The organism is Arthrobacter pullicola (assembly GCF_014836875.1).
Classification (GTDB): domain Bacteria; phylum Actinomycetota; class Actinomycetes; order Actinomycetales; family Micrococcaceae; genus Arthrobacter_B; species Arthrobacter_B pullicola.
Genome location: NZ_JACSQC010000001.1, coordinates 628,483 through 685,208, shown reverse-complemented (window position 1 = coordinate 685,208; position 56,726 = coordinate 628,483). Strand labels below are relative to the sequence as shown.

At 66.8% G+C, this 56,726-nt stretch carries 52 protein-coding genes (2 of these 52 only partly in view); 20 read left to right on the top strand and 32 right to left on the bottom strand.

Going from position 1 to position 56,726, the window contains the following annotated elements; translation table 11 throughout:
- From H9638_RS03330 to H9638_RS03300, 7 genes are all read right to left on the bottom strand, one after another.
- Positions 1-220, bottom strand: partial view of a CaiB/BaiF CoA transferase family protein gene (locus H9638_RS03330; protein ID WP_191745744.1) — the 5' portion only. It extends 1,031 nt beyond the left edge of the window; only the first 220 of its 1,251 coding nucleotides appear in the window; the start codon lies at positions 218-220; the stop codon falls past the left edge of the window.
- Positions 221-500: 280 nt separating this feature from the next.
- Positions 501-1,304 carry an MgtC/SapB family protein gene (locus H9638_RS03325; protein ID WP_225216891.1) on the bottom strand — a complete coding sequence of 268 codons (804 nt, stop codon included), beginning with the start codon at positions 1,302-1,304 and terminating at the stop codon, positions 501-503.
- Positions 1,283-2,146: an HAD-IIA family hydrolase gene (locus H9638_RS03320; protein WP_191745743.1), complete on the bottom strand. Its 864-nt coding sequence runs from the start codon at positions 2,144-2,146 to the stop codon at positions 1,283-1,285. Before H9638_RS03320 ends, H9638_RS03325 begins: the two co-directional genes overlap by 22 nt.
- Positions 2,143-3,060 (bottom strand): carbohydrate ABC transporter permease, encoded by a 918-nt coding sequence (locus H9638_RS03315; RefSeq protein WP_318241764.1) that lies wholly within the window; start codon positions 3,058-3,060, stop codon positions 2,143-2,145. Before H9638_RS03315 ends, H9638_RS03320 begins: the two co-directional genes overlap by 4 nt.
- Positions 3,057-3,980 carry a carbohydrate ABC transporter permease gene (locus tag H9638_RS03310; protein WP_191745742.1) on the bottom strand — a complete coding sequence of 308 codons (924 nt, stop codon included), beginning with the start codon at positions 3,978-3,980 and terminating at the stop codon, positions 3,057-3,059. Before H9638_RS03310 ends, H9638_RS03315 begins: the two co-directional genes overlap by 4 nt.
- A gap of 3 nt (positions 3,981-3,983) precedes the next feature.
- A complete protein-coding gene (locus H9638_RS03305) occupies positions 3,984-5,318 on the bottom strand; it encodes an ABC transporter substrate-binding protein (RefSeq protein WP_225216890.1) in 1,335 nt (444 codons plus the stop codon).
- A 70-nt stretch (positions 5,319-5,388) separates the two neighbouring features.
- Positions 5,389-6,498: an ABC transporter ATP-binding protein gene (locus H9638_RS03300; protein ID WP_191745741.1), complete on the bottom strand. Its 1,110-nt coding sequence runs from the start codon at positions 6,496-6,498 to the stop codon at positions 5,389-5,391.
- A 182-nt stretch (positions 6,499-6,680) separates the two neighbouring features.
- Between H9638_RS03300 and H9638_RS03295 the strand changes: the two genes are divergently transcribed.
- Positions 6,681-7,676: a LacI family DNA-binding transcriptional regulator gene (locus tag H9638_RS03295; protein ID WP_191745740.1), complete on the top strand. Its 996-nt coding sequence runs from the start codon at positions 6,681-6,683 to the stop codon at positions 7,674-7,676.
- Between the two features lies 1 nt (position 7,677).
- Here H9638_RS03295 and H9638_RS03290 read toward each other — a convergent pair whose 3' ends face one another.
- Positions 7,678-9,306 (bottom strand): TIGR03767 family metallophosphoesterase, encoded by a 1,629-nt coding sequence (locus tag H9638_RS03290; protein WP_191745739.1) that lies wholly within the window; start codon positions 9,304-9,306, stop codon positions 7,678-7,680.
- A gap of 232 nt (positions 9,307-9,538) precedes the next feature.
- Between H9638_RS03290 and H9638_RS03285 the strand changes: the two genes are divergently transcribed.
- Entirely contained in the window at positions 9,539-10,768 is a 1,230-nt protein-coding gene (locus tag H9638_RS03285) for a glycerophosphodiester phosphodiesterase family protein (protein ID WP_191745738.1), read from the top strand.
- 46 nt (positions 10,769-10,814) lie between these two features.
- Here H9638_RS03285 and H9638_RS03280 read toward each other — a convergent pair whose 3' ends face one another.
- Positions 10,815-11,351 carry a metallophosphoesterase family protein gene (locus H9638_RS03280; protein WP_191745737.1) on the bottom strand — a complete coding sequence of 179 codons (537 nt, stop codon included), beginning with the start codon at positions 11,349-11,351 and terminating at the stop codon, positions 10,815-10,817.
- A 171-nt stretch (positions 11,352-11,522) separates the two neighbouring features.
- On the opposite strand from H9638_RS03280, the gene H9638_RS03275 reads away from it, so the two are divergent.
- Complete coding sequence (locus H9638_RS03275; protein WP_191745736.1) at positions 11,523-12,035, top strand: GNAT family N-acetyltransferase; 513 nt, start codon at positions 11,523-11,525, stop codon at positions 12,033-12,035.
- A 243-nt stretch (positions 12,036-12,278) separates the two neighbouring features.
- Here H9638_RS03275 and bcp read toward each other — a convergent pair whose 3' ends face one another.
- The 5 genes from bcp to H9638_RS03250 form a co-directional block, all read right to left on the bottom strand.
- Entirely contained in the window at positions 12,279-12,752 is a 474-nt protein-coding gene (gene bcp, locus H9638_RS03270) for a thioredoxin-dependent thiol peroxidase (RefSeq protein ID WP_191745735.1), read from the bottom strand.
- Between the two features lie 144 nt (positions 12,753-12,896).
- Entirely contained in the window at positions 12,897-14,444 is a 1,548-nt protein-coding gene (locus tag H9638_RS03265; protein ID WP_191745819.1) for an acyl-CoA synthetase, read from the bottom strand.
- 120 nt (positions 14,445-14,564) lie between these two features.
- The gene (locus tag H9638_RS03260; protein WP_191745734.1) at positions 14,565-15,581 is read right to left on the bottom strand and encodes an ABC transporter substrate-binding protein; all 1,017 of its coding nucleotides are present in this window, start codon (positions 15,579-15,581) and stop codon (positions 14,565-14,567) included.
- Between the two features lie 119 nt (positions 15,582-15,700).
- Positions 15,701-16,156 carry a MaoC family dehydratase gene (locus H9638_RS03255; protein WP_191745733.1) on the bottom strand — a complete coding sequence of 152 codons (456 nt, stop codon included), beginning with the start codon at positions 16,154-16,156 and terminating at the stop codon, positions 15,701-15,703.
- Positions 16,157-16,188: 32 nt separating this feature from the next.
- Complete coding sequence (locus H9638_RS03250) at positions 16,189-17,118, bottom strand: SDR family NAD(P)-dependent oxidoreductase (protein WP_191745818.1); 930 nt, start codon at positions 17,116-17,118, stop codon at positions 16,189-16,191.
- A 93-nt stretch (positions 17,119-17,211) separates the two neighbouring features.
- Here H9638_RS03250 and H9638_RS03245 point away from each other — a divergent pair, with 93 nt between their 5' ends.
- On the top strand, positions 17,212-17,721 hold the full coding sequence (locus H9638_RS03245; RefSeq protein ID WP_191745732.1) for a MarR family winged helix-turn-helix transcriptional regulator: 510 nt from the start codon (positions 17,212-17,214) through the stop codon (positions 17,719-17,721).
- 30 nt (positions 17,722-17,751) lie between these two features.
- On the opposite strand, the gene malQ is transcribed toward H9638_RS03245, so the two are convergent.
- Positions 17,752-19,902, bottom strand: coding sequence for a 4-alpha-glucanotransferase (malQ, locus tag H9638_RS03240; protein ID WP_191745731.1), 2,151 nt, complete (start codon positions 19,900-19,902; stop codon positions 17,752-17,754).
- A 99-nt stretch (positions 19,903-20,001) separates the two neighbouring features.
- Positions 20,002-20,331 (bottom strand): DUF6221 family protein, encoded by a 330-nt coding sequence (locus H9638_RS03235; RefSeq protein WP_191745730.1) that lies wholly within the window; start codon positions 20,329-20,331, stop codon positions 20,002-20,004.
- A 119-nt stretch (positions 20,332-20,450) separates the two neighbouring features.
- Here H9638_RS03235 and H9638_RS03230 point away from each other — a divergent pair, with 119 nt between their 5' ends.
- Positions 20,451-20,690: a hypothetical protein gene (locus H9638_RS03230; RefSeq protein ID WP_191745729.1), complete on the top strand. Its 240-nt coding sequence runs from the start codon at positions 20,451-20,453 to the stop codon at positions 20,688-20,690.
- Positions 20,691-20,718: 28 nt separating this feature from the next.
- Here the strand turns inward: H9638_RS03230 and H9638_RS03225 are convergent, their stop codons facing one another.
- From H9638_RS03225 to H9638_RS03195, 7 genes are all read right to left on the bottom strand, one after another.
- The gene (locus H9638_RS03225; protein WP_191745728.1) at positions 20,719-21,477 is read right to left on the bottom strand and encodes an SDR family NAD(P)-dependent oxidoreductase; all 759 of its coding nucleotides are present in this window, start codon (positions 21,475-21,477) and stop codon (positions 20,719-20,721) included.
- Between the two features lie 51 nt (positions 21,478-21,528).
- Positions 21,529-22,569, bottom strand: coding sequence for a 3-hydroxyisobutyryl-CoA hydrolase (locus tag H9638_RS03220; protein ID WP_191745727.1), 1,041 nt, complete (start codon positions 22,567-22,569; stop codon positions 21,529-21,531).
- 165 nt (positions 22,570-22,734) lie between these two features.
- The gene (locus tag H9638_RS03215) at positions 22,735-23,010 is read right to left on the bottom strand and encodes a hypothetical protein (RefSeq protein WP_191745726.1); all 276 of its coding nucleotides are present in this window, start codon (positions 23,008-23,010) and stop codon (positions 22,735-22,737) included.
- A gap of 286 nt (positions 23,011-23,296) precedes the next feature.
- Positions 23,297-24,106 (bottom strand): SDR family oxidoreductase, encoded by an 810-nt coding sequence (locus H9638_RS03210; RefSeq protein ID WP_191745725.1) that lies wholly within the window; start codon positions 24,104-24,106, stop codon positions 23,297-23,299.
- Positions 24,107-24,145: 39 nt separating this feature from the next.
- Complete coding sequence (locus H9638_RS03205; RefSeq protein ID WP_191745724.1) at positions 24,146-27,640, bottom strand: bifunctional proline dehydrogenase/L-glutamate gamma-semialdehyde dehydrogenase; 3,495 nt, start codon at positions 27,638-27,640, stop codon at positions 24,146-24,148.
- Positions 27,641-27,724: 84 nt separating this feature from the next.
- On the bottom strand, positions 27,725-28,243 hold the full coding sequence (locus H9638_RS03200; protein WP_191745723.1) for a DUF805 domain-containing protein: 519 nt from the start codon (positions 28,241-28,243) through the stop codon (positions 27,725-27,727).
- A 157-nt stretch (positions 28,244-28,400) separates the two neighbouring features.
- Positions 28,401-29,297, bottom strand: coding sequence for a YsnF/AvaK domain-containing protein (locus H9638_RS03195; protein WP_191745722.1), 897 nt, complete (start codon positions 29,295-29,297; stop codon positions 28,401-28,403).
- A 374-nt stretch (positions 29,298-29,671) separates the two neighbouring features.
- Here H9638_RS03195 and H9638_RS03190 point away from each other — a divergent pair, with 374 nt between their 5' ends.
- A complete protein-coding gene (locus tag H9638_RS03190) occupies positions 29,672-30,511 on the top strand; it encodes a VOC family protein (protein ID WP_191745721.1) in 840 nt (279 codons plus the stop codon).
- A gap of 125 nt (positions 30,512-30,636) precedes the next feature.
- Entirely contained in the window at positions 30,637-30,996 is a 360-nt protein-coding gene (locus tag H9638_RS03185; RefSeq protein WP_191745720.1) for a cupin domain-containing protein, read from the top strand.
- A 23-nt stretch (positions 30,997-31,019) separates the two neighbouring features.
- On the opposite strand, the gene H9638_RS03180 is transcribed toward H9638_RS03185, so the two are convergent.
- The 5 genes from H9638_RS03180 to H9638_RS03160 form a co-directional block, all read right to left on the bottom strand.
- Positions 31,020-32,705, bottom strand: coding sequence for a long-chain-fatty-acid--CoA ligase (locus H9638_RS03180; protein WP_191745719.1), 1,686 nt, complete (start codon positions 32,703-32,705; stop codon positions 31,020-31,022).
- A gap of 130 nt (positions 32,706-32,835) precedes the next feature.
- Positions 32,836-33,795, bottom strand: coding sequence for an ATP-grasp domain-containing protein (locus H9638_RS03175; protein WP_191745718.1), 960 nt, complete (start codon positions 33,793-33,795; stop codon positions 32,836-32,838).
- A 51-nt stretch (positions 33,796-33,846) separates the two neighbouring features.
- Complete coding sequence (locus tag H9638_RS03170; RefSeq protein WP_191745717.1) at positions 33,847-35,454, bottom strand: AbgT family transporter; 1,608 nt, start codon at positions 35,452-35,454, stop codon at positions 33,847-33,849.
- A gap of 35 nt (positions 35,455-35,489) precedes the next feature.
- The gene (locus H9638_RS03165) at positions 35,490-36,815 is read right to left on the bottom strand and encodes a M20 family metallopeptidase (protein ID WP_191745716.1); all 1,326 of its coding nucleotides are present in this window, start codon (positions 36,813-36,815) and stop codon (positions 35,490-35,492) included.
- Positions 36,816-36,915: 100 nt separating this feature from the next.
- Positions 36,916-37,668 (bottom strand): SDR family NAD(P)-dependent oxidoreductase, encoded by a 753-nt coding sequence (locus H9638_RS03160; RefSeq protein WP_191745715.1) that lies wholly within the window; start codon positions 37,666-37,668, stop codon positions 36,916-36,918.
- A gap of 146 nt (positions 37,669-37,814) precedes the next feature.
- Between H9638_RS03160 and H9638_RS03155 the strand changes: the two genes are divergently transcribed.
- The 5 genes from H9638_RS03155 (at position 37,815) to H9638_RS03135 (ending at position 43,790) form a co-directional block, all read left to right on the top strand.
- Positions 37,815-38,492 (top strand): phosphoribosyltransferase, encoded by a 678-nt coding sequence (locus tag H9638_RS03155; RefSeq protein ID WP_191745714.1) that lies wholly within the window; start codon positions 37,815-37,817, stop codon positions 38,490-38,492.
- Between the two features lie 180 nt (positions 38,493-38,672).
- Positions 38,673-39,269 carry an HdeD family acid-resistance protein gene (locus tag H9638_RS03150; protein ID WP_191745713.1) on the top strand — a complete coding sequence of 199 codons (597 nt, stop codon included), beginning with the start codon at positions 38,673-38,675 and terminating at the stop codon, positions 39,267-39,269.
- 549 nt (positions 39,270-39,818) lie between these two features.
- The gene (locus H9638_RS03145; protein WP_191745712.1) at positions 39,819-41,105 is read left to right on the top strand and encodes an ammonium transporter; all 1,287 of its coding nucleotides are present in this window, start codon (positions 39,819-39,821) and stop codon (positions 41,103-41,105) included.
- Positions 41,106-41,278: 173 nt separating this feature from the next.
- The gene (locus tag H9638_RS03140; RefSeq protein ID WP_191745711.1) at positions 41,279-42,037 is read left to right on the top strand and encodes a LamB/YcsF family protein; all 759 of its coding nucleotides are present in this window, start codon (positions 41,279-41,281) and stop codon (positions 42,035-42,037) included.
- 70 nt (positions 42,038-42,107) lie between these two features.
- Positions 42,108-43,790 carry a 5-oxoprolinase subunit B/C family protein gene (locus H9638_RS03135; protein WP_318241762.1) on the top strand — a complete coding sequence of 561 codons (1,683 nt, stop codon included), beginning with the start codon at positions 42,108-42,110 and terminating at the stop codon, positions 43,788-43,790.
- Here H9638_RS03135 and H9638_RS03130 read toward each other — a convergent pair.
- Positions 43,787-45,580 (bottom strand): thiamine pyrophosphate-requiring protein, encoded by a 1,794-nt coding sequence (locus H9638_RS03130; RefSeq protein WP_191745709.1) that lies wholly within the window; start codon positions 45,578-45,580, stop codon positions 43,787-43,789. The two genes, H9638_RS03135 and H9638_RS03130, sit on opposite strands and share 4 nt — an antisense overlap.
- A 178-nt stretch (positions 45,581-45,758) precedes the next feature.
- On the opposite strand from H9638_RS03130, the gene H9638_RS03125 reads away from it, so the two are divergent.
- The 5 genes from H9638_RS03125 to H9638_RS03105 all read left to right on the top strand — a co-directional run bounded on the left by H9638_RS03125 (position 45,759) and on the right by H9638_RS03105 (position 52,420).
- Positions 45,759-46,754: a helix-turn-helix domain-containing protein gene (locus tag H9638_RS03125; protein ID WP_191745708.1), complete on the top strand. Its 996-nt coding sequence runs from the start codon at positions 45,759-45,761 to the stop codon at positions 46,752-46,754.
- A gap of 185 nt (positions 46,755-46,939) precedes the next feature.
- Positions 46,940-48,064 (top strand): sugar ABC transporter substrate-binding protein, encoded by a 1,125-nt coding sequence (locus H9638_RS03120; RefSeq protein ID WP_191745707.1) that lies wholly within the window; start codon positions 46,940-46,942, stop codon positions 48,062-48,064.
- A 94-nt stretch (positions 48,065-48,158) separates the two neighbouring features.
- On the top strand, positions 48,159-49,736 hold the full coding sequence (locus tag H9638_RS03115) for a sugar ABC transporter ATP-binding protein (RefSeq protein ID WP_191745706.1): 1,578 nt from the start codon (positions 48,159-48,161) through the stop codon (positions 49,734-49,736).
- 57 nt (positions 49,737-49,793) lie between these two features.
- On the top strand, positions 49,794-50,852 hold the full coding sequence (locus tag H9638_RS03110) for an ABC transporter permease (RefSeq protein WP_191745705.1): 1,059 nt from the start codon (positions 49,794-49,796) through the stop codon (positions 50,850-50,852).
- Positions 50,853-50,962: 110 nt separating this feature from the next.
- The gene (locus H9638_RS03105) at positions 50,963-52,420 is read left to right on the top strand and encodes a benzaldehyde dehydrogenase (RefSeq protein ID WP_191745704.1); all 1,458 of its coding nucleotides are present in this window, start codon (positions 50,963-50,965) and stop codon (positions 52,418-52,420) included.
- Between the two features lie 80 nt (positions 52,421-52,500).
- On the opposite strand, the gene H9638_RS03100 is transcribed toward H9638_RS03105, so the two are convergent.
- The 3 genes from H9638_RS03100 to H9638_RS03090 are packed head-to-tail and all read right to left on the bottom strand — an operon-like array spanning position 52,501 to position 54,285.
- Positions 52,501-52,959, bottom strand: coding sequence for a carboxymuconolactone decarboxylase family protein (locus tag H9638_RS03100; protein WP_191745703.1), 459 nt, complete (start codon positions 52,957-52,959; stop codon positions 52,501-52,503).
- On the bottom strand, positions 52,956-53,276 hold the full coding sequence (locus H9638_RS03095; RefSeq protein ID WP_191745702.1) for a GNAT family N-acetyltransferase: 321 nt from the start codon (positions 53,274-53,276) through the stop codon (positions 52,956-52,958). The genes H9638_RS03100 and H9638_RS03095 overlap by 4 nt, the downstream gene beginning before the upstream one ends.
- 19 nt (positions 53,277-53,295) lie before the next feature.
- Complete coding sequence (locus H9638_RS03090) at positions 53,296-54,285, bottom strand: pirin family protein (protein ID WP_191745701.1); 990 nt, start codon at positions 54,283-54,285, stop codon at positions 53,296-53,298.
- A gap of 237 nt (positions 54,286-54,522) precedes the next feature.
- Here H9638_RS03090 and H9638_RS03085 point away from each other — a divergent pair, with 237 nt between their 5' ends.
- The 3 genes from H9638_RS03085 to H9638_RS03075 all read left to right on the top strand — a co-directional run.
- A complete protein-coding gene (locus tag H9638_RS03085; protein ID WP_191745700.1) occupies positions 54,523-55,059 on the top strand; it encodes a dihydrofolate reductase family protein in 537 nt (178 codons plus the stop codon).
- Positions 55,060-55,178: 119 nt separating this feature from the next.
- Positions 55,179-56,000, top strand: a complete 822-nt coding sequence (locus H9638_RS03080) for an alpha/beta fold hydrolase (protein WP_191745699.1) — start codon at positions 55,179-55,181, stop codon at positions 55,998-56,000.
- Positions 55,997-56,726, top strand: the start of a protein-coding gene (locus tag H9638_RS03075; RefSeq protein ID WP_191745698.1) for an ATP-binding protein. The gene runs 866 nt beyond the window's last position; 730 of the gene's 1,596 nt are visible here — the first part of the coding sequence; it begins with the start codon at positions 55,997-55,999; its stop codon lies beyond the right edge, outside the window. Before H9638_RS03080 ends, H9638_RS03075 begins: the two co-directional genes overlap by 4 nt.

Below are 56,726 nucleotides of genomic sequence, written 5' to 3'. Positions count from 1 at the left end.
CCACGGACTTCTTGTTGCGGTTCAGGGTGCGGTAGAGCATGGAGGTGCTGCCCTTGTGCAGGCGCCAGTTGCGCAGCTCATCGCCGGTGCCTGGCCGTTCCACCTTGATGACTTCCGCGCCGAAATCAGCGAGCAGCCTTCCCGCCGTGGGGGCGGCGATGTAGTTGCCGAGTTCAAGGACCCGGACGCCGGCCAGCGGGGCGATGGGTGTGTTCGTCATGATTTCCTTCAGTAGTGCGGTGCTGCGTAAGCGATGCGTGCCTTGACGTGAAAGTGTGACGTGGGCCATGCCGCAAAACTCAGATTATGGGATCAGACCCACAATGTAAAGATTGCGAAGCAGCCTGGCTGACGTTTCCGTTCCGCAGCGGAATGGGTGTGTTTTGCCCGGGGTTTCCACGGGCCCCGTTTCCTCCGGGTTCCCCGCCAGGCGTCATCTATGGGAATCCGGGAGAGGCCGGCACCCGGAGACGCCGCCGGGGAGTCCGCCCCCCCCTAAATCACCGCCGCGTGCGCAGCAGCCGGCGCCGCGGCCCAGCGGCGTCGTCGTCCTCGATGACGCTGTCTTCGTCTATGTCATCCCGCAGGGAAATCCTGCGGACACCGGGCAGCTCGCTGAGCTGGGTCAGCAGCTCGCGCAGCGGCGGTTTGCCGCGGAAGCGCATCTCTACGGCCACCTGTGCGGCTTCGTCATCATCGGCGCCGATCTGCCGCGTATCCAAGATGGAGGAATCGAATCCCATCCCGGTCGCGGTGGCGAGGATGTCCCGGAGCACTCCCCTGCCGTCCTGGTACCGGATCCGGACGGTCCGCTTGCCGTCCGGCGTGGGCAGCAGACGGGTGAGCGGCGCCAGAATACCCACGGCAACGAAGTGCAGCAGTGTGGCCACAACCGCCAGCGGCACCATCCCGGCCCCGCAGGCCATCCCTATGGCGGCCGACATCCACACCGTCGCCGCCGTGGTCAGACCGCGGACGACGTCGCGGTTCACAAAGATCACGCCGGCGCCCAGGAAGCCGATTCCGGAGACGATCTGGGCCGCGATCCGGGAGGGATCAAGGGTCACGTCGTCGCCCAGTACGGTGGAGAAACCGAAGGCGGAAACCAGGGTGAAGATGGCCGACCCGGTACCAACGAGCGCGTGGGTGCGCAGACCAGCACTCTTTTGCCGAATCTGCCGTTCCAGTCCGATCAGGCAGGACAGCCCGAAGGCACAGGAGGCGAGCACTACTTCGGTGAGGAATGTATCCGTGAAGAATTCCATGTCGCTTCCAATCCCGGTCAGGATGCAGGCTGATTCCATGAGCTGAGCAGAGCGGGCAGCTCGCGGACCGAAGGCAGGACGGCGGTGGCAGCGCCGCCGTCTGCTGCGTCGGGACCGCTGATGCCGGTCAGCACCAGCACCGTCCGGATGCCGGCTGCCCGGCCCAGTGCGATGTCGGTTTCCACCCGGTCGCCGATCAGCAGGACATCACCGGCGCCGAGCCCCAAACGCTCCAGCGCCGCATCGGCCATGATCCGGGAGGGCTTTCCAATCACGGTGTCGACCCGCCTTCCGGAAGTTGCCTCCAGCGCAGCGGTAATTCCACCGCAGTCCGGAATCAGGCCGCCGTTCTCGACCGGACAGGTCGTATCAGGATTCGTGGCCGCGAAGACTGCACCGCGGCGAAGCGCTTGGAAGGCGGTGTTCCACTTCTCGTAGCTGAAGGTCCGGTCAAAGGCTGCCAGCACGACGCCGGCGTCCCCGGACGCCGTGACCCGGACGCCGGCTTTCTCCAGCTCCCGGATCAGCGATTCCTCCCCGACCACGAAGACCGGCGTGCCCGGATGGGTGCGCAGCAGCCACTGGGCGGCCACACCCCCGCTGGTCAGCACCTCCGATGCGTCCACGGGAATCCCCATCCCGGTAAGGCGGCGGGCGTAATCAGCGGCCGTGGCCGTGGGGTTGTTCGAGGCGAAGACGCACCGGATCCCGGCCCCCCGGAGGGATTCCACGGTTTCGCGCGCCCCGGGGATGGGTTCCCCGCCGCGGTAGATGGTTCCGTCCAGGTCAAAAATCACCCCGCGGACCGGACCGGAGCCGCCGCCTTCGGCCCCCGGTTCCGCCGGAACCTGGAAGTCAACTGCGGCGGCTCCGTTGCTCACCGGATGCCCGCCCGCATAAAGCTCTGCACGAACTGCCGCTGGAAGATCAGGAACGCGATCAGCAGCGGCGCCACAACCAGGATGGTGGCGGCGGAAAGGAGGGTCCAGTCAATGCCGGATTCCGTCCCGTTGTAGACCATCAGGCCGACGGTCAGCGGCCGGGCCTCAACACTGTTGGTGATGATGAGCGGCCACAGGAAGTTGTTCCAGTGCGTGCTGACGGACACCAGGCCCCAGGCAACCAGGGTGGGCTTGGCCAGCGGAACGTAGACCTTCCAGAGCCTGCCCCAGCGGGAGCAGCCTTCAATCTCCGCGGCCTCGTCCAGCTCGATCGGGATGCCCTTGAACGTCTGCCGCAGCAGGAAGATGCCGAAGCCGCTGGCAATATAGGGGAGCCCGATGCCGGTAATGCTGTCCACCAGGCCCAGCTGGGCCATTGTGGAGTAGTTTTCCGAGATGAGGATGTCCGGGGTGATCATCAGCTGCACCAGCACCAGTGCGAAGGCGACGTTCTTGCCCCGGAACTCGAAGCGGGCAAAAGCGTAGGCAGCCAGCACCCCGAGCAGGATCTGCCCGGCCAGGATGCCGCAGACCAGCAGGATGGTGTTGAGGTAGTAGCGGTCGAATGGTGCACCGTTCCAGACCGTCGCGAAGTTCTCAAAGGTCAGGGGTGCGGTGAGGTCAAAGCTCGTGGCACTGTCCCGGGTGTGGACCGAGGCCCAGAGCGCGTACAGCAGCGGCAGCAGCCAGAGGGCCCCCAGCAGCCAGGCGCCGCCGGTTTCCAGCGTGCGGCTCATCGAGAAGGGACGACGGCGGCGGGCCGCCGGCGGGGCGGCGGCAGGCCCGGCGGCTGGAGCCGCAGATCCGGCTGCCGGGAGGGTGTGCCCGGCCGCGGGGGCGGTGGAATGGCTCACTGGTAATGCACCCGCTTTCCGAGGAAGGTGAACTGCAGGACGGCAAAGGCACCGAGAATCAGCACCAGCGCCACAGTCAGGGCCCCTGCGTACGGCATGTCGAAGAAGCTGAAGGCCGTGTCGTAGATGTAGTAGAGCAGGAGGTTGGAGGAGTTGTTCGGTCCGCCGCCGGTCATGATGAACAGGTGGTCGATGATCTTGAAGGCATCGGTGACCGCGACGACGAACACGAACAGCGTGGTCGGCATCAGCAGCGGGAACGTGACCCGGCGGAAGTGGTACCAGCGCGAGGCACCCTCAAGGCTTGACGCCTCTTCCAGCTCCGGCGCCATGTTCTGCAGCCCGGCCAGGTAGAAGATCATGAAGAACCCGGCCTGCTTCCAGATCATCATCACGATCAGAGCCCACATCACGGTGTCCGGGTTGCCCAGCCAGTTCTCCGCCGGAAGTCCGAAGAATTCGGCCAGCTTGGTGACCGGACCGAGCCCGGGTGAGTAGAAGAACAGCCAGATGCTGGCCACCGCCACCATCGGCAGGATGGTGGGCGTGAAGTAGGCCAGCCGGACAAATCCCTTGCCCTTGAGCTTGCCGTTCACCCAGACCGCCATGAGGATGGCGAGCGCCATACTGGTGGGCACCACGCCCAGGGCGAAAAGCAGGTTGTTCTTGACCACCTGCCAGAACACGTCGTCGGCAATCAGCCGCTCGTAGTTAGCGAGGCTGATGTCTCCGCGCCGGTCTTCGAAACTGCGCAGGACGGCCCGGATGATCGGATAGTGGGTGAATGCCACGAGCACAATGAATGCCGGTGCCAGCATTGCCCAGGCAAAGGCCTGGTCCCCCAGCGGCTTACGGGCCCGGGGCCGACGGCGGGGGGCGCCGTCGGCCTCTTTCGCGGCCTCTTCCAGGACCTGGGTCATTGGTTAGTCCCGGTAGGTTTCCAGTACGCCGTCAATCTGCTTCTGCAGCCCGCGCATTCCGGCTTCCGGTTCCTGCTGTCCGGTCAGCACGGAGGCGATGGCGTCATTGACCATCTGCACGACCCGGCCGTTCTCATGGGTGGAGAGCTCGATCACTGCGTTGTCCAGCTGTTCGCGGGCTACCTCGGCCTGCGGGAACTCGGCGGTGTACTCCTTCATCTCCGGGGTCTCCCAGGCTTCGGCTCCGGTGGCGACGTACCCGGTTTCGATGCTCCACTTGGAAGTGCGCTCGGGCTGGGTCAGGCAGTCCGCGATCGTGAGGGCGGCTTCACGCTGGGCATCATCAGCCTGTTCGAAGACGTACAGGTTGCCGCCGCCGGTGGGCGAGCCCGGCTGTGCGTGTGCCGGGAGCTGGCTGACGCCGAACTCGAAGCCGGCGTTGGTGCGCACGTTGGTGAGGTTACCCGTCGTCGTCCACATCATGGCGGTGCGTCCCTGCAGGAAGTCCTCCGGGGTGGACGCCCATTCGGTGGTTCCCGATGGCATCAGCCCTTCGTCCGCGAGCTGCTTCCAGTACTCCATTGCCTCGATGGCGGCGGGGTCGTCGAAGCGGGTCTGGGTGCCGGAACCATCCGTGATTTCGGTGCCCGCCTGCACCGCCAGCGCCTGGAACATCCAGTAACCGAACTGGGTGGAGGGGATTTCGATGCCGTACTCCGCTGCGCCGGAGTCCTTGATGGCCTTGGCCGCGGCGGAGAGTTCCTCCCAGGTGGCCGGCGGGGCCTCCGGGTCCAGGCCAGCCTGCGCGAAGAGGTCCTTGTTGTGGTACTGGACAATCGTCGAGCGCTGGAACGGGATGCTCCAGAGGGTGCCCTCAGAATCCTTGCCGCTCGTGAGGAAGGGTTCATAGAACCGGTCTTCGGCCCAGCCGAGGTCATCCGAGATGTCGTTGAGCGGAACGATGAGGTTCTGGTCCTGCAGGGTGAAGAGCTCCGTTGTGAGCAGCACCGCCAGGTCCGGACCGTCTCCGGAACGGGCGGCCGTCTGTGCCTTGGTCATGGTGTCGGCGTAGCTGCCGGCATAAACGGCTTCCACAGCGATGCCGGGGTTGGCGTCTTCGCATTCACCGATGAGGCCGTCCACGACTGCGGTCAGCGGACCGCCAACGGCAACCGGGTAGTACATGGTGATGGCAACGTCGCCGTCGGCATTGGTGCTGCCGCTGCCGCCGCCGCAGGCGGTGAGCATCAGCGAGCCGGCTGCCAGCACGGACAGTGCTTTGGCCGCGGAGGTGAAGGCGCGGCGGGTGGGACGGGGCATCTCAGGGTGGGTGGACATAATCGGGCCTCTCTGCTCGATTAGACGAAAAGGATGGGTGTGGCCGGCGGACCGCCGGCGGCCGAAGGGCTCAGGCGGAGGCAGGCTGCGGGACTGCCACTATCCGCTGGCGTGATTCGGCGTCGAAGAACCGCAGGCTCTCCGGATCGGTTTTCAGCAGCACCTGTTCGCCCTCGCCGGCACGGACAATGCCGGGCAGCCTGGCGATCAGTGAATGCCCTCCGGCCAGGTCCACAGTGAGCAGGGTTTCCGCGCCCAGCATTTCCGTGGCCTTGACCGTCCCGGGGATTGTCGCGTCCCCGGACTCGTGCGTGATGGCCAGGTTTTCCGGACGGATGCCAAGCAGCAGGTCCCGTCCCGGGCCTGCCTGCAGGGCAGTCTGCCAGGGGGCGCCGCCGCCGGGTAGAAGGATCTGCCCTCCGGTACCCCGTGTCACCGGCAGCAGGTTCATGGGCGGAGAACCGATGAAGGCGGCGACGTCGGCATCGACGGGATTCACGTACAGCTCTTCCGGCGAGGCGGCCTGGGCAACATGACCGTCCCGCATGGTCACCACGTGGTCTGCCATGGTCATGGCCTCCACCTGGTCGTGCGTCACATAGAGCACGGTCAGTCCGAGCTCCTTTTGCAGGCTGCGGAGTTCGATCCGCATCTGCTGGCGCAGCTTGGCATCCAGGTTGGAGAGCGGCTCGTCCATGAGGACAACCTTGGCGTCACTGACCAGGGCGCGGGCCAGCGCTGCACGCTGGCGCTGGCCGCCGGACAGCTGGCTGGGCCGGCGGTCCAGGTACGGCACCAGGCCGACCTTCTCCGCAGCCTCTGTGGCCCGCTTTTCCCGTTCTGCCTTGGGTACCTTGCGCACCCGGAGGCCAAAGACAATGTTCTCCAGCACCGAGAGGTGCGGGTACAGCGCGTAGTTCTGGAAGACCATGGCGATGTGCCGTTTGGCAGCCGGAACGTCGTTGACCCTGCGGCCATCGATCAGCACCTCGCCTGCGGTTGCCTGCTCAAGGCCGGCGATGATGCGAAGCGAAGTCGACTTTCCACATCCGGACGGTCCGAGCAGGACCACGAACTGACCGGACGGTGCAACGATGTCCACCCCGTGCAATACGCGGGTGGTGCCGCCTTTTCCGTCCGTGAATGTCTTCTCCACGCCGCGGAGCTCAACATCGGACATTTATCCCCCACTCCGTCGTAGACAGGATCTAGCTCACATTTGGTAGTTGGGGAAAGCTAACTAAATCGTTTAAGGTTTGTCAACAGTTAGTTCTAGACTGAGACGGCCGGGAGGTTCCAGCCGGCGGACGGCCCTGCATTTGAAGGGGCCGCGCAGACACTGCAGGCAGCGAGGGGAATCGCATGAAAGGCCGTCCAAGCATCCGTGACGTCGCCCGGGAGGCCGGCGTCTCGGCAACCCTGGCGAGCTTCGCGCTCAATGACCGTGCGGGAGTCTCCGCAGCGACCCGGAAACGGATCCTCGAGGCGGCGGACCGCCTGGGATACCGGGCCGATCCCTTCGCCCGCGCGCTGCGCACGGGAACCGCCAACGCCTACGGCCTGATGATCCGGAACATGGCGAACCCCTTCTTTCTCGATGTCCTGCGGGGGGCGCAGGACGCCGCAACCGAGCAGGGCGCCACCATCCTGGCGGTGGACTCGGAATACTCTCCGGAGCGCGAACGCGAACACGTCGATCTGCTGCTCGGACAGCGGGTGCGGGGCCTGGCCATTGCTCCCGTGGGGCCGGGCGAAGCCGTAAGCCAGTGGCTCAGCGGCGCACCGGGCCGTGCCACCGTGGTGATCAATGCCGTCCGGCCCCCGGATCTGCCGGTCACCTGCGTTTCCCCGGACAACAGGGCGGCCGTCCGCCTGGCCGTCGACCACCTCGCTGAACTGGGACACCGCAGGATCAGTTTCCTGACCGCGCCCACGGGGCTGATGGCGGACAATGACCGGCTGGTGGCGTTTGAGCAGTCCTGCGCGGATCTGGGCATCGAACCGGACCCGATCCATACCCGGCTCAGCCTTGAGCACGTTTATTCCGCGGTGTCCGGGCGGCTGTCCAAGGCCTCCAGGCCCACTGCTGTGGTAACCAATTCCGACTTCACCGCCCATGCCGTTTACCGGGCCGCCCGGGACGCGGGGATTGCAGTCGGGGAGGAACTGTCCGTCGTCGGGCACGATGACCTGCCGACCTCCGAGCTGCTGGCCCCCGGACTGACCACCATCCGGCTCGACCGGCTGGCCATTGGCCGCGCCATTTTTGCCCGGCTCGCGGACACGGATCTGGTGACCGACCATGTGGAACCGGTGGAACTCATCCGCCGGAGCTCCACCGGACCCGCACCCCAATAGCTCAGCGGCGGCCGACCCGGGGATCCGGCAGCAGCAGTTCCACGTTCCGGTCCGCAGGCTCTCCGTGCGCGTTGAAGCCGCCCACCCCCATGGGATCGTTCGCCGCCAGTTCCCGGTGCCACGCAGCCAGATCCTGGGTGCCGGCTGTACCGTCCGGCCGGACCGGGGCCTCGTGGTCCAGCGCCGTAGAGAGAATCGACAGCGTGCCGTCATTGTTGTCCACAATCTCCAGCAGACGGACCTGGCAGGGCCAGTCCATGACCGAAGAGGTGCTGATCTCCCAGAACCCTCCGCTGCGGGAGGCCAGCGGGCGGATGGAGTTGCGGTGGATGTGCCCGCTCACCCAGGCGATCACGTTTGGGAACCGATGCAGCAAGGCAGCCACCTCCTCGCCAAGCGCCCGCTCTCCGGCGTCCGCGGTGCCTGCCGGAACGGCGCGGTCATTCGTCATGCTGGTGCGGGGGTGGTGGGACGTAACAATGACCAGCCGCTCGTCGCCCCCGCCCGCTGCCTCCCGCCCGTCGGCGTCGGTGAAGCGCACGTGCACCTCGGCAAGGCTCTTCTCCAGCCAGGCCAGCTGGCGGCGGTCGATGCTGCCCTCAAAGATGCCGGCGGGGTTAGTGGTGTCAAGGACGATCACGCGGATTCCCGGCAGTCCGTCGTAGGCGTAGTAGGCCGTTCCGTCCAGCAGGTTCCGCTCCGCCAGACCGTGCCCGGAGGGGCGGGCCGAGGGCTGGAAATGCGCCTCGATGAACTCTTCGCGGGTGACCGGCCTGCGTTCCTCGTCCGGGGTGACCTGGTGCGAGGGGCCGGACAGGGTCTGCAGCGGGTGTTCCGTGAAGTCCGCCACCGGGCCCGGGGGAAGGGCATGCACTTTGCGGTGCCCGGTCATCACGGCACCGAGCTGGGGAGTCAGCGGTGCCCGCCCCTGCACCAGGCCGTCGTGGTTGCCGTAGCAGGTGAGCCAGGGGACATTCAGGCCGGGCGCCGTGAACGGTTCCAGCCCCGCCTTCAGCAGGCCGGGCACGTGCGGAAAGCCGTGCGCGCGGCCCCACAGGTTCTCCGGGTCCTCCGGTGCCCAGGCCCAGGGGAACCGGCCGTCCTGGACTCCTTCAAAGTCAGGTCCGCCCGAGTCCATGCAGACCTCGCCGCCGTCAAGCAGGCGGAGGAAGGACTGCACCTCGTTCCACTGCATGTTGTCCACATTGTCACCGGTGGTGATCGCCAGCTGGAGCGGGGCGCCGGTGTCCGGGCTCTTCGCCACCTTGTTGAGCGCACGGACCAGCGCGTCCGTGGCGTGCGCGGCCAGCAGCTCCTGCGGGCGCATCATAGGCAGCAGCAGCGCTGTGTCCGGGCGGCGTCCCAGCTGGTGCATGGCTTCCAGCCGGGCCGGGGACTGAACGTCGGTGAGCTGGATGTCAGTGAGGTGGGCCAGGTAGGCAATGCTCCGGCGCTGGCCATGGCGGGATGCTGCGTGGGCCGGTATATCCGCAACCAGCTCGGCCCGGGTCTGATGCGCTTCTCCCGGTCCGGCTTCGAGGACGTAGTACGGCTGTTCAGAGCCCTGGCGTACGGCTTCGCCCCTGCGGATCGTTTGTTGCACGGTCGTGGGGGCAGCGGGCTCATGCACGATTCTGGTCTCCTTCTGGTCCGGCCGCCCGGCATCCTCGCCGGCGCAGCTCACGGGTGACGGCAAACCGCCACAAGCTGAGCCGAGCGTACCTAAAACGATTAAGGCAGGCAACGACAACACCGGACGGTGGTCTTGACCGCGTAACTAAAACGATTCAGACTTTGGTGGATCAAGGGCTTTTACAAGGGCGGGGGTGTGCAGTGCCGCATCACCGAGCAAAGGAGCACCAATGAGGAACATCAGGAAACCAGCCACGGGTTTTTCAGCTGCCGTGTGTCTAACCGCCGCTCTCGCCTTGGGAGCCGCGGTTCCCGCCTTCGGGGCGGAGAAGGCCGGGCCTCCCGGCAAGCAGGACCGGCCTGCCATCGTCGGCCACCGCGGAAGCGCCGGTCTCTCCCCGGAAAACACCGTTGCGGGATTCGAACAGGCCCGGAACCATGGAGCGGATCTGTTCGAGGTGGACGTGCAGCTGAGCAGCGACGGAGAGATCTTCCTCTTCCACGACGCCACCGGCACCCGCACCAGCAACGTGGCGGAGGTCTTCCCCGAACGCGCCGGTGATCCGATTACGTCCTTCTCCGCGGCGGAACTCAGCCAGCTTGATGCCGGTGCCTACTTCGGCGGCAGTTTTGCGGGTGAGCCGATTCCGGATCTCCGGGATGCCGCGCTGGTGACCAACCCGCGGACCGGAATCAACATCGAACTCAAGTCCCCGGAGAACTCGCCGGGCGTCGAGGCGAAGCTGGCTGAGGCGCTGGGTGAAAAGCGGTACTGGCAGCGGCTGATCGCCCGGGACCAGATAGTTGTCAGTTCCTTCGATGAGGCCTCACTACGGACCTTCCATGACCTGATGCCTCAGATCCCCGTCCTGCTGATCGGTGCTGTTCCCGACGACGCCGGGCTGGCTGCCCTGGCCGGGTGGGCCGACGGATTGGTCACCAACTACCGCACGCTGGACCCGGCCGACGTCGCCCGGGTGCAGGCAGCGGGCCTGACACTTGATGTCTACACCGTGAACAGTGTGGATGCCATGCAGCAGATGACGGCGCTGGGAGTCGATTCGATCATCACGGACTTCCCCGGCGTACTTTCCGCCCTCCAGACCGGCCGGAATCCGCTGCCCGATGCCAACGGCGTCGAGGTTTCCACGGTGGTCGCCGATCCCCCGGGCAACGACGTCCAGCCGCAGAACGGTGAGTACGTACTGCTGACCAATACCGGGTCCGTTCCGGTGGACGTGAGCGGCTATGTGCTTCAGGACGCCGTCATTAACCGCCTCACGGTCGGCAGCGGCTATGTACTGAACCCGGGCGGCGAGCTGCGGGTGTATACCGGCCCGGGCACCAACACAGCGGAGCGGTATTACAACAACCGCACGACTGCCGTCCTGAACAACACCGGCGACAGCCTGGCCATCTTCACGCCCGGCGGGACTTTCGTGGATCTCTACGCCTACTGAGGCCGGCGGGCAACGGAGCGCCCCGGCATACGTGCCGGGCGCTCCGTTAGTGTGAGGATCCGGGGCGCGCGCCGGGAGTGCTCCGCAGCGGAAGCCGCTTCAGCTCGACGTCGACGGTTCGCCCCGAGATCTCCGCGGTCATGTACGTGCAAAACGGCTGGCGGCGCCGGTCCCTGGGCGAGCCCGGGTTCAGCAGCCGCAGCCCGCCGGGGGCAGTACTGTCCCAGGGGATATGGCTGTGGCCAAAGATCAGCAGATCAGTTTCCGGAAAGGCCTGTTCCATCCGGGTTTCCCGGCCTTTGGCGGTGCCGGTTTCATGCACGACGGCGAGCCTCACGTCCCCGACCACGGCGTGGGCGATCTCCGGCAGCCTCGCCCGCAGCCCCGGCCCGTCGTTGTTGCCCCAGCAGGCCAGCAGCGATTTGGAACGCTCCTGCAGTTCGTTGAGGAGGTCTTCGCTGACCCAGTCGCCGGCATGGACCACCAGGTCCGCGGCCTCGACTGCGTCCCATACCTCCTGTGGAAGTGCCTTGGCCCGCAGCGGCAGATGGGTGTCGGCCAGCAGCACCAAACGCGTCGTCATCGGGGTCCTTTCATTTCCGGTGCCTTTCATACCGGGCTATCCCTCCCGGTCTCACCTCCGAGGCTAGCCTGTGCTGCAGACTCCGGAGACGCGGCAGCTGGGCAGGACCTCCGGCGGGATATGGTTTTCGGAGACCTACACCGGAATCCGCAGCGCACTGGGAGCATCCTCATGACCATCAATTGGACCGCCCGTCCTGAGACCCCAGCCGACACCGCTGCCGTCCGTGCCATCAACGAAGCAGCCTTCCCCACTTCGGCGGAAGCCGACCTCGTCGATACGCTGCGCGCCGATCCCGGCGCGTGGATCGACGGGCTCTCCTGGGTCGCAGCCGGACCGGACGGCACCATCGTGGCCCATGCACTGCTGACCCGCTGCCGGGTCGGCGGTGAGCCCGCGCTCGCACTGGCTCCCTGTGCGGTCCTGCCGGATTATCAGCGCCAGGGCGCCGGGGGTGCGGCGATCCGCGGCGCACTGGACGCGGCCCGGAAACTGGGTGAAAACCTGGTGGTGGTCCTCGGCCATGCCGGCTACTACCCGAGGTTCGGGTTCACGCCGGCGTCCCGGCTGGGCATCAAGGCCCCGTTCGAGGTGCCGGATGAGGCCCTCATGGCCCTGCAGCTCAACCCCGACGCCCGGGTCCCTTCAGGAATGATCGAGTACCCGGCGGCCTTCGGGGTCTGACCCCGTCAGGCAGCTAAACGCTGCGGCGGGCAACGATCGCAGCATGCGGCCGGTGCCCGGGGTCCGTCCGGGTTTCGACGGCGGCGGCGGTCAACCCCGCGTCTTCGAGCAGCCGCGTGAACTCCCGGACCGGCCACGAATAGGCAGGAGCGACCTGGTGCGGGAACTGCTCGATCGCGGCGCTTTCAAAGAACCCCGCCAGGAGACTTCCGCCTGGACGATGCGCTCGCTCATTCAGCCGGGTCAGCTTTGCAGGCCAGCCAGCTCCTCGCGCAGCCGGGCCACATGGCCGGCAGGGCTGACACCGTACTCGGCTGTAAGGACCTTCCCGTCTTCATCCACGGTGACGGTGGAGCGGAGGATGCCCATGGACGTGTTGCCGCCGAAGGTCCGCTCCCCATAGGCGCCATAGGCCTTGATCACGGCAAGGTCCGGATCGGAGAGCAGCGGGAAGGTCAGCGCCTGGTCCCGGATGAACTCCTGGATCGCCTCGGGGCCGTCAGGTGAGATGCCGACGACGTCGTACCCGTCCTGCTGCAGCGCAGCCAGGTTGTCGCGGAAGTCGCAGGCTTCGGTGGTGCAGCCGGGTGTCCCGGCCTGCGGATAGAAGTAGACGACAACGCGGCGCCCGGCATAGTCCGCGAGGGACACCTGCTTGCCGCCGGCGTCGGGAAGGGTGAACGCGGGGGCGGTGTCGCCCGGAGAAAGCTGGGTCATGGCTGTCCTCAGGTTGGAGGGGTTCGGCATCTGCTGGTGCCCAGTCTAGAGATCACAGGTGCCCAGGAGGACCAAGGCCGTCCGGATATCTTGATACCGGCCCGGCGGGACCAGCCCGGCCCCCGCCAGGGCCCGGCCCGCCCGCTATCCGGCGTACTCGCTGCGCAGGTCCTTCTTGCGGATCTTGCCGCTGGCCGTCCGCGGCAGATCCTCCACGACCACCACCGACTTCGGAATCTTGTACCGGGCCAGCCGCCCGTCCAGATGAGTCTGCACTTCGGCCGGATCCAGCGTGAAACCGTCGCGCAGCGTGATCACAGCCTTGGGAACCTCTCCCCACTTAGCGTCGGGAACCCCGATCACCGCGACGCCGCTGACGGCCTCGAGCTCGCTGATGATCTGCTCCACCTCGGCCGGGTAGATGTTCTCGCCGCCGGAAATGATCATGTCCTTCAACCGGTCGGAGATGAAGAGGAAACCGTCGTCGTCGAAATAACCCATGTCGCCGGAGCGGAACCAGGTCCCGTCGGTGAATGAGGACTCGGTGGCCTCGGGCCGGTTCCAGTAGGCCTTGATCACGTTGGGGCCGCTGATCTGGACTTCGCCTACTTCCCCGGGCGCAGCGAGAGTACCGTTCGGATGCGCGATGCGGACGGAGGTGAAGAAATGCGGGAGCCCGGCCGAACCGGCCTTCTCCCGGGACCACTTCGGCGGCAGAGCCGTGGCGCCGGGCGCCGTTTCGGTCATACCGTAGCCGTTGGAGAAGCCAAGACCGCGTTCCTCGTAAGCGTCAATCACCCGCAGCGGCACCGCGGAGCCGCCGCAGGTGAGCTTGCGCAGCGAACTGATGTCCCGTTTGGCCCAATCGGGGTGCTCACAGAGCAGCTGGTAGGTGGTGGGAACGCCGCTGATAAACGTCGCCTGGTACTTTTCGATCAGTTCCAGGGTCCGTCCCGGTTCAAAGCGGGTTTCCAGAATGACGGCGGCACCCTTGAGCAGGTTCGGCAGCACACCCATGTCCAGCGATGCCACATGGAACAGCGGGGAGATCATCAGGGCGACGTCGTCTCCCGCAACGTCGTAATCCACCAGCACGTTGAAACAGTTCCAGGCCAGATTGGCGTGGGTGAGGCAGGCGCCCTTGGGCTGCCCGGTGGTGCCTGAGGTGTAGAGAATGATTGCGCCGTCTTCCAGGGCGACGGCGGCATCCGGAAACCCGCCCGAGGCTGATTCCAGGGACGCTTCATACGGCTTGACCGGCAGATCGCCGGCGTCGAAGGCCGCTGTTCCCGTTCCATCGTCAACCAGCAGGCGGAGTGCGACGGCGGTTCCGCGCGCACCGCGCACAGCCAGTTCGTCCAGCGCCAGGGTGTTCACCAGGATGAGGCTGCCTGAATCCTGCAGCGCATACTGGATTTCCGGAGGTGCCAGCCGGGTATTAAGCGGCACAAACACCGCTCCCAGGGAGCCTGCGGCGAAGAACGTCTCCAGGAAAGCAGGGTGGTTGTCCCCCAGGAAGGCCACCCGCGTGCCGTGTTCTACTCCGTTGGCGCGCAGCACAGCTGCCAGTCTGTTGATCCGCTCGTCGAGCTCGGCGTAGCTGGTCCGTTCATCCCGGAAGATCAGCGCGGTCTTGGAACCGGATTTAACGCGCTGGCGGTGGATCCATGAACCCAGGCCCTGGTTCTGCATTTCCTCAGACATCCTTCGTTGTATTACCTAAAGTCTTTGTGGAGCTGGTGGCCTGCCTGCCCAGGGGAAGGCAGGCCACCGGAGGTGTTACTGGATGGTGCTGCTTATTGAACGGTGCTGCTACTGGACCGTCATGGCTGCCAGATCGGGAGCCTTTTCCACGAACTTGTACTTGAGCATCAGCTCACCGAGGCTGTTCAGCTGCTCGGTGCGCAGCTCGGCGTCGTACTGCTCCATCTTGAGCTTCGCGGCGACCTCTGCCGGCATCGTCATGAAGTCCGGCAGGGTTGCCTTGACGTCGTCGATGTTTGCCTCGGCCTCGACCAGGAGCTCTTCCATGGCGTCCTTGAACTTCTGGACGGTTTCCGGGTTCTGGTCGGCATAGTTACCCGAGGTGAAGGAGACCATGGTGGGCATGCCCGGGACCACTTCCTGGTTCGAGTACCCCACCAGGACGTTCTCCGGGTTGGCCAGCGCCTTGCTGAGGAAGGGCTCCGGAATCCAGATGGCGTCCGTGTTGCCCAGCTCCAGCTGTGCCTCCATGTCAGGGAAGGCCATTTCGGAGAACTTGATCGCCCCGGAGTCCGCTCCCGCGATGGCGGCGGCTTCCATGATGGTCAGGTCGCCCTGGGTGTTGATGGCGTTGACAGAGACGGTTTTGCCTTCCAGGTCACCGAAAGTGGTGATGCCGGAGTCCGCACGGGCAACAACGCCGTTAATGTCCTCGCCCTCCGCGTAGGAGTTGGAGTAGCCCGTGACGATCTGCATGTCCAGGCCCTTGTCCTTGGCCACCATCACGGTCAGCGGGTTGCCGACGGCGAAGTTCATGTCTCCGGTGGAGACAGCCGGCAGCATGGCAGCGCCGCCCTGTCCGGTCTGGAGTTCGACGTCGAGTCCGTGCTTCTCGAAGATGCCTTCCTCAATGCCGTAGTGCATGGCTGCGGAGGGGGCGATCGCCAGGACGCCGACCACGATCTTCTCGAGTTCGCCGCTGCCTGCCGATTCCGACGAGGAAGCAGCCGGTGAGCTGGAATCGTTGCCGGACAGGCTGCCGCCACCACAGCCGGCCAGCGCCAGTGACGCAACAGCGCCGAGTGCGAAGGCCTTGGCGACCTTGCGGGTAATGAAGTGCCTCATGACTTTCCTCTTCCTTGAGGGGAGAAATGGATACTGCAGGGGTGGAGCTGGTACTGCCTTACTGACCCGTGGTCCGGCCCGCGGAGGGGACCGGGCCGGGAGCCCTGATCTGCCTGAAACTAGGCGTAGAACCTGGCGAGGAACTCGGCAACGACGGCGGGACGCTCTTCGCCTTCGATCTCGATCTTGTTGGAAGTCTTGATCTGCACCCCTCCCTTGACCTCGGTGACCTCAGCGATGACCGAGTGCAGACGGACCTTGGAACCAACCTTCACCGGGTTGGTGAACCGCACCCGGTCAAGGCCGTAGTTGACCTTGGTCTTGACGCCGTCGACGTCGAAGAGCTGGCTCCAGAGCGGAATGATCAGCGAAAGTGTCAGGAAGCCGTGGGCGATCGGCGCACCGAACGGCCCGTCCTTGGCCTTCTCCGGGTCCGTGTGGATCCACTGGTGGTCATCAGTGGCCTCGGCGAAAGTGTTGATCTGGTCCTGCGTGATTTCGATGTAATCGGTGTAGCCCAGGTCCTTGCCGACAAGCCCGGGGAGTTCTTCAAAGGTGACAACGGTAGCGCTCATAAGGTTTTTTCCTCAGGTAGTTCTGGTGGTGACTATTTTGAATCTGCGGTCTGGGGCTGGAGCTCTTCGGGCAGCGGCGGGAACTTCTCCCCCACACCCTGCAGGCTGCCGGCGAACGGGAACGCCGCCGCGAGATCCTGATAGGTCCACCCGCCGTCCCGGTACTCCGAGGCAACAGCTTCGGGATGGGACCACAGCTGCAGCCGGTCCCCGCCCACACCAATGGCCTGCCCGGTGATCCCGGCAGCATCCTCCGAAGCCAGGAACGCGATCAGCCCGGCCACATCCTCCGCCGTGCCAAAGCCCAGCTCCTTGCGGAAGAAGTCCGGCATCGCCTCACCGCGCTCCTCCGCTTCAACCGCGGCAGCGAAGTACGGGACGGTCTTGGTCATCGCCGTCGCGGCGACCGGAATGACGGCGTTCGCGGTCACGCCGGCCTTCTTCATCTCCAGCGCCCAGGTGCGGACCATGCCCACAATCCCGGCCTTCGCCGCAGCGTAGTTGGTCTGCCCGAAGTTTCCGCGCTGCCCGGTCGGGGAACCGATCGTGATGATCCGGCCCGCCACATTGTTTTCCTTGAAGTACGCGTACGCCTCCCGGACACAGGTGAACGTGCCGCGCAGGTGCACGTTGATCACCAGGTCAAAGTCCTCATCGGTCATCTTCAGCAGCGACTTATCCCGCAGCACCCCGGCGTTGGTCACCAGGATGTCCAGGCCGCCGAAGTTCTCCACCGCAGCAGCCACCAGGGCCTTGGCCGTCTCGGTCGACCCGACCGGAGCCACCACCGCAACCGCGCGGCCGCCGTCGGCCTTAATCACCGCTACCGCTTCCTCGGCAACGGCCGAATCGACGTCGTTCACCACTACCGCTGCGCCCTGCCGGGCCAGCTCCCGGGCGTAGGCCAGGCCCAGCCCCCGCCCGCTGCCGGTAACAATCGCGGTTTTGCCGTCCAGCGCCATACTGTAACTCCTCATTCGTGTGTCATGCCTCACACCATGACAGCCGAGATAATTGAGAAAGTCAACAGTTGTAATTGCGCGTACTCTTAGTCCATGACTGAGACCGGCAGCAACACCTCACGCAACGGCGCGGCAGGTACTTCGCTTCAGACGGGACCTCAGGCCGGAATCGAGCGGCTGTACGACTCAGAGCTGGCCGGTGAAACCGAGTTCCTCGCAGCCCGGGCACGTTCCGTCGGATCGCGCCGCGCCAATGAGGACCTGGCCGCCCTCGACCTCAAGGTCCGCTCCTATTCAGTGCTCTCCCTGGCCTGCAGCGGGCTGAACCCTTCACAGCGTGAACTCGCCGAATTCCTCTCCCTGGATCCGAGCCAAATCGTGGCACTGGTGGACCAGCTCGAGAAGCGCGGTGCCGTGAAACGGCAGGCGGACCCGCGGGACCGCCGCTCCAACATCATCACCGCGACGGCGGCGGGTAAGCGGCTCTATGCAGAGGCGGCCGCCGTGGTCGCGGCCGCAAGCGACACATCACTGGGGGCTCTCTCCCCGGACGAGCGGGAGCAGCTGCGGTCCCTCCTGCGCCGCGTCGCCTTTGCCGACTAGACCTTCGGATGCTCCAGCCCGGCCGCCGGACTAACGCAGCGACTCGTTCATAATCCGCGCCAGAGACTGGAACCGCTGGTTGGTGGCAAGGTCCTCCACCAGGATCGGGGCTCCGTCCGGCCCGGCCAGCGGAATCCGCCAGTTGGGGTACTCCGTGGACGTACCGGGCTGATTTTGGGTGCGCCGCTCCCCCACGGCATCCACCAGTCCGACGCCGATCAGCACGGACGGGGTCCGGGCAATAAAGCGGTGCAGGGCCTCAATAATTTCGGCTTCGGAAGCCGGTTCAGTGGTCAGCAGACCCTGGCCGCGGACCAGATCCAGAATGGCGGCCCTGGCGGCCTCATCGAGTTCCCGCTCTTCCTCCACAGGCCGGTTGAGCAGGCCCAGCGAACCGCGCAGTGTTACGTGCTCCCCCGCCAGGTACCCCGCCGCCGGAGGCAGGTCGTGCGTGCCGATCGTGGTGAGGGCGCCCGGACGGTAGTCCGCCGGCGGCCGGGGCCCCTGCCCGGCCTGTTCGAACCACAGGATGGCCGTGCCCAGAATTCCGCGTTCGGCCAGATAGCCCTGCACCCACGGTTCAAAGACGCCCAGGTCTTCGCCAATGACGACGGCACCCGCCCGGTGCGCTTCCAGGGCCAGGATTCCCACCAGCGCCTCATGGTCGTAGTAGACGTAGGCGCCCTTGTCCGGCGTTTCTCCGCGGGGTATCCACCACAGGCGGAAGAGGCCAAGGATATGGTCCACCCGCACGCCGCCGGCATGGCGGAGAATGGTCCGCAGCATGTCCCGGTAGGCAGCGTAGCCGGTGTGCGCCAGGCGGTCCGGATCCCACGGGGGCTGGCTCCAGTCCTGGCCGCGCTGGTTGAACATGTCCGGCGGTGCCCCGACCGATACTTCAGGAACCAGGACGTCCCGCAGCGTCCAGGCGTCCGCTCCGCCGGGGTGGACCCCCACGGCCAGATCATGGACGATCCCTACGCCCATGCCTGCCTGCCGGGCAGCCCGCTGGGCAGTCTCAAGCTGTTCGTCGCAGATCCACTGCAGCCATTTGTAGAAGCTGATGTCACCGGCCAGCTCCACGGCCGCATTCCGGGCAAAACTGCTGTTCAAACCCTCCGCCCATTGCGGTGCGTCCGCCGGCAGGCTGGCGGCCAGGGCGGACCAGAGGGCAAAACTCTCCAGGCCATCGCCTTCCCCGTCGACAAAAGCCTGGAACTGCTGCTCCCGGGAAGGGCTGCGCGGCACTTCGAAAACCAGGCGAAGGGCCGGGAGTTTCGCCGCGAAGGCTGCGTTCCGGTCCAGCAGCCCGGCCTCCCGGTTCACGGCCTGCTGCCCGGCAGCCAAAGCTTCGACGCGCGCCCGTTGTTCCGGCGGGAGGTAGCTGTACTCGGGAATGGCTTCGACCCGGATGTAGAGGGGGTTAAAGAAGCGGCGGGTTGCGGGCAGGTACGGGGAATCCTCCACCGGCGGGGCGGGTTCGGCGGCATGGAGGGGGTTGATGAGCACAAAATCTGATCCGGCTTCCCCGCAGACCGCGGAGAGGTCAGCGAGATCGGTCAGATCACCGATACCCCAGGACCGTGCCGACCGGGTGGAGTACAGCTGGGCCATCATCCCCCAGGTCTGGGCCCGGCCGATTTTGCCAACCGGATCCAGCCGGTCCGGGGTTACTGCCAGGACAGCCTGGGCCCGGATCCCGCCGTCGCCGGTGCTGAGGGCTTCGACGTGCAGCTGGTGCCAGCCCAGGGGCAGATCCGGCGGCAGGGCCAGCGCAGTGCGCTGCAGGTCCGTTCCATCGACGACGGCGGATTCCTCCGGCTGCGGATTCCACGGCAGCTCAATGGTTCCGCCCAGTTCCAGATCGACCCAGGCCCGCGCGGACACTCCGGAGGGAAGATGCACCGGCACCGAGGTCTCCGGGGCACCTTCCCGCGTCACGATGGCCGGAGGCAGGACCTGCCGCCAGCGGTCCGTCGTTGCCTGCGCCAGTGATGCTTCCAGTCCCGGGCGGCTGCCCGCAGGGGCACCCCGGGAGGCAAGGATTATCCGCAGGGTTTCATCCGAGACCTGCTGCGGGCTCCCGTCCCATCCGGTGAACGTCACCGCGATATTTTTCGCTGCCGCGAGCCGTTCCAGGAGCTCCCGCTCGCTGGTGGTGCCGGCGCTGTCCCCTGTCATGGCGTCTCCAAAGTCATGGATGCCAATCTAGGGGGTTCCGGCGCTGCAGGACAGGCCCGCCGGGTTGGGCGGCACAGTGCGCACGGCTCCAAGCCGGCTTCAGGGCCGTTTTTCCACCAGCCGCCACACGTCCTGATAATCATTGTGATCCGCGTACGGCGCGGCCAGGGCGGCGAGGGCAAGAGTGGTCCATTCGAGTTCATCCGCATAGCTGCGCGGGTCGGTTTCCGTGTCCTGCAGCATCCTGGACAGCGCATTGCGGCGCGCACCGCCAATAATGTCGATCAACATGAGTTTGGCTTCGCATTCCCGCAAAAGCCGCTCCTCATACCAGCGGTCCGAGAGTGAAATTTCGGAGCCGCCGAGGAGCTTGCGGGACTCCGCGGCGTCTTCATGAAAGCGCGTCAGCAGGAAATCCACGATATCCATGCCCAGACTTTACGCTCCCCACCGATCCTGCGTCAGGGGGAGGGTACAGCATTGGGAATATTTTCGCCCACTTGGCTGGTTGACATAACTAGGCCCCCTTACGACCCAGGAGTAGTAGCTTGCCCTCAGCCAGTACGTCCTCAGTTTCCTCGAATCCGTCCGCCCGCCGCATCCGCAATATCCGTTCGGTTCACCGCGGTGACCACGTTGAAGCCCGCAGCGGCGGACATGTCTATTACCGGGGAGAAGTGCGGGACACCGCACCTGGGCTGGCAACGCTCTGGCTCCGTGATGAGGAAACCGGCGCCCACACCGCCGTGAGCACCGAGGATTTCACCATCTGGCGCACGGAAGCTTAAAACCCGGCCCGCCCTGCCAATAGATCAACTACCAGTCGATCAACGCTCCGGCACTGATATTGATCGTTGCCGCTGTGATGCTGGCTGCCATATCTGAAGCTGCGAATGCTGCGGCGTTGCCAACATCTTCCAGCGTGGCAGCACGCCTGAGCATGGTGGCTGCCTGGATCGCGCCGGCGATTTCCTCCCGGCCTTCCATGTCCGGCGGCAATGACTCCGGTATACCGCCGCTGCGGAGCGTCACCACCCGGATACCGTAGGGGCCAAGCTCCACCGCCAGCTGCCGGCGCATGGCCTCAATGGCTTCGAACGCCGTAATCAGTCCGCCCAGGTACTGGCCCGGTTCCTGGGTGCCTGATCCGCCGAAAGCCAGGATGACGCCGGATTTCTGTTCCATCATGTGCCGGGCCGCTGCCTGCGCGGTGATGAAGGTGGTCTGCACGGCCGCCGACACGGGGCGCAGATAGTCCTCCAGGTACATTGCGGACATCGGGGTGCCCTGGACGTCGCCGTGCTGGATGACGTTCAAGGAGATGTCCAGGGACCCGGCGGAGGAGGCGACGTCGTCCGCGTGTTCATTCACTGCCTGCTGGTTCAGTGCGTCCAGCAGCGCGGTTTCTGCCAGGCCGCCGGCGCTCCGGATCTGCTCTGCCACTGCCTGCAGCGGTTCCGGGTGCCGCCCAGCCAGAAAGACCCGGGCGCCCTCCCGGGCGAAGGCCCGGGCCGCGGCCCCTCCGATGGATCCTCCGCCTCCGTAAACAACTGCGTTCCTGCCGTTCAGCAGCATGCCGGTGCCCTTCTGCCGGAGTGTGGGGCCACCATCATGGCACCGGACCGGTCAGAGAGCCAGCGTCCAGGCGACGTCGGCGGCTGCCACCTCCGCAAGGCTGGCTGGCTGCCAGCGGGGCGCGTCCCGGTCCAGGAGGCGGGCGCGGACGCCTTCGCGGAAGTCCGGGCGGGCGATCACCCGCTCGGCCATCACCAGATCCCGTTCCAGCACCTTTTCCAGCACCGGTTCCGCCGCGGCAGCCCGAACTGCGGCCAACGCCACGGCCAGGGAAAACGGCGCCATCGCCCGGATATCCCGGGCTGCCGCCGTGGCTTCCGGCGAAGCGTGGGAGTCCAGCCGGGCAAGGATTTCCTGGACATCGGAGCCGGCGTAACACTCATCAATCCATTCCCGCTGGCCGGCCAGGGGAGCCGGCGGAGGTTCGACGGCGAACGCGGCCACCGTCTGCTCCGGCTCACCCGTTTCCAGTGCCGCACACAAGGCTGGAAGGGACGCGGAGGGAACGAAGTAGTCCGCGAATCCGCACAGCACCGCATCGGCACCCGTCATGGTTCCGGCGGTTAAGGCCAGGTGCGTGCCAAGCTCGCCCGGGGCGCGGGCCAGCAGCAGGGACCCGGCGCAGTCCGGGCTGAACCCAATGCGTACCTCCGGCATGGCCGCCTGGGTCCGCTCGGTGGCGATCCTGATGCCGGCATGCCCGGAAACACCCACGCCACCTCCCATAACCACCCCGTCCATCAGCGCAACGTAGGGCTTCGGGAAGTGAGCCACCCGGGCGTTGAGCGCGTATTCGGCGGTCCAGAACTCCATGGCCTGCGCATCTGTCCCGGCCGCGATCGCCCTGATGTCGCCGCCGGCACACAGCCCGCGGTCGCCGGCCCCCAGGAGCAGTACCGAGCCGACAGTATCCGCCGACGCCCAGTCCTGGAGCACCCGGTCCATCGCCGTGACCATACCGACGGTCATGGCGTTGAGCGCCTGCGGCCGGTTCAGGCGGATGATGCCAAGATTCCCGGAGGTCCAGGCCTGAAGCTCGCCGGTGGCATGGATGGAGGCACGGGTGAGGGTTCCGGAGGGAGAGGATTCCATGCCCGTCAGCATTTCAAGAATCCGGCGCAGCGCCAATCCGGGAGCTTTGCCCCGCGGTCTGCCTTCCGAAACGAACGCCAGCGCCGCCGGATCTGAACTTGAACAGCAAACCGGCCGCAGGCGCAGGGCCTGCAGCCGGTTCGGCTTGGATTCGGCGGGAGGCAGCTACCAGCGCACCTTCCGCTCGCGGGGACCCTGCCGTCCATTGGCGTGGCTGGGTTTGGCCCCCTTGCCCAGGCTCTGCCAGCCCGGAAGATTTGCCTCCGCAGGCTGTGCGGCAGCCAGCCGCCGCAGGCCGTCTTCGCTCAGGCGGCGGGCAGCTGCCGGAGACACGTTGACCAGCAGATCCGGAGCGGGGGCGTCAGCAACCGGGAGGTTCTCCTCTACTGCAAGCGGCTGGCCGCCGGCAGGGGGTTGGGGTTTCTTCGGGTTTTTCGTCATGGGACTGCTCCAGTTTCTACTCTGGGCTGCTGATGCCAGAACACTGCCCTTCCGGGGCTGCCGGCGCAGAGCTGCGCGCGGATACTTCGAGTCTGCAGACGGAAGGACTTGGAGGCCTTGGCCTCAACAAGCGGATTGATGTGGTCTGCTTTGAGCGCTGCGCGCCAACTGCGCGCAAGCCGCTACTCGAAAATGAGTGTTCCCATGCCGAGGACCCTAACATCCCGGTGCGGCGCCCGCTAGGGTCCTGAACAAACTCCAGCGCGGCCCCGTAGCCGGCGCACAGTCAGCGGAAGCCGCCGTCGCTGGTCAGGACCTGGCCCACCATCCATTGCCCTTCGTCACTGACAAGCCAGGCGATCAGCCGGGCAGGATCATCGGGTTCGCCAAAACGTCCGCCGGGAAAGCGGGAGAGCACGTCATTCAGGACTTCCTGCGGACGGTCGGCGGTCGAAGGATCCAGGTACCCGGTGTTGACCGGACCCGGGTTGACGGTGTTGAGGAGAATGCCCTGCCGGGCCAGGCCGGCGGCAACGGACGGTGTAATCCCGGCCAGCGCTGCCTTGGCCGTTGCATAGGCAATCTCGTTCTCCATGACCCCGCCGTTGATCTGCCCGGAGGTCATCCAGATGACCCGTCCCCCGGGCCGGCCGTCGTGCTGCTGGGCGAAGTCCCGGGTGGCAAGCAGTGTTGAGCGGGCATTTACCTGCCAGTGGGCGTCCAGCATGTCAGCAGAGAGCTCCGCCAAACTTCCATCTCCGCCGCTGCGGGCATGGTTGCAGATCAGGATGTCCAGGTGCCCCAGCGCAGCCGCTGCCCGTTCGATTAAGTGCTCAGGAGCCCCCGGGTCCGCCAGATTGATGCTCAAGTCAGCGATCCGGGCACCGTCCGCGAGCTGCACATCCACTCCACTGACAACCCCGTCGATGGAATCCGCACCCCAGGGCTGCTCCGCGTCATGCGGGGCGTAGTGGGCCAGGAAAAGGCTGGCGCCCATTTGTGCCAGCCGGGAGGCGACGGCGTAACCGATCCCCTGTTTTCTGCTGACACCGGTGATCACGGCTGTCCGTCCGGCGAGCGGGAGGTGAGAGACCATCTGTTCCTTCAAAGGGCAGGGGCATGAGCAGTGGCCAGCTTAGCCCCACCCCAGCGGGACATCCGCCAGGGGGCTCGGCGTCCCGAACCGGTGAGCCGTGATGCTGATGGCCTGCTCGTGCAGGAACGGGAGCAGCTCCACCCTTCCGGCCTCGGTCACCGGCTGGGCATAAACGGCGACGTCGGGGCGGCCGCCGGTTGCTTCCGCCACCGCCTGCCGGTCCCCGCCGATCAGCCGGATCCGGGAGGGCAGGCCGGTGCCGGTCCCCAGCCTGGCCAGCCATCCGGCGTCGTCCTCGATGCTGAGAACGAACCCGTGGCCAGCCAGCAGGGCCGTGATCGCCGAAGGAAGCGCCGCCGGAAGCGAGACCCGCGCCGGTGAGCCGGCCTGCAGGGCCGCCGCCAGCACCCGCAGCAGTGCCGCCGTCGGCTCTCCTTCGGAGAGGCGGACCTCCACCGGAACCGGGAGGTAACGGAAGAGGTTCCGTTCCGCGAGAAGACCGGAAACGTCCCGGACCTGTCCATAGTCAGCGGACCACACGGCGGTGTCGCTGCCTGCCGACCGGGCGAGGAATTCCAGGTCGCGGGCGGAGAAACATCCGGAGTTCTCCGTCCCGGCCAGCAGCGCCGCAGGGGCACCGCGGACCGGGGCCGTATCCTGTGCCGGCTGGGAACTCCAGTCACCCAGTGCCAGCAGGTAGTTCGGCCCACCCGCCTTGGTGCCGGTTCCCACCGACGATTTCTTCCAGCCGCCAAACGGCTGCCGGCGCACGATCGCACCGGTAATACCGCGGTTGACGTAGAGGTTTCCGGCCTGGACGGCACCGGTCCAGTAGGTGATTTCTTCCGGGTCCAGGGAGTGCAGCCCGGCGGTGAGGCCGTAGTCGACCTGGTTCTGCAGCTGGACAGCTTCCGCCAGTGTCCGGGCCCGCATCACGCCCAGCACCGGCCCAAAATACTCGGTGAGATGAAACTCGGATCCCGGCCGGACCCCGGCGCGGATCCCGGGAGTCCACAGCCTGCCCGCCAGGTCCAGCTTCTGCGGCTGCAGCACCCAGGACTCCCCCACCCCCAGCTCGGTCAGCCCGCGCAGCAGCTTTCCGGACGCCGGCTCCACCACGGGGCCCATCTGGGTTTCCGGATCCTCCGGCCGCCCCACGTCCAGCGACTGCACGGCGTCCAGCAGCTGGTTGTGGAAGCGGCGGGATTCCGCCACGGACCCCACCAGAATCACCAGGGAGGCGGCCGAGCACTTCTGCCCGGCGTGGCCGAATGCTGACGCCGCCACGTCCCGCGCCGCGAGGTCGAAGTCGGCGCTGGGCGTCACAACGATCGCGTTCTTCCCCGAAGTTTCCGCCAGCAGCGGCAGGTCCGGACGGAAGGACCGGAAGAGCTCCGCGGTTTCGTAACCGCCGGTGAGGATCACCCGGTCCACGGCGGGGTGTGAAATCAACTGCCGTCCGAGTTCGGCTTCCCCCAGCTGCACGAACTGCAGCACACCGCGCGGCACGCCGGCCTCCCAGAGGGCCGCGGCAAGCACCGCGCCGCACCGGCTGGCCGGGCCGGCGGGTTTGAGCACGACGGCGGATCCGGCGGCCAGCGCGGCGAGGGTGGACCCGGCGGGGATGGCCACCGGGAAGTTCCAGGGCGGGGTGACCACGGACAGCCTGGCCGGGTGGAAGCGTGCTCCGTCGATCTGGTCCAGTTCCGCAGCGCGCTGCGCGTAGTAGCGGGCAAAGTCCACGGCTTCGGAAACCTCCGGGTCGCCCTGGTCCAGGGTCTTACCTGCCTCGGCCGCCATGACTTCCAGCAGCTGTGCCCGGCGCGCTTCCAGGCTGTCGGCCGCCCGGCGCAGCACAGCGGCACGCCCGGCGCCGGAAAGGGCAGCCCAGCCAGCCTGGGCCTGGACCGCCTCAGCCACAAGGTCCTCGAGTTCTTCCTCGGTCTCAATCCGGGCCGCTTCGACCTCGAGCAGCCCCAGGGCGGAACCGGGCACACGTGCCAGGATCTCCCGGCCCCAGCCCCGGTTGGCCGGCAGCGACGGGTCGGTATCCGGGGTGTTGGCGAAGTCTGGGGTGTTGGTGAATTGCTCTCCGGCAGGTTCCGGAGGCACTGTCCGGTCCTGCCGGCGGCGGGGTTCGGGAACACGGGCATCCAGCGCCTCCAAGGAAGCGCTGAACCGCCGGCGTTCGCGCTCAAACAGGGCGTCGTTGGTGCTGAGGTCGAAGACGGCGGACATAAAGTTCTCACTGCTGGCTCCCTCCTCCAGCCGCCGCACCAGGTAGGCGATTGCGACGTCGAACTCTTCCGGGTGCACCACCGGGGTATAAAGCAGCAGCTCCCCGACGTCCTGCTTGACCACCTGCGCCTGGGCGGCGGCCATGCCCAGCAGCATTTCGACGTCGATCCCGTCCCGCACACCGCGGCGCCCGGCGAGCAGCCAGGCATAGGCGATGTCGAAGAGGTTGTGGCCGGCAACGCCGAGGCGGACATTCGCGGTCCGGTCCGGGTGCAGGGCATAGTCCAGGACCCGTTTGTAGTTCGTGTCGGTCTCCTGTTTGGTGTCCCACGTGGCCAGGGGCCAGCCGTGGAGAGATGACTCCACCACTTCCATCGGCAGGTTCGCCCCCTTGACGAGCCGTACCTTGATACCCGCTCCGCCCCGGGCCCGCCGCTCGGCGGCGAAGGACTGCAGCCGCTGCATGGCGGCCAGGGCATCAGGGAGGTAGGCCTGCAGCACCAGCCCGGCCTCCAGCTGGTGAAATTCCGGCTTCGAGAGAAGTTCCATAAAGACCGCCAGCGTCAGCTCGAGGTCCTTGTATTCCTCCATGTCCAGGTTGATGAACTTGGGCCGGGATCCCTGGGCGGCAAGCCGGTAGAGCGGTGTCAGGGTGTCGACGACGTCGGCCACGGCCTCGTCGAAAGCCCACGGCGCGTGCGGGGCAACCGTGGAGGAGACTTTCACTGAGACGTAGTCGACGTCGTCCCGGGCCAATAGGCGGCGGGTTCCCTCGAGCCGGCGGGCTGCCTCCCGCTGTCCCAGGACGGCTTCTCCCAGGAGGTTCATGTTGAGGCGGACACCGTCGCGGCGGATCCGGCGGATGGCCTTGGCCAGCCGGGCGTCGGTGGCGTCGATAATCAGGTGCCCCACCATCCGCCGCAGGACCAGGCGGGCTGCTGGGACCACAACACCGGGCAGCACGGGTCCCAGCGTTCCCCCGGCCCGGACCGCTGCCCGCATGTACCAGGGCAGGAATCCCGGGACTTTGGGCGCCAGTTCTGCGAGATTCCGCGCAGCGACGGAGAGGTCCTCGGGCCGCACAACGCCATCGACGAATCCGACCGTAAATTCGAGTCCGCCGGGGTCCTTCAGAATCCCGGCCAGCTGGGCTGCGGAGGCGTCCACCATGATGGCGGACGCCTCCGTCAGCCAGCGTCTGACCAACCGCACGGTCTCCTCAGCCAGTTCCTGCGGGGCGGGAGACGGACCGTCCGGGGCGGTGCCGCCGGCGGCAGAGGAGGTAGTTTCCTTCATACCCTCAGTATCGAAGCCAGAGCATCGTTCGGGAAGGGGACGCCTTTCGGACCTGCGGTTATACCCTTGCGGCGGGCCCTCAGCCTAGGCCTGCGGTGAGGCAGGCGGGTAGGGTGCGTACTGCTGCTCGGCACCGGCGTCGAACCGTGCTCCTTCGGGCTTGCTCGGAAGCAGGCTGAAGACCAAGACTGCAATCCCGCCGATGACCGGGACAAGGATGACAAGGTACAACCAGCCGCTGAGTCCGGCGTCGTGCAGGCGGCGGACGGACAAGGCGATGCCCGGGACCAGCGTGGCCAGACCATAAATCATCATCAGGGACATCGGAAGCATAAAGGTGTAATTTGTAGGCTCGCCGGTGTAGGGATCAATGCTGGAAACAATGGAAATCATCAGGCCGATGTACAGGACCGTGATCACGATTGCTTGGAACAGCATGAACCACCAGTACTCACTGCGGCTCGCCCGGCCGGAGAAAGTGGCGTACTTCTTGAAGAACCGTTTAACCGCCGCGCCGAAGCTGGCCCCGTACAACGGCTGCGAGAGGGGCACTGGGCCAGGCTGGGCCTGGACGTACGGGTTCTGGGCATACTGCTGGGACATACAGGCCAGCGCAGGAATTCATGCTGTTGTATGGGAATCCAGGGAATGCAGGTATGGCGGCTTCGCTGAAGACTTGGCCGCCATAGGCACCTCAGACAGCCGAACCCCGCCGCCCCTTGCGGGACGGCGGGGAACAGGTGCTGTTACGGGGCTGGAGTCAGCGGGAACTTCCTGATCCGTCGTCCGGCTTCCTGTCCGTACCCGTGGACATGTTCCGTTTCGCGGCCTCATCCACTTCGGTATCGATCTTTTCCTTCCGGATGTCCCCGGAGACAGTTTCCGTGCCGGCTACCGTTTCGGTTTCCAGCCGGACGCGCTCCACGGGTTCGGTGTGCTTGCGGACCACGGGCTCCTCGCTGTGCAGCGTGACCTCGTATTCGTCCTCGCGCAGCTCCTCTCCGCGCATTGCGGCTTCCCGGTTGGCGTCCGTGACCGGCTCCCGCTCAATCCGGACCTCCTCGTGGCTGACCGGAACCTGAGTCGTCACGGTTTCGGTCACGGTGTACTTGCGCAGCCGGGCCTTGCCGGTCTCACGCTGTTCGGTGCCCACGTCGAGGCGCTCCTCGGAACGGGTCATCGCGTCGTCGATGTTCGCACCGGCAGCCGCTGACCTGCCCGCGCCGGACGCGGTATCCCGGTCCGTGCCTGAAATGGTGTCTGTTCCGGATACGGTTTCGGGCCTGTTGAGCGTGTCCGTACCGGCGTCGGAACTGACCGTTCCGGCGGTGCCGTCGTCGTAAGTGAAGCCGTAATACCGGTAAAGGGTGACTTCCTCTTCCGCGCTGATGGAGCCATCACTCTCGATCTGCGGAGCGTTCTTGACCTCTTCCTTGGAGTAGGGCACCAGCACATCGATGCCCTCCACGGTTGCCTCGCTGAGGGGGACAAAGGTCTCATTGCTTCCAAACAGTCCGGTGTTGACCGTGACCCAGGCCGGTTCGTTGGTCTGGTCATCCAGGTAGAACGTTCCCACTGATCCGATTTTGTCGCCGTTCGGTCCCAGGACGTTCCCCGAGGCGGACATGAGTCCTTCGACTTGCTGATTGCTGATCATCGTGTGTTTTCTCCTTCGGCAGCGAATCTCCGCCAGGGGTTCCCGGCGCGTCAGTTCCGATCAGTCAGAGCCAGCGGCTACTCCTGCCACGTCCGCCCGCAGCGGCAGGTTGACCGGTATTGCACGGTGCCGTTCCGTGGCTCCAGCGGGCCTTTTGCAGGCCAAGCCTGTATTACCAAGCCTACTTATTATTCCACTGCCTCTACCCAGGTCCGTCAATAGGAGCCCGGAGCAGGAACTGGCCCGCAGGCGGCACGGCGGGGCATCCCGGTGTCGAAACGGACTGCCTGCGGGGAGGCACAGGGATACCCTGCCGTGCCCTGGCCCACTAGGCTGTGGCGGGAGACGGGCGCGGCTGTGGACGGGAGCGGGTAATGAAGCAAAGGACCTACCCGGCGGGCGTGCCGAGCTGGATCGACACCGAGCAGCCCGACGTCGATGCGGCCGCTGACTTTTACGGCAGACTCTTTGGCTGGACGTTCGAGGACGTTATGCCGCCCGAAGCGCCGGGCCGCTACCTCATTGCAAGGCTCGAGGGCAAGGACGTCGGCGCGCTGGCCGGAGGTGGACAGTCCGGCGGTGACCGGCCCGCTGCCTGGAACACCTATGTTGCCGTCGACGACGCCGATGCGGCGGCCGGACGGCTGGAATCCGCCGGCGCCACGGTGCGGTCCGCGCCCGCTGATGCTGGCGAAGGCGGCCGCGCAGCGGTGCTGACCGATCCACAGGGAGCCGAATTCCGCATCTGGCAGGCCCGGAACCGGACGGGGGCCCAGGTGGCTAATCTGCCGGGGGCGTGGAACTTCAGCGATCTCCATACCTCCGACACCGCGGGGGCCACGAGGTTCTACAATGCTGTCTTCAACTGGCAGGTCGAGGATCTCGGCTTCGGGTGGCTGGTCCGCCGGCCCGGATATGGCGACCATCTTGAGGCGACTGTTGATCCCGGCATCCGGGCACGGCAGGCCGCCGTCGCTACCCCTTCCGGCTTCGAGGACGCGATCGCTTGGATGGCCGCTGCGGCTCCCGGCGAGCAGGCGCATTGGCATGTCTCATTCGCCGTGGCCGACCGCGACCAGTCGGCGGCTGATGCAGAGGTACTCGGGGCCCGCGTCCTGGGCCAGAGCGATGATCTTTGGTCCCGCACGGCACTGATCCGCGACCCGCAGGGGGCTGAATTCACCATCAGCCAGTTCACACCCCCAGCAGGCTGAGCCAACGCAGCCGCTCCTGACACGGAGGGCACTGATTGGACGGCCTCACGTGCGCCTGCGGCTAGGCTGGGCGCGTGGTTGCGCCACTTGGCGCAACCCGGATGGACCGAACCACAGGAGAGACCATGCCCAGCGTTGAGACGGCCGCCGCAAAAGCCCTGGAAGAAGCCACCGCAAGCGAAAAGGGCCGGTCCGCCGCGGTCCTCGTTCATGATGGTCCGCTGAGGCAGACCATCCTCGCGCTCCGGGCCGGCGAGGTCCTCGCCGAACACAACTCCCCTCCTGCTGCCAGCATGTACGTCCTGAGCGGACGGGTGCGGGTCACCGGCCAGGACCAGTCCGAAATTGCAGCCGGGGAGATTGTCGCGCTGACCCATGTGCGCCACGGAGTCGAGGCATTGGAAGACTCCGTGTTCCTGCTGACCACCGTGACCAGCCAAGCCGGCGAGAGCCACGGGGAAGCTCCCGCCACTCCCCAAGCCTGAGGTCTGCCGTTCCCGGCCGGAGACTACAGGGAATCCTTCAGTGCCTCGCGTACCTGGCGGCGCAGCACCTTGCCGAGCATTGATTTGGGCAGTTCCTCGATTGCCACGATGCGGCGCGGAACCTTGTACGGGGTCAGGCGCTCACGGCAGAAGGCCCGCAGCGCCTGCTCGTCCAGTTCGGCGTCCGGCTGGAGCACGACGGCGGCAACCACCTGTTCGTTGCCGGACTCGCCGGGCAGCCCGATGACTGCGGCGTCAGCAACGTCCTGGCTGGTGCGGAGGACTTCCTCGACTTCGGTCGGCGAAACGTTGAACCCGCCGGTGATGATCAGTTCCTTGCGCCGGTCCACCACTTTAACGAATCCTTCTTCGTCCACGGTGACGATGTCCCCGGTCCGCAGCCAGCCGTCCCCGGTCAGGACTTCCGCCGTCTCCTCCGGGTTGTTCCAGTAACCGGCGAACACCTGGGGGCCACTGATCAGCAGTTCCCCGGGTTCACCCTGCGGCACGTCACGGGAAACGTCCTCCGGATCCACAACCCGCATGCGGGTGCTGGGAAACGGTACGCCGATGGTGCCGTTGCGGCGGGTTTCGGCGAAGGGATTGCCCAGGGCCACGGGCGAGGATTCGGTCAGGCCGTACCCTTCCACCAGGAGGCCGCCGGAGACGTCCTCCCACAATTCCACGGTCCTGGCCGGCAGCGTCATAGCCCCGGATATGGCGTACCGGATGGTGGAGATGTCGATTCCGCGTTTCTTGGATTCGATCGCCACTTTCTCGTAGATCGGCGGGACGGCGCAGAAGACCGTGGGTTTGGACTTTTTGGCAGCGTCAAGCACCAGATCGACGTCGAACTTCGGGAAAAGCACCAGCCGGGAACCGGTCAGGATTGCGAAGGTCAGGTACAGCGTCAGGCCGAAGGCGTGGAACATCGGCAGCACACCGTAAATAACTTCCGTGCCCTGCTCGGCGCCGTGCATCCATGCCTGCCCCTGCAGGGCGTTGGAACGCAGGTTGTAGTGCGTGAGCATCACGCCCTTGGGCATCCCCGTGGTTCCGGAGGTGTACTGCAGCGCGGCGAGGTCCGTGACAGCGGGCTTCGGGTGCTCCGGGTCGATCGGCGGGTTCGCCAGCAGTTTCTCCCAGGGAAGGGTGTTTTCCGTCTTGGTGGTCAGGCCGGCGCGGGTGCGGCGGAGGGAGGGAAGCGGCAGGCGCAGCCCGATCTGCTTCAGCCGCGGCATGGCCTTGGTGATATCCACCGAAATGATGTTGGGTACGGCGACGTCGTCCGGGAAGTCCTGGACCTTCTCCACCGCCTTGTCCCAGACGATTGCGACCTGCGCACCGTGATTCTCGAACTGGTGGCGCAGTTCCCGCTCGGTGTAGAGCGGGTTATGCCCCACGACCACACCGCCCAGCCGCAGCACGGCGTAGAACGCGATGAGGTACTGGGGGCAGTTGGGCAGAATGACAGCCACGCGGTGCCCGTGGCGGACCCCAAGCCTGCGCAGTCCCTCGGCGGCCCGGTTGATCTGGTCGCCCAGCTCGGCATATGTGGTTTCGGCGCCAAAGAACTCCAGGGCGACCTTGGGCCCGAAGCGGGCTGCGGCGTCTTCCACCATGGCAGTGAGGGATTCCGCCGGCAGTTCGATTTCGGCCGGTACACCGGGCTGATAATGCTTGACCCACAGCGGTTCCTGGGCGGTCATGGGATGTGGCTCCTTAGAATCGGTACTTCGACTATATTCGGGGCCGGCTTCAGGAGGACATCTTTCCTGAAGCAGGCGGCTGGGGCAGGGCCGCCTGCCACCAGCCGCCGTGTTTCATGAACCGCTGCTCCTAGCTTTCCCCTGCCAGCCGGCCCAGATAGGCGGCGAGCGCCCGAGGGGCAGATACCGGAGCATCTGCTTCAACAGCGGCGTTGTAATTGGTGTTGGTGTTTACGTCGTAAGTGAGCAGCCGGCCGTCCGCGGACTCGATGAACTCGATACCGCAGACTTCCAGGTTCATCCGGCGGGCGAATTCCTGGTACGCCCCGATAAGGGGATGGTCAAACCCCTCCCGCAGGCTGAACAACTGGGTGTCCGGCTCCGGGGCGATCGTGGCCCCCGGAGGCAGCACCGGTTTTCCGGTGACGGGATCAATGGCGCAGGCATCGGCCGGGCAAAGCTGGAATCCGCCCCGGGCGGTGTCGGCGCGGATCGCATAGATGAACTCTCCTCCCACCAGCTCCACCCGGGTGATGAAAGGCTCGGCAGCCTGGATGTATTCCTGGACCAGGGTGATGCCGTCCTGCGGTTCTTCGAATTCCTCTGAGGCCACATAGTCAGCCAGTTCGCCGTGGGATTCGAACTTCCGGACTCCCAGGCCCTTGCCGCCCTGGTTGTGCTTGAGGATAAAGGGCACCGGGAACTCCTTGGCGGCGGCCAGGATCTGGGAACGCCCGACGGCGGCGACGGTCCGCGGCGTCTCGATCCCGGCGGCCCGCAGGGCGGTCAGCTGGTCAACCTTGCTCATTTCCAGTTCCAGCACCCGCCGCCCGTTGACAGTGCGCCGGCCGTGGGCCTCGAGCCAGGCCAGGACAGCACGCGCATAATCCTTGGACAGGGTGTTTCCGCGGGTATGGGAGGAGGCACTGATCCGGGACCAGAAGATCCCTTCCGGTGGAGCCTCGTCCAGGTCCAGCACCCCGTCTGTCAGCAGCCATTCCTGCACCTCGATCCCCTCTGCGGCGAAGGCGCGGGCAAAGGGCGGGAACCATTCGGGGTTTTCATGCAGGGCATAGACGGGCAGTGCCATGGGGGACCTTTCAAACGAAAGCGGAGGAGGCAGGGGGCGGAAACTGGCAGCCTACTGGATGAAGATGCCGTTACCCGGGCCGAGAGGCAGGTCGAAGACATAAAAGACAGTCAGGACGGCCACCCAGGCCACCCAGAACACCACGGTAAACGGGAGCATGCGGGAGATCACCGTGCCCAGCCCGGCAGAGGGTTCGTAGCGGCGCAGCATGGTCAGCAGCACAATCATGTACGGGTTCAGCGGGGTGAGAACCTGGGTCGCTGAGTCCCCGACCCGGAAGGCTGCCTGCACAAAGGCCGGTTCGTAGCCGAGCAGGGCGAACATCGGCACGAACACCGCGGCCATCAGCGTCCACATGGCCGAACCGGAAATGATGAAGAGGTTCAGCAGCGAGGCCAGGGCGATAAAGGCCAGGATGGCCGGATAACCCGTGAGCCCGATCGATTCGAGCCCGGAGGCTCCGGCCACCGCAATCCAGTTCCCGATCCCCGACCAGTTGAACAGGGCGATGAACTGGCCCAGGACGAAGGCCAGGACCAGAAAGCCGCTCATCTCCTTGATGGACAGGCCCATCACCCGCGGAATGTCGCTGGCCGAGGGCATGGTTCCCGTAATCCGCCCATAGACGAGGCCAGGGATCACAAACAGCACAAAAACGATAAACACGATTGAGGAGAGCAGCGGTGACGCGGGCAGGAAGCCGCCATCCTCATTGCGCCACGGCGAATCGGGCAGCAGCGAGCCCACGGCAATCACCAGCGCAACGACCGCGCCGATGACCAGGGCCCAGCGCAGGCCCCGGCGTTCCAGCGGGTTCAGGTGGGGGTCCAGGGCCGCCTGCCCGTCCGTGCCGGCCCCGGCACCCTGGCTGGACGTGCCGTCGCCGTCGTCCGATTCCTCGGATTCCATGCGCGCCACGCCCTGCTTCACCAGCCGCGGTTCCAGGACCTTGTCGATGAGGAAACCCGCGGCCAGGATCAGCACTCCGGAGGACACCACGTTGAAGAAGTAGTTGGACAGCGGATTCACCGGCGCCCCGGGATTGGGCAGCGCCCCGGTGACCGCCGTCGTAATCCCGGCAAAGAGCGCGTCCAGGGAGGTGACCAGCATGGAGGTGGAGTAACCGGCACCGGCGGCCGCGAACCCGCCGAGCAGGCCGGCCACCGGATGCCGCCCGGCTGCCTTGAACACGAGTGCAGCCAGCGGGGGAATCACCACGAAGGCCGCGTCCGCCATAATGGACCCGGCAACACCCACCAGCCCGACGGCGTACGGCAGGGCCCAGCGCGGGGCAGCACCGAAAGCGCGGCGGATCAGCGCGGCGAGCAGACCGGATTTCTCCGCCACTCCGACCGCCAGCAGGATGGGCAGCACTGTGGCCAGCGGCGGGAAGCCCAGGTAATTGGCGCCCAGCGTGGTGGTCAGCCAGGTCATGCCCTCGGCTGTGAAGAGGCCCTTGATCGCGGTGGCCTCCTCGCTGCCCGGCACGGTGACCGTGACGTTCGCCCACGCCATCAGGGTGGACGCGACGGCCACCGCAGCGAAAAGGAGCAGGAAGAGGATAAAGGGATCCGGCAGGCGGTTTCCGATCCGCTCGACGCCGGCGAGGAGCCTGTCGGTCACCGAGGTGCGGGAAGTTGTGACAGGGGCAGCGTTCATCGATGCATCCTTCGAAAGTGGGGAAGGTCAGTCGGTCAGGCGAAGTAGCCGGGGACGTCCACCGGACCGCCGGCGGCTGCAAATTCCTCAGCGGCAGCGGCCTGAAGCTCCGGATCGCAGAGGTAGTCCAGCGCCGTCAGCGCCAGGCCAGCTGCACCGTCCACGGCGGCAGTGCCCGCCGCCGGCGAGCCGGCGGCCTCGGCGAACTCGCGGGTGTGCAGGGCAATGTCCGGGGTGGAGATCCCAATCAGCGGGTGGATGCCGGGCACCCGGTAGCTGACGTTCCCGAAGTCGGTGGAGGCGGCAAGGGTTTCGGACACCACCCCGCCGGGAAGCGGCTGGCGTCCCCGCCGCCGTTCGGCGGCGAGCCAGCGGCCGGTGAGTGCCCGGTTGGTGCGCACCGGGAGCGACGGCGGATGCTCGTCCCAGTCCAGCTCCACCCCGGTCCCGGTCATCAGCGCGGCGCCGCGGGCCACGTCTGCCAGCCGGTGGCTGAGTTCCCGGAGCGTTTCGGGGTATTTGGACCTGGCGTAGAACTTCATCTCGGCGCGTTCCGGAATGATGCTTGGGCGGGCGCCGCCGTCGGTTATCACCGCGTGCACCCGGTCGGAGGGCGGCAGCTGCTGGCGCAGCAGCCCGACCCCCTGGTAGGCGAGGGTGGCGGCGTCGAGCGCGTTGCGGCCCATAAAAGGCTGAGCGGAGGCATGGGCAGCGACCCCGGTGAATGTCACGGTGAGCAGCCGGCGGCCCAGCCACACCTGATCCACCACGTCCTGGCCATAAGGGTGCAGCATCACCGCCGCGTCCACTCCGTCCAGCGCCCCGTTGCGGGCCATGACTTCCTTGCCGGAGTAACCTTCCTCCGCGGGGGTTCCCAGCAACACGACAGTTCCTGGGAATGCCTCCGGGGTCTCCTGCAGCGTGCGGGCCAGGGCGAGGAATGCGCCGACGCCGGCTGCGGCGATCACGTTGTGTCCGCAGGCGTGGCCGATCCCCGGCAGGGCATCGTATTCGGCCATAACGGCGATGACCGGGGAACCGCTGCCTGCCTCTGCGCGCACCGCTGTCTCCAGCCCGTGGACCCCCACCCGGGCTGTTACGCCATGGCGTTCCAGCAGGTCCGCGATGCGCTGGGCACTTCGGTGCTCCTGGTACGCCGTTTCGGGGTCCTGGTGCAGTTCGGAGGCAAGGCCGCGCAGCTCCGGCGCCAGGACGTCCACCCGGGTTTCCACCGCTTTGGCGAGCGTTTCAGGAGCACCGTCGAACGGCGACTCCTCATGCTGAGCTGCGTCCCGGCGGCTGCGGGTTTCTGCCTCTAGATGGTCCAGGTACGTAGTGCTGGGCTGGGTGGTCTGGGTCATGCAGGCCACCCTATGGCCCCCGCAGCACGCATTGTTAGGGGGGCTAAGAATGTGCCTCCGGGGGTTCCGGATTCCGCTGCCCTGCTCTACCCTTTGCGGATCAGCGGCCGCGGGCGGCAACCCGGGCGACCAGCGCCTGCGGCCCCCGGCGGCCGAACGCCGCGAGGACTTTGTACCGCTTGGACGGAATGCAAACGCTCTTTCCCGCAAAGGCATCCGTGAGTCCTTCGCGGACCACGCGCTCCGCGTCGAGCCACATCCAGCCCGGAAACGGGGACTTGTCCATCTGCATCCGTTCATGGAACTCGGTGTGTACAAAGCCGGGACAGAGCGCCGTCACGGAGATGCCGCGGGAAGAATAATGCAGGTTCGCCCACCGGCTGAAGCTGATCACCCAGGCCTTGGCTGCACTGTAGGTGCCGCGCGGAACGAACCCGGCAACGGATGCGACGTTGATGATCCGCCCGCCGCCCCGGGCCAGCATGGAGTTCACGGCCGCGTGGCTCACCAGCAGCGGCGCGCTCACCAGCACATTCAGGTTGTCCAGTTCAGCCTGGGCGGTGTTGTTGTGGAAATCGTTCTTCAGCCCGTATCCGGCGTTGTTCACCAGGATGCCGACGTCGGGCTGCGCCACCCGGGCGGCTACTGCCTCCACACCCTCAGGGGTGGCGAGGTCGGCCGGCAGCACCGTTGCTTTCACCTTGTAACGGGCCGACAGTTCCGCAGCCTTGGCCTCAAGGCGTTCCAGGTTCCTGGCGGTGAGGACTACGTTGTGTCCGCGTTCTGCGAGTTGCCGGGCGAATTCTGCGCCCAGTCCCGAGGTCGCGCCGGTAATTACTGCGGTATCAGTCATGCAGACAGCCTGCTATGGCGCCAAGGGGTTTGCAACGCACCGTGGTCCTTGCCGCCGGCCGTTGCCCGGCCGGCAGCTCCGGCCTAACGTGGGAGGACCCCGGTCCGCCGTGTTTGCCCGGGAGTGTAACCACCGCAGGAGCGCCCATGGGCCAGACCTCCGGCCATCCATATCCTTACACCGACCGCGCTGATGCCGGCCGGGTCCTGGCCGGTGCCCTGGCGGATTACCGCGGCCGGAAGGGATTGCTGGTCCTCGGCCTCCCCCGCGGCGGTGTGCCGGTCGCTGCCGAGGTTGCCGGCGCGCTGGACGCGGCACTGGATGTGGTGCTGGTCCGTAAGATCGGCCACCCCCGCCAGCCCGAACTGGCTGCCGGTGCGGTCGCCGAAGCTGCCGGCGAGCGCACCGCGGTCTGGAATGACGACGTCGTACGGTTCTGGCTGGCCTCCGCGCCCGCCACCGGGCAGGCTGAACTGGATGCCGTCCTGAGCGCCGAGAGCGCGGAACTCCGGCGCCGGGCCGGACTCTACCGCCCCAACCGGCCGGTGCAGGGGATTCGGGGGAACACTGTCATTGTGGTGGACGATGGCCTGGCAACGGGGGCCACTATGCGCGCCGCGCTGGCCGCCGTCCGGAATCTGGAGCCCCAGTGGCTGGTGGCGGCCGCCCCGATGAGCTGCGCCCCGGCCGGCGGCATCACGGCGCTGGCAGACGACGTCGTGATCCCCTGGGCGGACAGCACCCTATCCGCCGTGGGCCAGGCCTACCGGGTTTTCGGGCAGACCGGCGACGCTGAGGTCCGCGCCCTGCTGCGGGTGGAGTGAGGCCCAGGATGCGGCGAGGTGGAATGGCCCACCGTGTGGAGGAGTCCCTGCCCGGCGGGGGAAGCAGGGAATCGCCGTGCTCCCGGGGCCGGGCAGCGGCAAGTGCTGGCCTGCCGGTCCGGCCAGGAGGATAATCCGAAGGGCTTTGGGGGAGAATTCCGACCGCCCGGGAGGCCCAACATGTCCACAACTCACGGCACCTTTTACGGCTGGGGAGGGCTCAGCCTGGATACCAGCGAACTGTCATCCCGGACGATTTCCGCCGTCCGGACCGGGTTCGGCATTTCCGGTGCGGTAGCGCTGGTCCTGGGACTGCTGATGCTGTTCTGGCCTGAAGCCACGCTCTCCGTTATCGCTTTCTTCTTTGGCCTGTACTTCCTGATTTCCGGAGCAGTCCGGGTTGTCAGCGGGATAGCGTCCCCCATGTCAGCGGGCCTGCGCGTGCTGAACATCATTGTTGGTCTGCTGCTCTTTATCCTGGGCGTCGCGGCCATCCGAAACCCCATTCCCTCACTCGCCGTGCTGGGCATGGTGGTGGGGATCGCCTGGATAGTCGAAGGAATCATGGCGCTCACCGAGACCGAAACGGGCGGCTCGCGCTGGTATGCGATCACCTTCGGCGTGCTGAGCATCATCGCGGGGGTGGTCGTGCTGTTCCTGCCGGTGGAGTCACTGGCCGCGCTGGTGATCTTTGGCGGCATCTTCCTGGTGGTCCTGGGCGTCGTGCAGATCGTCAGGGCCATCACGTTCGGCCGCGGAACCGTCCGCACCGCGTAGTTCCTGTTCTATGTGGCCCTACCCGTTCTTTCTAAACGGGTGTGGCTGGTGTGAGGAATGCTCCCGGGAGCCGGGGTCCCTGCGCCTGCAGTCCCTCATTCCCGCGACCAGCTTTCAGCGCCCGGCCGGCGGCCGTCCAGTAGGTTCCCAGCAGGTTCCCAGCAGCTGTTAACACAGCAATAACATGCAGGCGCTGCCTGCCGTAACACTGCGCGGCCTAGTCTGGGAGGGCGATCCAGCCCCGGTTCGGAATACTCCTCCGGTGCCGCACCTGATCCTCCTGCACGGGACTTCCCTGCAGGCCCAGCGCTGCTGCAGACGCGCTGCCCCCGGTCTATCTTCCGGCCTACCACCCGGCCCGGCTCCACACCCGGACGCATGCAGCCCTTGCAAAGGGCCGGCTGTCTTACCGGCCCGTGCCGTCCCCTTCCGCTGCCAGGTCCACCAGGTCCACGGCCGGCCTCTCTAATCCCCCTCCGCACGTACTCACAAACTCCCCCAGCACCCGCACCGGCCCTCCGCCGGCCCGAACCGGATTGGAGTTCGCTCATGGACTCAGGAAACACTGCCTGGCTACTGGCCAGTTCGGCCCTGGTCTGCCTCATGATCCCCGGCATCGCCTTCTTCTACGGCGGCATGGTGGGGTCGCGGCGGATCCTCAACATGATGATGATGTGTTTCGGCAGCGCCAGCCTCGTGGCCATTCTCTGGGTCCTGTTCGGCTACTCTGCCGCGTTCGGCAACTCCCTTGGCTCCCTGGGGCTGCTCGGAAACCCACTCGAGTTCTTCGGCCTGGAGCAGCTGCTCACCGATGACCCGTCCGCTGCCCTTCCGGTGGCGCTCTTCGCGGCCTTCCAGCTGATGTTTGCCTGCGTCACCACCGCCCTGGTGGCCGGAGCCGCTGCGGGCCGGATGAAGTTTGGGGCCTGGATGGTCTTCGCCGGGCTCTGGGCCGCACTGGTCTACTTCCCCGTGGCACATTGGGTGTTCGCCTTCGATAACGAAGACGGCACGGTCACCGGCGGCTGGATCGCGAATACCCTCGGCGCCATCGACTTCGCCGGCGGGACCGCCGTCCACATGAATGCCGGTGTCGCCGCCTTGGCCCTGGCCCTGGTCCTGGGCCGCAGCCGGGGGTGGCCGCAGGTAGTCAGCCGCCCGCACAACCGTCCGCTGGTGATCCTGGGAGCCAGCCTGCTGTGGGTCGGCTGGTACGGCTTCAACGCCGGGTCTGCGCTGAGCGCCGGACATACTGCATCAGTTGTCTTCCTGAACACCGCCGTTGCCGCCGCAGCCGGCCTGCTGGGCTGGGCGCTGATGGAGCGGCTGCGGCTGGGGCGCTCCTCCACCCTCGGTGCGGCTTCCGGACTGATCGCGGGACTGGTGGCAATCACTCCGGCCTGCGGCGCGGTCAGCCCGCTCGGAGCCGTGGCGATCGGCGCGATTGCCGGACTGGTCTGTTCCCTGGCGATTGAGTGGAAGTTCCGCCTGGGCTATGACGATTCGCTGGACGTCGTGGGGGTCCACCTGGTGGGCGGTGTGATCGGAACCCTACTCATCGGGTTCTTTGCCACGGACGCCGCGCCGGGCGGTGTCAGCGGAGTGTTCTACGGCGGCGGGTGGAGCCAGCTCGGCATCCAGGCCGTGGCGACCCTGGCGGTGCTCGCATACTCCTTCATCCTCACCTGGGCCATCGCCAAGGCCCTGGACCTGGTTATGGGACTGCGCGTCCCCGAGGAACACGAGGTACAGGGAATCGACCTGGCCGCGCATTCGGAGTCGGCGTACTTCAACGACGACGAGCCCGCGGAACTCGGAGCCCCGATGCGGCAGTAACCTGCCGCATCGGATCGCGGCGGTGCCCCGCCCTGCCGGGTGGGGCACCGCTTTACTTGCTCCGCTTTTTACCTGCCCCACCAACCGGGCGGCAGCCACGGACCGCAAAAATGTTGAACAAAGCACCGAAACACGGAAGGCTGGATGCCACACCAGTGAGACAGGACAAGGCAATGGCTACGATCGATCTGAACGCCGACGTCGGCGAGTCCTTTGGCCGCTGGTCCCTGGGCGATGACGCCGCCATGATCTCCTCCGTCTCCAGCGTCAATGTGGCCTGCGGCTTCCACGCGGGCGACGCCGGCACCATGTACGCCGCGTGCCTCGCCGCCGCAGGGGCCGGCACCGCCGTCGGCGCCCATCCCGGGTACCGGGACCTTTCCGGTTTCGGCCGCCGCGCCCTGGACATGGAACCGGAGATACTCACCGGCGAAGTCATTTACCAGATCGGCGCCCTGCAATCCCTGGCGCTGGCGGCCGGCACCCGGGTCAGCTACGTCAAGCCGCACGGGGCGCTGTACAACACGATCGCCCACGATCCACGGCAGGCCCAGGCCGTCATCGACGCCGTCCGGGCGGTGAGTCCCGGCCTTCCGCTGGTCGTGCTCCCGGGATCGGTGGTCGAGAAGCTCGCTGGTGAGGCGGGGCTGCGGACCATTGCAGAAGCCTTTGCCGACCGCGCCTACAACCCGGACGGCACCCTGCTCTCCCGGACCCGGCCCGGCGCGGTGCTGGAGGACCTGGGCGAAATCACCGATCATGTGCTGCGCCTGGCTCTGGACGGCAAGATCCAAGCGGTGGACGGCACGGTGATCGACGTCGCCGCGGAGAGCATCTGCGTCCATGGGGACACCCCGGGGGCCGTGGCGATGGGCCGGGCAGTACGCGCGGCGCTGGAAGAAAACGGCGTCACCGTTGCCAGTTTCATCTAACGCCGGCTCCCCGGTTCAGGCAGCGGGCCCCGGCGCAGCCGCCGCTCCCCGGCCAGGGGAACCTGCCCGCGTGCGGCCGCCGCACATCCGGCAGGCAGGAAGCCGGGCACTCCTGATCGAGACCACCGGCACCGCGGCTGCCTCCTCCCTGCACGCACAGCTGCTCGCAGCTCCTCTGCCCGGGCAGGTCGAGGTGGTTCCCGCGGCCCGCACCGTCCTGCTCCGCCTGGCGACGCCGGCCTACGCGCGGCAGGCCGCGGAACTGCTCGCAGCCCTCGACCCCGTGGTGCCTGCCGCCGTCCGTTCCGCCAGCTCCGCAGCCCCACTGGTGGAGCTGGACACGGTGTACGACGGCGAGGACCTCGCCGAGGTTGCCCGGCTGACCGGGCTGGGTACCTCCGACGCCGTGGCCGCGGCCCACAGCGGCACGGAATGGACGGCCGCCTTCTGCGGATTCGTACCCGGGTTTGCCTATCTCACCGGAGGTGATCCCAGGTTGGCCGTTCCCCGGCGGGACGTGCCGCGGACCCGGGTTCCCGCAGGTGCCGTCGCGCTCGCCGGACAGTATTCCGCGGCGTACCCGGGTCCCTCGCCGGGTGGCTGGCAGCTGATTGGGCGGACGGCTGCGCCTCTCTGGGACCTTGACCGGGAAGCGCCGGCCCTCATCGTTCCCGGGGCCCGCGTCCGTTTCCGTCCGGTCCGCGAGCGCTTCGAACTCCAGCCGGAGGCCGGCCGCGGCTTCCCCGCCAGCACAGACACCCACGCAGCAAACGGGAGCTCCGGCCCCGCTGCACCGGAGCTGCCGGCAACACCCCGGACCCAGGCCGCACCCGCCGCCGTCGTCCTGCACCCCGGCCCCCAGACAACAGTGCAGGACCGGGGGCGGGCCGGGTACAGCAGCATCGGGGTGGGGACTTCCGGCGCCGCCGACCGAGCGGCACTGGCGCGGGCCAACCGCCTGGTGGGCAGCCGCCCGGACGCTGCCGCACTGGAGGTCCTCTTCGGCGGGCTGGCGCTGCGGGCGGAACGGGACCTGGTCCTGGCCGTGACGGGTGCGGCTTGCCCGCTGTCGGTGCTGGCCGCCGGGGGGACGGAGCGTCCTGTCCTGCCGGATGCTCCCTTTCTGCTGCGCACCGGCGAGGTCCTGTCCCTACGCATGCCGCCGGCCGGGCTGCGCAGTTATGTGGCCTTCCGGGGCGGGCTCGATCTTCCTCTGGTGCTGGGCAGCCGCGCCACGGATACGCTGGCGAAACTCGGACCGGACCCGCTGACCGCCGGCACCAGGCTCTGCGTTGGCCCTGACCCGGGCACCGCCGTCGGGCTCTGCGAAGTGCCGCCGCCGCTCCCCGGGGCGGACGCGGAACTGAGGTATCTCCCCGGGCCGCGGCAGGACTGGTTCAGTGCCGCCGGGATGGACGCTTTTGCGGATCAGGGGTGGACAGTCGGGAACGACTCAAACCGGGTTGGCATCCGGTTCACTGGTGAGCCGCTGCCCGGCCGGCGCGCCGGGGAGCTGGAAAGCGAGGCGGTGCTGCCCGGTTCCATCCAGGTCCCGGCCTCCGGACTGCCGATCCTCTTCCTCGCCGATGCGCCGGTCACCGGCGGCTACCCGGTGATCGGCGTCGTTGTGGAAACTGACCTGGACCTCGCGGCGCAGCTGCGGCCGGGCACCACGGTGCGCTTCATCCCGGTGCCCCCGCTTTCGGTCCCGGGCCCTGTGCCCGGGCCCGGCCTTGTTCCCGGGGCGGACTAGAAACCGCGGTTCAGCCCTTCCTCCTGGCGGAGATAGGTTTCGAGCAGATCCCGGGCATGCTGGGTGTCCGGTCCTTCCTTGACCAGCGCATCCATCATGGCCTTCCCCTTTTCTTCTCCGGCTGGGAACGGCGGCAGCAGCGGAATGTCCGGATCGGCCAGGACCTCGATGAGGACCGGCCGGTCTGCGTCCAGGGCTGCATTCCAGGCAGCACCGATCTTCGCCGGATCTTCGACCAGGATCCCCTGCAGGCCCAGCAGTTCGGCGTAGCGGGCGAAGGAAAAGTCCGGCAGCGCCTGACTCTGGTCGAAGCGCGGATCGCCCTCCATCTCCCGCTGCTCCCAGGTCACCTCGGCCAGCTCGTTGTTGTGCAGCACCAGCACCACGAACCGGGGATCCGTCCAGCGCGGCCACAGCCGGCTGACCGTGATTAGTTCCGAAAGCCCGGCCATCTGTATCGCCCCGTCGCCGGTCAGCGCCACCACCGGGCGCTTTGGATCGGCGAGCTTCGCGGCCAGCCCGTAGGGAATCGAGCAGCCCATGCTGGCCAGGGTGCTGGACAGGTGGGCCGGCACGCCCTCCGGGAGGCGCAGCTGGCGGGCGTACCAATAGACGATGCTGCCGACGTCGACGGCTACCTGGGCGTTGGACGGCAGCCGGTCGCTGAGTTCACGCACGGCGAGCTCCGGGTTCACGGGCCGGGCGGGAATTGCAGCACGTTCGGCAGCCAGCCGGTGCCAGCGCTGCACAGCATTTTCGACGCTGGTCCGCCAGGCGAAGTCCGGCCGGGGTTCCAGGAGCGGGAGCAGAGCTTCGAGGCTGGCGGCGGAATCGCCGGTGACGGCGACTTCCACCGGGTACCGGTTACCGATGGCCGCCGCATCGATGTCGATCTGCACGGCACGGGCGGCGCCGGGAGGTGGGTAAAACTCCGTCCACGGGTCATTGGAGCCGATGATCACCAGGGTGTCGCACTCCCCCAGGACGAAGCCGCTGGCGCTGGTGCCGAGGTGGCCCATCACTCCGGCGGCGAGCGGGTGCGACTCGTCCACATAGGGCTTGCCCATGAGCGAGGTGGTGATCCCGGCGCCGATTTTCTCCGCCAGCTCCCGGACCTGGCCCCGGGCACCCCGTGCGCCCTGGCCGACCAGCAGCGCCACCTTGCCGCCGTCGTTGATCAGTGCCGCCGCAGCCTCAATATCAGCTGGGGAGGGCACCAGCGTGGGTGGGCTCCAGACCGGCGCGGTGGACAGGATTCCATGCTCGTGCTCCAGCTCCGGTGCCGGTGCCTGCTGGATGTCATGCGGAATGATGACGACGGCGGGAGCGCGGTCCGCGAGCGCAGCCTTGAACGCGCGGTCCAGCACCAGCGGCAGCTGCTCGGGGCTGTTGACCTGCTGGCGGAAGGAGGACGCGACGTCCCGGGTGAGGTTCAGCAGATCGATTTCCTGCATGTAGGCCGAGCCCAGCACGGTGCGGGACTGCTGGCCGATGATGGCGACCACCGGGACGCTGTCCAGCTTCGCGTCGTACAGGCCGTTGAGCAGGTGAACCGCCCCCGGCCCCTGGGTGGAGAGCATCACACCGACTTCACCTGTGTATTTGGCATGTCCCACCGCCATGAACGCGGCGTTTTCTTCATGCCGGGCCTGTACGAACCGGGGACTTCCGGAACGGCGGAGGGCGCCGAGGACGGTGTTGATCCCATCGCCGCTGTAGCCGAAGATCCGCTGCACCCCCCAGGCCTGGAGCCGTTCGACGATCAGGTCCGCAACGAGCCGTTCTGCCATGGGAGCCTCCTGTAATCAGCATGCTTATGGTCCTCCACTATTACATGCCCCGGCGGGACGTGGAATTCCTGCGGGGGCCCTGAGGTGCGTCATAAACTGTGGCGCAGACCACAGTCGCGTAGCCTATGGGGGACTACCCCGGTCCCGTGACAATGATGCCCGCCTGGAGGTGCCAGCCGTGCCGATTCCCAGCCCTGAGGATTCCGGGCCCGCAGGCTCTGCCCGTTCGGATGTTCGCCGGACCAGCCGCTTTTCCACGGCACAGGCGCCGATGAGCGCGCGGCTGGACCTCTGGGAGGAATACAACGAACTGGCGCTGTTTGGGCTGCGCTGCAGCACGCTTTCCGAGCGCAGCCTGCTGGCCACCCAGACCAATCTGGAACTGCCCCGGATCCGGCTGACGCACATCAGCGGCAATGACCACGTCATCGAACGCGCGCCGGAGAATATCCGCAGGAACCCGGTGGATGCCGTTATGCTCTGCCTGCTGTTGGAGGGGAAGGCCTTTTTCTACCACGACGCCGGCTGTGAGACCCTGGCGGCCGGGGAGGCTGTTGTCTACGACGCCAACAGGCCCTTCATGTACGGCTTCTCCACGGACATGCGCCAGGTGATCGTTGAGGTGCCGCGGGAGGCGCTGCGCGAGCGGTCCGTGCGGGAGGAGTATTTCCGCCCCCGGGTGCTCAGGATCAGCGGCTCTCCCGCCGCCACACATGCCAAGACCACGGCGAATGCAGTGCTGGGCGCCTTCCGGGATCCGGCCCCGGATACCGATGAGCTGGAGCAGAGCGTCCTGGAAATGTTCTCGATTATCACCGGCGAGCCGGGAGTGGCGCCGTCGCTCGCCTATCTCGCGGCGGCCCGCGATTACATCCGTGCGCACCTGGGCCGGCCGGATCTTTCCCTGGGGCGCGTTGCCCGCGCCGTCGGAATCAGCGAACGCCACCTGACTCGGGTCTTTACGGAGGCTGGCACCAGCCCGGCCAAGTACGTGCTGGAAAAGCGGCTGGCCCGCGCCCAGGAACTACTGGCCGATCCAATGCACACCGCCACCCCGATCGCCGAGATAGCCGCTTCCGTGGGGTTCGTTTCCGCTGCGCACTTCTCCCGCGCCTTCCGTCAGCACTACGGCTGCACGCCCCGGGATGCCCGCGCAGCCCTGACCAGCGGGTAGGAAAACCCGCTGCCGGCAGCGGCGGGCCGGGGGGCCACGATGGGCCGGGGCTGCCTTACACGGAGGCGTTGCCGGATCCGGACATCGCCTTGCCGGATCCGGACAGCTGCTTCAACAGCACCACACACCCCGGAGACAGTGGGACCTACATCACATCCAGTGTCATTCCGAAAGGCCCCGGACCTATGAAAACCACTCCCCGCTACCTGCTTGGACTGCTTGCCGTCCCGGCACTGGCCTTGTCCCTCGCCGCCTGCGGTGGTTCCGGTGAGACTGACGCCGCACCGGCAGCCGCCGAAAGCGGTTCCGCGTCCGTTGATACCGCGGCCCTCGAGGCCATGCTCACCGACTTCCAGAAGCCCCTCGAAGAAGAGGTCCCCACGGAGTCACCGGCCATCGCCGAAGGTAAGAGCGTCGTCGTCATCCCCTGTACCTACGCCTCCGAAGCCTGTGCCCGCGGCGCCGACGCAGCCATGGAAGCAGCCGCGTCCCTCGGCTGGGAAACCCGCATGATCGATCCGGGCGGAAACCCGGAAAAGGCCCGCCAGGCCATCGACCAGGCCATCCAGCTCGGCGCTGACGGCATCATCTTTACTGCGGCGGTCGCCGACCAGATCGACGCTTCGCTGCAGCAGGCCCGCGATGCCGGCATCTTCCTGGTCAACAGCATGTCCCCCGCCGATGACCGGTTCGACGTGGAGGTTGTTCCGGACGAGGATGTCTCCGGCAAGATGATGGCCGCCGCCATCGCGCAGGACAGCGGCGGAACGGCGAAGATCCTGGTCACCACGGACCCCGCCTTCCCCTCCATCACGGCCCGCACCGAGGCTTTCACCAAGTGGCTTCCCGAGCTCTGCTCCGAGTGCGAGATCGTCGAAACCCTTGAGACGCAGATGTCCCAGCTGCAGTCCGGACTGCCGCCGCAGATCCAGGCAACGCTGACCGCCAACCCGGACATCAACTACATCTGGACCCATACCGGTGCAGCCGTGGTTTCCAGCCAGGCCACCGTGGCGCGCAGCGCCAACGGTGACACGATCAAGATGGTGTCCTACGACGGCAACTCCGCCAACCTGAACCTGATCAAGGATGGCAAGAGCCAGTTCGCCGACGTCATCAAGCCGATGGAGCACACCGGCTACCTGTCCGTCCACGAAATGAACAAGCTCTTTGCCAACGGTGCCAGCGGGCACCAGGTGATCGAGATGCCGAAGCGCATGGTGCTGGAAGAGACCCTGCCCGAGCTGCCGTGGACGGGCGACTCCGATTGGAAGTCAGCCTTCACGGCTCTGTGGGAGAACGCGGGCTAGCCCCACGGAACCCACGCGGCCGGCCCGGTCTCCGGGCCGGCCGCACCCCTGGTTTTGCCGGCATTCCCGCACTCCCATCTTCAGGAGCATCCCCATGGAGCACACCGCCGCCCTGAGCATCCGCAGCATCAGTAAGACCTTCACCGGACAACGGGCCCTGGACGAAGTCAGCCTCGATATCCAGGCCGGCGCCGTGACGGCCCTGCTGGGCATGAACGGTTCCGGAAAGTCGACCCTGATCAAGATCCTCGCCGGGGTCTACGCACCCGATCCGGGCGGCACACTGTCCGTCCGGGGCCAGGACCTCCCCATGCCGCTCACTCCCGCAGCCGCGCACACAGCCGGCCTGCGGTTCCTGCACCAGGACCTGGGTCTTGTGGACGCGCTGACGATCGCGGATAACTTCGCGCTCTCCGACGGGTTCTTCGCCCGCAGCAGCTTCTCCCCGGTCCGGCTCCGCAAAGAGCACGCCAACGTCGCAGCCACCCTGGAACTGCTGGGGATCAATGAAAACCCCGGCCGCCTGGTCGGGGACCTCTCCCCCTCCACCCGTACCATGGTGGGCATTGCCCGAGCCTTCCAGCACCGTTCCGGCAGCGGAGGCGGCGCCGGCAGCCTCAACGACAGCACCACTGCCGATGTAGATTCCCTCCGCCGCAATATCCTCATCCTGGACGAGCCCACCGCTTCGCTGCCCGCCCACGAAGCGGACCGGGTACTGGCCCTGATCGACATGCTGCGCAGCCACGGCGGGACCGCGGTCTACGTCAGCCACCGGATCGAAGAGGTCCGGCGCATCGCGGACAACGTGGCTGTGCTGCGCGACGGCCGGCTCGTCGCGGACGAACCGCTGGGAGAGCGCGACGCCGCCGCGGTGGTCTCGCTGGTCATTGGCCGGGAGCTGGAAGCACCAGCCATCCGTCCCGCCGAGGAACGGGAAGGGGCGGTGCTGCTGGAGGCCCGCGGCCTCAGCGGCCCCCGTCTGGACCGCATCGATCTGGCAGTCCGCGCCGGGGAGATCGTCGGCATCACCGGGCTGCTCGGCTGCGGCCGCAGCGAACTGGTCCGGCTCATCGCCGGCGCCCAGCAGCCAGCGGCCGGAACCATGGTCCTGGCCGGCAAGCCGTACACCCCGGGGTCGGCCGCGGACGCCATTACCGCCGGAGTGGCCTGTGTTCCGCAGAACCGGCGGCGCGACGGCGTAGTCCTGGACCTCGGGGTCGGCGAGAACCTGACCCTCGGGCGCCTGAGCCGTTACACCCGCGGGCCGGTGCTCAACCGCGCCGCGGAAAAGGCAGCTGCGGCCGACCTTTCCCGCCGCTACCTGGTCAAGGCCGCGTCCCTGGCCGCTCCCGTCCGCAGCCTCTCCGGCGGCAACCAGCAGAAGGTGGTGGTGGCCCGCGCAGCGAGCGGCTCCCCGCTCATGCTGCTGCTGGACGAGCCCTCCCAGGGAGTGGATGCGCTGGCCAGGCAGGAAATCAGCCGGCTGCTCAAGGAACTCGCCGACGACGGCGTGGCCATCCTGGTCGCCAGCACCGACTACGACGACTTCGTTGGCCTGGCCGACAGGGTCCTGGTCCTGGACCGCGGCCGGATCGCCGCCGAACTCTCCGGCCCGGAGATCACCGAAGACGGTATCGCCCTGGCCTGCCAGACCGGCGCCCCCGCCTAGCCCCAGCCCGTCTAGCCCGCGCCCCACCACTCCACATCCCACCTAGGAGCCCCTACAGTGAACCTCCGATTCAACCCCGGCGCCCTGATGAAGAACTACGGAATCGTGGTCTTCCTGGTCCTGATGATCACCGTCTTCTCGATGCTGATGCCGGACACCTTCGCGACCTCAGGCAACTTCCGGCAAATCCTTGCCGACCAGGCGGTGCCCGGCATCCTTGCCCTGGCAGTGCTTCTGCCGCTGGCCGCCGGCGAATTCGACCTTTCCGTCGGCGCGAACCTCGGCATCTGCACCATCACCGGCATCGTCCTGGCCGGAGCCGGCCTGCCGCTTCCGCTGGTCCTGCTTGCCACACTCGCCCTCGGGATGCTGATCGGCGCGGTCAACGCGTTTATGACCATCGTCGTCGGAGTCAACGCTTTCATCGCAACCCTGGGCATGGCCACCATCCTGGCCGGTTTCAACCTGCTGCTCACCAACTCCACCCTCATCACCCACTCCTCCGACGGGTTCTCCGCCCTGACCGGCATCCGCCTGCCCGGCGGCCTGCAGGTTGTGGTGTTCTACTTCCTGGCCGCGGCACTGGCGCTGTGGTTCGTCCTGGAACGCACCCCGTTTGGACGGTACCTGCGGGCCACCGGCATGGGACGCGACGCCGCTGAACTCTCCGGCGTGCGGACCAAGCGCTACCTGGCCGCCGCCTTCATCGGCGCGGGGCTGCTCGGCGGACTGGCCGGCACGCTGCAGGCCTCGCGTGCGGGAAATGCGACGCCGGACCTGGGTCCGGAATTCCTGCTGCCGGCCTACGCCGCGGCGTTTCTGGGCGCCACCGCCATCCGGGCCGGCTACTTCAATGTGTGGGGCACCGTGACCGGTGTGTATCTGCTCGCTGTCGGCGCCAACGGATTGGTGATCCTGGGGGCCAAAACCTGGGTAACCAACGTCTTCAACGGTGTGGCCCTGCTGATTGCGGTCTCCGCGGCCACCCTGGTCCAGCGCCGCAAAAAGCGGGTGGTGCGCCCGGCACCCCCGGCGCCCGAGAGGGACCCGGCGGGTACCCCACCCGGTCCGGGTGCCGCAGGCGGCCGCGGGCAGGACGCTTCCGCGCCCGCCTAGCTGATGACGCAGCCAGGACCGTTTCCGAAACCGCCGCCCTCCTGCCCGGCACACCCCATCCACCGCAACGTCCCCTTGATTACATACCGCATCTGCATTTAGGAGCAGCCATGACCCTCCTCGCCACCTCCGCCTGGCACGGCAAAATCCACACCGGTTCCTGGACCGCCGGATCTGCCGGCGTCCTCGACGTCGTCGAACCCGCTACCGGGCACGTCCTGGGGTCCGTCGGTGCTGCGGACCGCTCCGACGCCCTCGCCGCAGCAACGCGGGCGGCTGCCGCCCAGCGATCCTGGGCCCAAACCAGGCCGGAGGAGCGCGCCGCCGTACTGCGGCGCGCCGGATCGCTGTTCGAGGACCATGCCAAGGAAATCCAGGGCTGGATCATGCGTGAGACCGGCGCCATCGGTGGGAAGGCCGAACTGGAAACCCATATAGCCGCCAACGAGTGCTTCGAGGCTTCCGCGCTTCCGGCGCATCCGGCCGGTGAGGTGCTGACCAGCAACGAGGACCGCTGGTCTTTCGCCCGGCGCCGGGCCGCCGGCGTCGTGTCGGTGATCTCCCCATTCAACTTTCCCCTGATTCTCTCCATCCGGTCCGTCGCCCCGGCCCTTGCCCTCGGTAACGCCGTCCTTCTGAAGCCGGACCCCCGCACCAGCATCTCCGGCGGTGTGGCGATCATGCGCGTCTTTGAACTGGCCGGCCTCCCAACAGGCCTGCTGCAGCTGCTCCCCGGCGGTGCCGACGTCGGGAAGGCGCTGGTTGAGGCTCCCGAAGTCCGGATCATTTCCTTCACCGGTTCGACGGCGGCCGGCCGCAAGGTCGGCGAGACCGCGGGCCGCCTGCTCAAGCGCGCCCATCTGGAACTCGGCGGCAACAATGCCCTGGTGGTGCTGCCCGGGGCCGATCTGGATCTGGCCGCGTCAGCCGGCGCCTTTGGTTCGTTTATGCACCAGGGCCAAATCTGCATGTCCACCGGACGCCATCTGGTCCACGAATCCCTGCTCGAGGAGTACGTCGCCAAACTCGCTGCCAAGGCCAGGGCGCTGCCGGTCGGGGACCCGTGCACCGGCCGGGTTGCGCTGGGACCAATCATTGACGGGCGCCAGCGCGACAACATCGACAGGCTGGTGCGGGTGGCCAAGGACGCCGGCGCCCAGATCGCGGCCGGAGGAACCTACGAAGGACTTTTCTACCAGCCCACAGTGCTCACCGGCCTGACACCGGACAACCCCGCTTGGACTGAGGAAATCTTCGGCCCGGTGGCCCCGGTCCTGGGCTTCTCCACCGTTGACGAGGCGATCGACCTGGTTAACGCCTCCGAGTATGGGCTCTCCGTGGGCGTGCTGGGAGAGGTGGGAATGGCAATGGAGGTGGCCGACCGCGTGGTCTCGGGCAAGGTGCACATCAATGAGCAGACGGTGTCCGACGAGGCCAACTCTCCGTTCGGCGGCATGGGTGCCTCCGGCACCGGGTCCCGCTTCGGCGGGGCATCCGCGAACATCGACGCCTTCACCGAGACACAGTGGCTGACAATGCGCTCCGAAATCGCGCGCTATCCGTTTTAGGCCGCGGTTCCCCGCCCAGCCTGCTGCCCGCTGCCAGCCAAACGGCCGGTATCGGGCAGCAGCCGGGCTGAGGGCGGGGTTCAGCGCGCTTTGACGGGATGCCCGCTGATGATGGACACCCGGTTGAAGGCGTTCATCGTCACGACCGCCCAGCTGAGGACGGAGAACTGCTCCACGCTGAGCAGCGCCTGGTATTTGGCGAAAATCTCCTCGCGCTGCTCGCCGTCGGGAAGAATCGTCAGCGCCTCCGCCAGGCCCAGGGCCGCCCGCTCGGTGTCGCTGAACAGATTCGTGTCCCGCCACGCCGGCAGCACGGACAGGCGCTGCGGTGTCTCCCCTTCGTCCAGTGCCTGCCGGGTGTGCAGGTCCAGGCAGTAGGCGCAGCCATTGAGCTGCGAGACGCGCAGGTTGACCAGTTCCATCACGATCCGGCCCAGGCCGGCTTCCTGGGCCGCGGCCCGAACCGCCGCCGCCGTGCCGGCCAGCGCCTGGTAGATCTGCCGGTTCTGTTTGTCGATAAAGACTCTGTTGCCGCTCATGCCTGGCCCACCGCGTCTTCCACCGGGGACTCCGTGGCCGGCCAGTCCACAATGCCCTCGTATTCCGGGTGCCGCTTCAGCCAGCCGGCAATATAGGGGCAGTACGGCACCAGCCGCAGGCCCGCATCTCGGACATGGTCGACGGCGTAGCGGGCCAGCCTGCCGGCAATCCCCTGGCCGGCATAGGCTTCGGCCACCTCCGTGTGCACGAAGATGCGGCGGCCGGGCCGGTTACGGTAGGCGGCGAATCCGGCGACCGTTCCGCCGTCGTCGAGCACTTCATAGCGCTGCTGCGCCGGATTGTCCTGGATCTGCATTCGTTGAAGGCCTTTCGGATTAGCGGCGCGGCCGGAGCCGGGCGTTGGGCAGGGCGGGAGCCGGCAGCGGGGGCAGCGGATCATTGGGAACGACGGCGAACCGGCTGGCGGGCGCCGCGCCGGGATGGGTTTCAGCACCGATGTGCTGCTGCCAGTCGCGGCGGTACTGGACGATTTCCTCGTGGCTGCGGCCGATGAAGTTCCACCACATCACGATCGTCTCCCCGAGGGGCTCGCCTCCGATGAGCAGCGCGCGGGCCGGCGCGTCCGCTGGTGCGCTGATCCGCAGCGTTCCGTTTCCCGGCGCCAGGTAGGCCAGTTCGGAGGGGGCGACGGCGGCGCCCTGGAATTCCAGTGCGCCCGTGTCCGCGAGCAGGCCGTACTCAAACCGCGGATCGGCGTCGAATTCCACCACCGCCCCGGGCTCCAAAACCAGTTCGGCACCCAGGATCGGAGAGTGCGTTCGAACCGGCGATTCATAGCCGGCGAGGGCACCCAGGAAAACACGGAGTTCCCATCCGGGGCCGCGGACGGCATCCGGAACGTAGTGGTCGAACCGCGGCTCCATGCTGCGCGCTGCTTCGGGCAGGGCCAGCCAGAGCTGGACGCCGTGGAGGACACTGACTTCCGCGGTCGAGACCTCGGAGTGCGCGATGCCGCGGCCGGCGGTCATCAGGTTCAGTTCGCCCGGCCGCACCATGGCGTGGGCCCCGGTGCTGTCGCGGTGCTCAATTTCGCCGGTGAAGAGCCAGCTGACCGTCTGCAGCCCGGTGTGCGGATGGGGCGGAACCACCATGCCGCCGGTACGGGCGACGTCGTCGGGTCCGTAATGGTCCACGAAGCACCAGGCACCGATCAGGCTGCGGCTGCGCTGCGGGAGGGTTCGGCGGACGGGCATCGCCCGCGGTCCACCCAGCGGCACGTTGCGCGGCGGGTGGATTTCGATTGCGGAACCGGCCGGCGCGGCGGCGCACTCCACTTCCACCGGAGCCGTTTCGATGTTGCTCATATCTCTGCCAACCCTTTCCCTGCTCCTGCCATTCCTCCCACATTACATGTAAATGCATCTAAATAGGGAAGGTGTGGCGGGAAATCAGCGCCCGGCTCCGGAACCGCGCGCGGATTCGGGAACGGCTTTGGATAGTAACCCGCCACCGCGTTGCCGGCAGCAGCGAATTGGGTCCCCCGGCTGCCCGGACGGCCATCCGTCTAACCCGTGGATGCCCCTGGCCGTTATTCTCGACCCATGGCAAAAGTCATCTATTACGTCGCTTCGTCGCTGGATGGCTTCATCGCCACCGAGGAGAACAATCTGGACTGGCTCCTGTCCTTCGGCTTTGAGCCGTTCCAGGAGCACTATGACCGGTTTATGTCCGGGGTCGGGGCCGTCATCATGGGCGCGGAAACCTATGCATGGCTCCGGACTGAGCAGCCGGACACATGGGACTACGGCGCCCTGCCCTGCCTGGTGCTGACCCACCGGGACCTGGAAGCACCTTCCGGCAGCGGCGTCCGTTTCGTCCGCGGAGACGTACGGGCCGTTCTGGAACAGGCCGCAGCACTGGCAGAGGACCGGAATATCTGGGTCGTGGGCGGAGGCAACACTGCCGCCCAGTTCGCTGACGCCGGCTTGCTGGACGAACTGTGGATTACTTACATGCCGGTGGCCCTGGGCTCCGGACGCCGGCTGCTGCCCGTGACCACCCCCACGGCCAAGATGCATCTGGTCGGCACCACGCAGTTCAACGGTGGAGCAGCCGAGCTGCGCTTCGCCGCCCACTAGCCACCCGCCTCCCGGCACCAAGGGCCGATGCGAGACGCGCGGATGAATCCGGGGACCGTGCCATTGGCGGTAAAGTTCACACCGATATCACGTCCACATCCGATCAAAGGCGACGTCTTATGACGACTGACGTTCTCTCCCGCAACAACGTCCGAATACTAGGCAATGAAACGGGTCCCGTGGTGATCTTTGGCCACGGTTTCGGCTGTGACCAGGCGATGTGGCGCCGCATAGTCCCGCAGTTCACGGACGAGTACCGGGTTGTCGTCTTTGACCACGTCGGTTCCGGCGAGTCGGATAAATCCGCGTACACGCCGGCCAAGTATTCCTCGCTGGATGGTTATGTCAGCGATCTGCTGGACATCTGCCGCGAACTGGACCTTCAGGACGCAACGTTCGTGGGACACAGCGTCAGCGCAATGATGGCTGTCATCGCCGCGGCTTCGGCACCGCAGCATTTCTCGAACATGGTTCTGCTGGCCTCATCTCCCAGTTACATGGACCATCCCCTGGACGGCTACACCGGCGGCTTCACCCCGGCAGACATCGATGACCTGCTGACCTCCCTGGACACCAACTACATCGTGTGGGCTACCGAAATGGCTCCGGTGATCATGGGCAATCCGGAAAAGCCGGAGCTGCAAGATGAGCTGGCGGGCAGCTTCTGCCAGCTGGATCCGGCGATCGCACGCGACTTTGCACGCGTCTCGTTCCGCTCGGACGTGCGGGCCCTGCTTCCGGAGGTAAAAGTACCCACATTGATTCTCCAATGCTCGGATGACCTGCTCGCCCCCACACACATCGGCACCTACACCCAGGAACGCATCCCCGGCAGCACCCTGGTGCAGCTGAAGGCGACGGGCCATCTGCCGCATGTCAGCGCCCCCATAGAAACAGCGGAGGCAATCCTCTCCTACCTCGCCCGGGTACCGGCGGCGTGACGGCAGTATCCCGGAAAGCGGAACCACCCAGCCCGGCCGTTGAACTGGACTACCGGGATCTGTTCAACGGGTCGCCGTCGGGATACATCGTCACTCTCGAAGACGGAACTATTGCCGAGGTCAATACGACATTCGCGAACTGGATCGGCCGTGCCCGCGAAGATCTGATCGGTTCCAGCCTGTTGGCGCTTCTCCCCGTAGGGGACCGCATCGTCTATTCGACGCACGCCCTGCCCCAGCTCAGCGTGGGCCGCTCCTTCGCGGAATTGGCGGTTGATTTTCTCGACGCCGACGGCACCCGCCTTCCCGCGCTGATCTCTGCCACGCGGCAGCCGGCGGAGGGAACCCGCCCGGCCCTGGACCGGGTGGTGGTCTTCAACGCCCATGCCCGCCGGCTGTATGAGCGGGATTTGGTCAGAGCCCTGCGGGCTGCCGAGAAGGCCGAAGCAGCACGTGCCAGCGCGGAAGCCGATGTGCTCGAGAAGCAGGCCGCGCTGCGGGAAAAGGACAGGATCCTGCAGGAAAGCCTGGCGGAAAGCCGGCGCAAGGAGTCGCTGCTCCAAACCGTGCTGGACACGGTGGAGGTCGGTGTTTCCGTGGTGGATGAGGAAGGCAATGTCATCCTCACCAACTCACGGCAGCGGTTTATCCAGCGGCGCGCCCTGCCGCCCGGAAGCACGCAGGCCAACGAATGCGAACTTCTGATCTTCGGCCCAGACCGCGTTA

Coding starts and splice junctions, on each gene's coding strand:
- H9638_RS03325 (WP_225216891.1), bottom strand. CDS start 1,304: ATGGAATCAGCCTGCATCCTGACCGGGATTGGAAGCGACATGGAATTC.
- H9638_RS03310 (WP_191745742.1), bottom strand. CDS start 3,980: ATGACCCAGGTCCTGGAAGAGGCCGCGAAAGAGGCCGACGGCGCCCCC.
- H9638_RS03305 (WP_225216890.1), bottom strand. CDS start 5,318: ATGTCCACCCACCCTGAGATGCCCCGTCCCACCCGCCGCGCCTTCACC.
- H9638_RS03300 (WP_191745741.1), bottom strand. CDS start 6,498: ATGTCCGATGTTGAGCTCCGCGGCGTGGAGAAGACATTCACGGACGGA.
- H9638_RS03295 (WP_191745740.1), top strand. CDS start 6,681: ATGAAAGGCCGTCCAAGCATCCGTGACGTCGCCCGGGAGGCCGGCGTC.
- H9638_RS03285 (WP_191745738.1), top strand. CDS start 9,539: ATGAGGAACATCAGGAAACCAGCCACGGGTTTTTCAGCTGCCGTGTGT.
- H9638_RS03280 (WP_191745737.1), bottom strand. CDS start 11,351: ATGACGACGCGTTTGGTGCTGCTGGCCGACACCCATCTGCCGCTGCGG.
- H9638_RS03275 (WP_191745736.1), top strand. CDS start 11,523: ATGACCATCAATTGGACCGCCCGTCCTGAGACCCCAGCCGACACCGCT.
- bcp (WP_191745735.1), bottom strand. CDS start 12,752: ATGACCCAGCTTTCTCCGGGCGACACCGCCCCCGCGTTCACCCTTCCC.
- H9638_RS03265 (WP_191745819.1), bottom strand. CDS start 14,444: ATGCAGAACCAGGGCCTGGGTTCATGGATCCACCGCCAGCGCGTTAAA.
- H9638_RS03260 (WP_191745734.1), bottom strand. CDS start 15,581: ATGAGGCACTTCATTACCCGCAAGGTCGCCAAGGCCTTCGCACTCGGC.
- H9638_RS03255 (WP_191745733.1), bottom strand. CDS start 16,156: ATGAGCGCTACCGTTGTCACCTTTGAAGAACTCCCCGGGCTTGTCGGC.
- H9638_RS03250 (WP_191745818.1), bottom strand. CDS start 17,118: ATGGCGCTGGACGGCAAAACCGCGATTGTTACCGGCAGCGGGCGGGGG.
- H9638_RS03245 (WP_191745732.1), top strand. CDS start 17,212: ATGACTGAGACCGGCAGCAACACCTCACGCAACGGCGCGGCAGGTACT.
- malQ (WP_191745731.1), bottom strand. CDS start 19,902: ATGACAGGGGACAGCGCCGGCACCACCAGCGAGCGGGAGCTCCTGGAA.
- H9638_RS03235 (WP_191745730.1), bottom strand. CDS start 20,331: ATGGATATCGTGGATTTCCTGCTGACGCGCTTTCATGAAGACGCCGCG.
- H9638_RS03225 (WP_191745728.1), bottom strand. CDS start 21,477: ATGCTGCTGAACGGCAGGAACGCAGTTGTTTACGGAGGCGGAGGATCC.
- H9638_RS03220 (WP_191745727.1), bottom strand. CDS start 22,569: ATGGAATCCTCTCCCTCCGGAACCCTCACCCGTGCCTCCATCCATGCC.
- H9638_RS03215 (WP_191745726.1), bottom strand. CDS start 23,010: ATGACGAAAAACCCGAAGAAACCCCAACCCCCTGCCGGCGGCCAGCCG.
- H9638_RS03210 (WP_191745725.1), bottom strand. CDS start 24,106: ATGGTCTCTCACCTCCCGCTCGCCGGACGGACAGCCGTGATCACCGGT.
- H9638_RS03205 (WP_191745724.1), bottom strand. CDS start 27,640: ATGAAGGAAACTACCTCCTCTGCCGCCGGCGGCACCGCCCCGGACGGT.
- H9638_RS03200 (WP_191745723.1), bottom strand. CDS start 28,243: ATGTCCCAGCAGTATGCCCAGAACCCGTACGTCCAGGCCCAGCCTGGC.
- H9638_RS03195 (WP_191745722.1), bottom strand. CDS start 29,297: ATGATCAGCAATCAGCAAGTCGAAGGACTCATGTCCGCCTCGGGGAAC.
- H9638_RS03190 (WP_191745721.1), top strand. CDS start 29,672: ATGAAGCAAAGGACCTACCCGGCGGGCGTGCCGAGCTGGATCGACACC.
- H9638_RS03185 (WP_191745720.1), top strand. CDS start 30,637: ATGCCCAGCGTTGAGACGGCCGCCGCAAAAGCCCTGGAAGAAGCCACC.
- H9638_RS03180 (WP_191745719.1), bottom strand. CDS start 32,705: ATGACCGCCCAGGAACCGCTGTGGGTCAAGCATTATCAGCCCGGTGTA.
- H9638_RS03175 (WP_191745718.1), bottom strand. CDS start 33,795: ATGGCACTGCCCGTCTATGCCCTGCATGAAAACCCCGAATGGTTCCCG.
- H9638_RS03170 (WP_191745717.1), bottom strand. CDS start 35,454: ATGAACGCTGCCCCTGTCACAACTTCCCGCACCTCGGTGACCGACAGG.
- H9638_RS03165 (WP_191745716.1), bottom strand. CDS start 36,815: ATGACCCAGACCACCCAGCCCAGCACTACGTACCTGGACCATCTAGAG.
- H9638_RS03160 (WP_191745715.1), bottom strand. CDS start 37,668: ATGACTGATACCGCAGTAATTACCGGCGCGACCTCGGGACTGGGCGCA.
- H9638_RS03155 (WP_191745714.1), top strand. CDS start 37,815: ATGGGCCAGACCTCCGGCCATCCATATCCTTACACCGACCGCGCTGAT.
- H9638_RS03150 (WP_191745713.1), top strand. CDS start 38,673: ATGTCCACAACTCACGGCACCTTTTACGGCTGGGGAGGGCTCAGCCTG.
- H9638_RS03145 (WP_191745712.1), top strand. CDS start 39,819: ATGGACTCAGGAAACACTGCCTGGCTACTGGCCAGTTCGGCCCTGGTC.
- H9638_RS03140 (WP_191745711.1), top strand. CDS start 41,279: ATGGCTACGATCGATCTGAACGCCGACGTCGGCGAGTCCTTTGGCCGC.
- H9638_RS03130 (WP_191745709.1), bottom strand. CDS start 45,580: ATGGCAGAACGGCTCGTTGCGGACCTGATCGTCGAACGGCTCCAGGCC.
- H9638_RS03120 (WP_191745707.1), top strand. CDS start 46,940: ATGAAAACCACTCCCCGCTACCTGCTTGGACTGCTTGCCGTCCCGGCA.
- H9638_RS03115 (WP_191745706.1), top strand. CDS start 48,159: ATGGAGCACACCGCCGCCCTGAGCATCCGCAGCATCAGTAAGACCTTC.
- H9638_RS03105 (WP_191745704.1), top strand. CDS start 50,963: ATGACCCTCCTCGCCACCTCCGCCTGGCACGGCAAAATCCACACCGGT.
- H9638_RS03100 (WP_191745703.1), bottom strand. CDS start 52,959: ATGAGCGGCAACAGAGTCTTTATCGACAAACAGAACCGGCAGATCTAC.
- H9638_RS03095 (WP_191745702.1), bottom strand. CDS start 53,276: ATGCAGATCCAGGACAATCCGGCGCAGCAGCGCTATGAAGTGCTCGAC.
- H9638_RS03090 (WP_191745701.1), bottom strand. CDS start 54,285: ATGAGCAACATCGAAACGGCTCCGGTGGAAGTGGAGTGCGCCGCCGCG.
- H9638_RS03085 (WP_191745700.1), top strand. CDS start 54,523: ATGGCAAAAGTCATCTATTACGTCGCTTCGTCGCTGGATGGCTTCATC.
- H9638_RS03080 (WP_191745699.1), top strand. CDS start 55,179: ATGACGACTGACGTTCTCTCCCGCAACAACGTCCGAATACTAGGCAAT.